The organism is Agreia sp. Leaf244 (assembly GCF_001422695.1).
GTDB lineage: Bacteria > Actinomycetota > Actinomycetes > Actinomycetales > Microbacteriaceae > Agreia.
In genome coordinates, this window is sequence record NZ_LMLX01000002.1 from 853,216 (window position 1) to 910,886 (window position 57,671).

Consider the following 57,671-nt stretch of genomic DNA (forward strand, 5'->3'; position numbering starts at 1 on the left):
AACACGCGCGTCACCGTGACATATCCCGGCGACACAGCGCCCGGCGACACGGTCTCGGTCGAGCCACCGGTCTCCGTCGAGCCACCGGTCTCCGTCGAGCCACCGCTGACGGCCAGCGTCGCGCCCGTCGCCCACGAGGGAACGCGCAGTGACAGCGACACCTCATCGGAGGGCGCCTCGATGACGCGCACCACGATGCGGCCCGAGCGCGGGTAGTCGGTCTCGACCCGCACCGCGAGCCGGCCGCCGACGCGTCCGTCGCCGCCACCCAGCTGCGTGTCGATGGTGGTGGGAGCGTACTGGTGCAGCTGCAGCCCCGTGTCGTCGACGGTCGCCACATAGGCGGCGAGACTCGCGAAGGTGCGCGCCACGTTGGGCGGGCAGCACGACACCTCGAACCAGGGCGCGCGCACCGACGACGATGCGCGCGGCGAGATCTCGTCGGGCGAACCCGCCTCTCCGGGCGTGCGCTGGTGCAGCGTGTTGGCGTAGAAGAACGCCGTTCCCTCGGCCGACGGCGACGTGGCCACGACGTTGAACAACGTGCGCTCGATCAGGTCGGCGTAGCGCACGTCGTTCTCTTCGAGCAGCAGCCGCCAGCTGAACATGATCGATGCGATGCCGGCGCAGGTCTCTGAGTAGGCGCGGTCGCTGGGCAGCTCCCAGTCCTCGCCGAACGCCTCGTCCTGGTGGTGCGATCCCTGCCCACCCGTCACGTAGGTGCGGCGGTCGATGGTGCGCTGCCACTGCGCCTTCAGCGCGTCGATCATGCCGGAATCGGACTTCTCCACGGCGATGTCGAGCGCCCCGGCGGCGAGGTAGTTCGCCCGAACCGCGTGCCCGCGCAGCACCGTCGCGTCGCGCACGGGAACGTCGTCCTGGAAGTAGGCCCGTCCGTACTCGATGTCCTTCAATATCTGATGCCCGCGTCGCTCCACGAACAGGCCGGCGAGGTCGAGGTACGACTGCTCCCCCGTGACCCGGCCGAGTTCGGCGAGGCCCACCTCGACCTCGGGGTGGCCGCAGACCGACTGGATTCCGTGTTCCCCGAACGCCTCGACGATCAGATCGGCGGCACGTCGGGCTATCGACAGCAGCCCGTCGTCGGCACCGGGCGCCGTGCGCTCCCGGGCGACGGCGGCCTGGAAGAGGTGGCCGAGGCAGTAGAGCTCATGGCCCCACTCGAGCTGCGACCAGCGCGATTCCTGACCCGGGTGGCCGAACCGGGTGTTCAGGTAGCCGTCCGCATCCTGCGCCGCGGCGACCCGCGCGACCACGGCACGGAAGCGCGCCTCGAGAGCGTCGCGCCGGGCGGGGTCGCCGCCGGAGCCGGAGGAACCGAGGCGCCCGATCTCCCAGGCGACGGCCTCGAGGTACTTGTAGATCTCGGAGTCGGAGAACTCGCGTCCGCGCCGACCCTCCGACGCGGTGAGGCCCGCGGCCACCCGGTCGAAGTTGGCGAGCCAGCCCTCCTTCTCGAGCCAGTGCTCGATGTGCGGGAGGGTGGCTTCTCCGTTGACCTGCTGGCGGTCGTGCCAGAAGCCGCCGGTGATGCGAACCTCGTCGAGGCCCAGGGGTCGGAGCGCACCGGAGGTGGGAACCACCGGAGCTGCGACGGTTCGTGTGATGAGTGACATGGTTACCCCTTGAAAGCGCCGGACATGAAGCCGCGCACGTAGTGACGTTGAAGAATGAGGAAGAGAAGGATGCACGGGAGTGCGAGGACGACGACGCCGGCCTCGGTCGCGCCGTAGTCGACGACGCCCTGCACCTGCCCGCGCAGGTTCGACACGGCGAGCGGAAGAGTCATCTTCGTCGAGTCGTTGATCAGGATGAGCGGAGCCATGAAGTCGTTCCACGCCGCGAGGAATGCGAACAGCCCCACCGTGATGAGCCCGGGCTTCACGGCCGGCACGAGCACCTTCCACAGCACGGTCCACGAGTTGCAGCCGTCGACCATGGCGGCCTCGTCGAGCTCTCTCGGGATCGACTCGAACGCGATGCGCATCATGAAGGTCGAGAACGGCAGCTGGAACATCGTCAGCACCAGCGCCACTCCCACGAGGGAGTTCGACAGGCCGACCATGTTGAGCAGCACGTACAGCGGGATCAGCAGTGTGGCGTAGGGCACCATCAGGATCGCGATCGTCGCGAGGAACAGCGCGTTCTTGCCGCGGAAGTTGAACCTGGCGAACGCGTAGCCCCCGAGCAGCGAGATCACGAGCGTGAGCACCACGGTCAGCAGCGACACGAACACCGAGTTGCCGATGTACTGCAGAATGCCGTCCTGGTAGTTCGCCAACGTGATGTAGTTGCCGAGCCCCCAGCCGTCGGTCTGGTTCGTGCCCGCGAGCGGCGCGACCGACGAGATCGCGGTCCACACCAGCGGGTAGAGGAAGATCACGGCCAGCGCCGCGGTCAGAACCCAGAACGGCATCTGGATGGCGATTCCGCCGAGACTCGTCGTGCGCGGTGCCTTGCGGCCCCCGCGTGGCGGCTCGGCCGGGCGGTCGGCCGCGACGGTCGTGGGCGGTTCGATGAGAGCGGTCACGGGTCAGTCCTCGGCTTTCTTGCTGAACGCGCGGATCTGCACGATGTTGATGATGACGAGGGCGGCGAGCACGATGACCGACAGCGCACCGGCGACGCCGAGGTTGTTCGGCCCCTGGAAGGCCACGTTGTAGATCAGCTGAACGACGGTGATGGTGCTGTTGTCGGGGCCGCCCTTGGTGAGGATGTAGAACTGCTCGAAGGCGAGAAGCGATCCGGTGACGCACATCACGGTGGTCAGCGCCAGCGTCGGCTTGAGCAGCGGAACGGTGATGTCGCGGAAGATCTGCCAGCGCGATCCGCCGTCGATGCGGGCGGCCTCGTAGACCTCTTCCGGAATGCCCTGCAGTCCGACGAGCATCAACAGCATGTAGAAGCCGGCGAATCGCCAGACGATCAGGAACAGGGTCGACCAGAGCGCAGCATCCGGTGTGCCGAGGAACGTGAAGCCCCACGACTTGGTGAGCTCGGCGAACGGGCCGGCGATGGGCGAGTAGAGAACGTAGAAGAGCAGGGATGCCGATGCGAGGCCGAGCGCGCTGGGCACCAGGAAGGCGGTTCGCAGGAAGCCCTTCCACCGGCTGGACTCCTGCACGAGCAAGGCCAGTCCGAGGCCGAGGCCGATGAGCAGCACGGTGGCCAGGACGGTGTACTTCAGGGTGAAGATGACCGAATCGATGAAGAAGCGGTTGTCGAGGGCCTCGGGAAAGTTCTCGGGGAAGTTGATGCCCTGGTTGCCGCCGAGCAGCGGCCAGTCCGACGCCGCCATCTGGAAGACGAGCACGAGCGGCACCAGGAAGAGGAGCACGACGAACAGCGCCGTGGGAAGAGCGAACAGCCAGCCCGTGAGGGCGCTTCCGGAGCGTCGCGGGCGGCGCCGGGTGGGAGCACGACCGGGCCGGGTCGCCGCGACCGGCGCCGATGCCGGAGTGACGGTGGTGCTCATGAGGGAGCCTTTCGATGCGGTGATGCGGGTGTGGAGCCGGGGCGGGCGCTGCGGGCGCCCGCCCCGGATGACGCTGGTGACGCCGGTTACTGCGAGAGCACCTCGGTGATGGCCTCGTTGTCGGCGTCGAGCGAGTCGCTGCCGTCGAGAACCGCATTGCGCACGAGCTCAAGCCACGGGCCGGTCGGCGAGTTGAACGCCTCCTGGAAGTTCTTCGACACGGGGGTGTCACCCTTGGCCGCGACCTCGTTGATCGTGACCAGGCGCGGATCCTTGTCGGAGTATTGGTTGCTCGACAGGTCGCTGCGGGAGACCACGTCGCTGTCCTTCGCGAGGACCTCGACCTGCGCGTCCTCCGACATCAGCCAGTTGAGGAAGTTCCAGGCCTGCGGCGACTTCTTGGAGTCCTTCGAGATTCCGATGCCGTCGCCACCGACGAACGTCGAGGCGCCGCCATCCGGCCCCGGGATGCCGGCGACGCCGACATCGAAGGGCGTGGAGCTCAGCAGCGTGGCGGGGTACGGCATAACGCCGACCTTGCCCTCGGTGAATCCGGCGGTCCAGGTGGGGCCGGCCTCGTCCTTCGACGACGGCAGCACCGTTCCGGAGGCCCACAGGTCGGCCCACGTGGCGAAGACGTCCTTCGCGTTCTTCTCGGCGAGCAGCGACTCTGTTCCGTCGCCGTTCATGACCTCGTCGCCCGATGCCCAGACACTCGGGAACCAGGTGAAGACGAGGCAGCCGCCGCAGTTGAGGCCGGTAGCGGTGCCGTATGTGTCGGGCTTGTTCAGAGCCTGAACCGCCTTGGCCTGCTCGGCGAACTCGGCGAGGGTCGTCGGTCCCTTCTCGGGGTCGAGTCCGGCCTCCTTGTAGAGCTCCTTGTTCCAGAACATCATCGAGAGGTCGAGCACGAAGGGCAGCACGTGCTCCTTGTCGTCGACGGTGCCGGCCGACAGGTGCCCCTTGTTGATCGAGTCCTTGAAGTCGAGGCCGTCGATGTTCGACGAGATGTCCTGGAACAGCCCCTGCTCCACCCAGTTCGGCACGTAGACGATGTCTGCGGCGAACAGGTCGGGAAGGCTTCCGGAGCCGGCTGCGGCACCGACCTTGGCCACGTAGTCGTCGTTCGGCACGACGGTGAGCTTGACCTGGTTCTCGTGGCTCGCGTTGTACGCGTCGACGAGCAGGTTGGCCTGCTTCTCGAGCGGGGCGCGAGTCCAGAGGGTGAGCTCGCTTCCGTCGTCGGTTCCTTCGGGGCCGGCGCTGGCCGCCGGGTCTGCAGCGGTTCCGCCGCCGGAGCATGCGGCGAGTCCGGCGATGAGTGCGCCGGCGAGCAGCACGCCTCCCGCCCGTCGCATGCGATTACCTGCTGTGGTGATCATCTGTGATTCTCCTTTTGACTCTACGTTGAGTGGACCGTGCAAGGTCCGTCAGGTTCGGGCAGAAGCCGAAAGCTTCGAAACGCCTTTCGGCAGGCTATCGCGTCGTCTACAGCGTCGTCAAGTGCATTTTCCTGTAGCCTTTTCTCCACGGAAGAGGTGCGCATGTCAGACAACAGAACGGGCACAGCGGGGGGCCGCGCTGCAACGCTCAGCGATGTGGCGAAGATCGCCGGCGTGTCTCTTGCCACCGCGTCGAAGGCCATCAACGGCCGCGGCGAGGTTGCGGCCGCGACGCGGCAACGTGTGCTCGAAGCGGCGAAGAAGATCTCGTTCACGCCGAACGAATTGGCGCGCAGCCTGATCAACGGTCGAACGGGAACCGTCGGCCTGCTCACGAGCGACCTCGAGGGCCGCTTCGTGATCCCGATTCTCATGGGCGCCGAAGACGCGTTCGGCGCGGGCCAGGTCAACGTCTTCCTGTGCGACGCCCGCGGCGACGCGATCCGCGAGCAGCACCATCTGAACGCGCTGCTGACACGACGTGTCGACGGCATCATCGTGGTGGGCCGCTCGACCGATCCGCGCCCGTCGCTCGGGCACAACATCCCCGTTCCCGTGGTCTACGCCTACGCGCCGAGCGAAGACCCTACCGACGTCTCGATCACTCCGGACAACCGGGCGGGCGGCCGCCTCGCGGTCGAACATCTCATCGCGTGCGGTCGTTCGAAGATCGCGATGATCTCAGGAGAGGCCGTCTATGCCGCCGCCCAGGACCGCGCCGCGGGGGTCATGGATGCGCTTGGCGACGCCGGCCTCGAGCTGATGGGGCGACCCATGTTCTCGGAATGGTCGGAGCACTGGGGTCGCGACGCGTCGGCGATGCTCTTCCGACAGTTCCCCGACATCGACGGCGTCGTGGCCGGCTCCGACCAGATCGCGCGGGGCGTGCTCGACACGATGCGCGACCTCGGCCGTGAGGTTCCGCACGACGTGGCCGTGGTGAGCTTCGACAACTGGGAGATCCTGGCGACGAACTCGCGCCCCGAGCTCACGAGCATCGACGCGAATCTGCAGCAGCTCGGGCGCATGGCCGCCACCCGCATCTTCGACGCCATCGACGGCACGGCGGCGACTCCCGGAGTCGAGAACCTGCCGGGTCGTCTGGTCATCAGGGGATCGACGATCGCCCGCCGCTGAACCCGCCCTTCGACAAGCTCAGGGAACGGTCCGGTGCCCTTCGACAGGCTCAGGGAACGAGGGGGTGCCCTTCGACAAGCCCAGGGAACGGTCCGTTCCCTGAGCCTGTCGAAGGGGCGAGCGCTACCCGCGACCTACTCGACCGGTGCGGAAAGGTGGCGACGGAGGAGCAGCGCTCCAGCCGCCAGCAGCAGCAGCGCCGCGAGCGCAGGCACCAGCGGCTCGGCTCCCGTCGCCGGAAGCGTCTCTGCCGAACCCGCTCCCGATCCCCCCGACGATCCCGCAGGAACAGACGGCGCCCCCGGCACGCTCGGAACGTCCGGCGTCCCCGGCTCCTGCGGGTCGACCGGCACCTCCACAGCGGTGATCTGCACCTCGAGCGTGCGCGTCTCCTCGACGTTGCCGGCGGCATCCACCGAGCGGAAGCTCAACGTCTGCGTGCCCACCTCGTCGAACACGATGTCGTCGTCGCCCGCGGCGATCCACTCGTCGCCACCCCTCGAGTACTCGGTTCGGGCGACCCCCGACGTCTCATCGCTCGCACTGAGCATGATGCGCACGGGCTTCTGCGGAGTCCCCGCCACCGGCGCAGCAGCAGCAGCGGCGGCCCTGAACCCATCTCCGACCACCGTCGCCGAGGTCACCGGCGCGACCGAGTCGAGCTTCACGCTCGCCGAGCCGATCTCCGAGACGTTGCCCGCGGCATCCACTGCTCGGGCCTCGACCAGCGAGTCGCCCTGCGCCGACACAACGACCGGCGCCGTATACGGCGCCCACTCGCCCTCATCGACGCGCACCGAGACCGCCGGCGCGTCATCCACGTCGTCGCTCGCGGTGACCGACACGGTCACGTCGCCGGTGTTCCAGCCGGATGCCGGCGGCACGGGCGCCTGCTCGAGCACCACGGTCGGGGCCACGACGTCGGGCTCGGGGTCGACGGCCTCCGCGGCGAAGACCCGCCACTCGTAGATGCCGCTCGATCCGCCGGCCGCGGCCTCGCCCCAGGCCTGCATCACCGCGCGCAGGGCGGTCGTTTGCACGGTGTCGAACGACACCGGGTTGAACGCCTCACGATCGCGGCCGTAGTCGCCCTCGGCGTCGACGTCGAGCCACTGGCCCGTCGCCACGTCGAGGTACTGGATGCGCCAGCTGCGCGGAACGATGACGCCCACGCCGGCCTCGTCGGTGGAGTCGGAGAAGAACTTGAGCTCCGAGCTGTCGACGTCGACGATGCGATCCCAGGTGAGCTGCACCCACTGCTCGCCGACCTCGGGCCAGGTTCCCCAGCTCGATCCGTCGGCGGCGCCGTCGTTGATGGCGCCGACCGATGTCCAGCTCGACGAGAACGAGGCGGTCGCCGTGGCGAGGGGCGCGATGTTCCCGGTGAGCGGCACAGTGCTCGAGATAGGTACGGTGGCCTTGCCCGCGACCGACACGTTTCCGGCCGCGTCGCGTGCCCGGTAGAACACGTCGTGCTTCTGCTCATCGACCACGACCGGGGCCGTGTAGGCCTGCCAGCCGAGCTGGTCGTCGATCGAGTATTCGAGTCCCGCGAGGCCCGACACCGCATCGGCGCCCGCGACGGTCACCTGGCGCGCGGCCGCGTCGACCGTGGCCTGCGCGGTGGGCAGCGTCTTGTCGATCGACACGGTCACGAGCGATTCCTCGCTGACGTTGCCCGAGGCATCCGTCGCCCTGGCCCTCACCTCGGTGGCGCCCTCGGCGCTCACGAGGATCTCGGCGAAGCGCACGTTCTCGAACGCCGTCCAGTCGCCCGAGCCCGACTTCAGTTCGATGCGGCTGCGGATGTCGCGGTCGTCGATAGCCGTCGCGCGCACCGTGCTGTTCGACAGGTACCAGCCGCCTGCGCCCTGCGACCCGGCGACCGTGAGCGCCACGCTCGGAGCGGCGAGATCGGTGGGTTCGCCCAGCACCGTCCACTCCTTCACTCCGAGGCTCGACTTGCCCTCCACCGTTCCCTGGGCGACGAGCTGCGCCCGCAGCATCGTCGTGGTCACGGCGTCGAAGGTCACGGTGTTGTAGGCGTCGACCTCGGTGCCATAGGCGGAGGCGTTCGGCACAGCGACCCACGTCTCCGTCGCCGCGTCCCAGTACTCGAGCGACCACGACTTCGGCACCGCGATCCCGTCGCCGGCCGCGTCGAGGTTGTGCACGAAGTACAGGGCGCTCTCGTCGATGCGCACCGGGCTCGCCCACTCGTACTCGATGGTCTGCGGGCCGACCTGCGGCCACGCTCCCCAGACCTGGGCGTTGTCGTTCGGGGTGACATCGCCGGATGCCGTGGGCTCGGTTCCGTCGTTGAGCCCGCCGACCGCATTCCACGGCGCCGTGTAGCTCGCGGTGGCCGCCGCATCGATCGCGACATTCGTGCGCAGCTCGTCGCCGCCGAGCACCGTGACGGTGGCCTCGACCTGCGACGCGGCGTATCCCTGCGCGGAACCCGACACGGTGAAGGTGCCGGGCGCCGCGACGTCGGCCGCATCCACCGGCACCCACGCGACCGTGGCGGGCAGGGTGACGCCTCCCGCGTACGTCACGTCGACGGTCTCGGGCAGCTCGGGAAGCTCGCCGACGAGGGTGCTGACGGCGGCCGGGGTGTAGCCCGTCGCCGCATCGGCGTTGACCTTCCACTCCTCCACGGCAAGGGCGGAGTACTCCGACGGGTTGGCCGTGCCGGGCGACGCCTTCAGCACCGCGCGCACCTGCGTGGTGGTCACGGCGTCGAAGGTGGTCGACTGCGGCGACGCGGTCGAGGTGCCGTACGCGCTCGGGTTCGGAACGTCGACCCAGGCGCCGTCCTTCCAGTACTGCAGGGTCCACGACGCCGGGTTCGAGACCCCGTTGCCCGTGCCGGGTGCCACGTCGCGGAAGAACTTCAGCTCCGTGCTCGAGATGCGCACCGGATGCGGCCAGGTGTACTGCAGCCACTGCTCGGCGGGCCGGTTTCCGGTCCAGCTGCCCCACATGTCCGGCGGCAGCGGGTTGGGGCGCACGATCTCGTCGTTGAGGGCCTTCACCCAGTACTGGGTGGGAACCGGGTCGTTCGACACGGTGACCTGCGCCCAGGGCGCGATGTTCGTGCGCGGCGTGGTGTTCGCCTGCTTCTCGGGAGTCTGCTTCACGAGCTTCATGCGCGCCGGCGTCTGGGTGTCGTCCCACTCGACCGTGTCGATGGCCACCGAGCGCCGGAAGTGATTGCCGCCCACCGCATCCGCCGTGTGATAGGCGATGACCCACTCACCGTTGAACTCGGTGATCGCCGGATGGCTGGTGGTCGACGAGACGGGAGCGAGAACGGTGCCGCGGTACGTCCACGGGCCGGTCGCGCTGGGCGCCGAGGCGTAGCCGATGCACGCGTGGTAGTTCGCCGGGGTGCACGTGCTGCCCACGTCGTTGCCCGCGTAGGCCAGGTAGTAGGTACCATTGCGCTCGAACAGCCACGGGGCCTCGAAGAACCCGGTGAGTCCGGTGACCGTCTGCGCGCTGCCCACGAGCGTCTTCATGTCTGCTGCGAGCTCGATGCGCCGGGCCTGGCCGAAGCTGCCCCAGTACATCTGCACGGTTCCGTCGTCGTCGACGAACACGGTCGGGTCGATGTTGTGGATGGTGTTGCCGAGGATCTTCTGCGACACGATCGGGCCGCCCGCATGGTCGGTCCAGGGGCCGAGCGGGTTGTCGCTCACGGCCACGCCGATGCCGAACTTGTCCTCCGAGGTGCTCGCGGCCTCGTGCACCGGCACGTACCAGTAGTAGCGGCCGTCGATACCCTCGACGACCTGGCCGGCGTAAGCGCGACCGGGAGTCGCCCAGTCGAAGACGGCCTCGGGACGCATGAGCGCGGGGTGGTGCTCCCAGACCCCGGAGTCGACGTCGGTGGTCGAGAACGCCTGCCACTCGTTCATGATGAAGTCGTTCTGGGTGGCGGATGCCTCGTCGCGGCCCGCATAGATGTATAGCGTGTCGTCGACCACGAGGGTCGCCGGGTCTGCCGAGTAGTACGAGCCGTCGCCCAGGATGGGGTTCGACGTGGCCGCGTTCGCCGGTGCGGCGGCGGCGAGGGCGAGGCCGGATGCGACCAGGCCGGCCGCGAGCAGCGCGGCGGTCGTGCGAATGGTGCGTTTCACGTGTGATCTCCGTTGATCGTGTGTGGTCGAGCGGGGTGCCCTTCGACAGGCTCAGCGAACGAGCCCTTCGACAAGCTCAGGGAACGAGCGGGGTGCCCTTCGACAGGCTCAGGGAACGGTCCGTTCCCTGAGCCTGTCGAAGGGGGATGCGACTACTCCAGCAGCGCGGCGGAGCGGGTCGAACGCGTCGACCGACGCGACCGGGCCGTGAGGTACAGACCCAGTCCGGCGATCAGTGCGAGGGTCGCGGCCCAGGCGATGAAGCCCACCGGCTCCCCTACACCGGTGGATGCGATCACGTCGGGCCCGGGGCCTCCCGCCACCACGACGGTGATCGGCGCCGACAGCTCGCCGCCCGGGTTCACGAGCACGATGCGGTGCGCTCCGGCCTCGGTAGACACGGGAATCGTGACGACCGCCTGAGCCGTGCCGTCGGCCGCCACCGTCAGCGTTCCCAGCGTGACCGGGGTGCTGCGCAGCTCGATGCGGAAGACCGCGCCGGGCTCGGCGTTCTTCAGCGACACCGGAACCTGTCCGCCCGGGGAGACCGTCGTGACGCCGAGGTTCAGCATCTCGAGGCCGGTCAGGCCGCCCGACGGCTCACCGGGGGTTCCCGGATCGGTCGGCGTTCCCGGGTCGGTCGGATCGGTCGGGTCCGTCGGATCGGTCGGGTCCGTCGGATCGACGGGCCCGGTCGGCTTGGCCGGAACATCGACGGAGGCGCTCTCCGAACGGTTGCCCGCCAGGTCGCTCGCCCGGTAGTCGATCGTCACGGCCGCGTCGCCGGTGCCGAACGGAGCGGAGTAGACCGTCCACTCGCCGCCCGCGATGCGGTACTCGACCTGCGCGACGCCCGATGCGGCATCCGATGCCGTCAGCGTGAGAGTGCGCGCTGCCGAATCGAAGGACTGCGTCACCGTGGGCGCCGTGCCGTCGCGTTTCACGGTCACGGTCTGCGTCTCCGAGACGTTGCCCGCGGCATCCGTCGCCCGCAGCAGCACCGTGGTGCTGCCGTCGGTCGAGATCGCGATGGCCGCCGTGTATGGCGCCCATTCGGCGTCGCCGACCTTGGCCTCGACCTTCGGCGCGTCGTCGCGGTCGTCGATCGCCGATGCGGTGATCGTGGCCGTGCCGGTGAACCAGCCCGACGCGGGAGCCTCGGGGGCGACGGCCACGGTGAGAACCGGCGCCGTGGTGTCGGGCACCACGGCCGCGGCCTTCTCGAAGACGCGCCACTCCTTGATGCCGAGGCTTCCGGCGCCCGAGGCGGTGCCCGCGGCCTTCAGCTCGACACGCAGTTTCGTGGTGGTGACCGGGTCGAACGTGACCGTGTTGAAGGTGTCGATCGCGGTCGGGTACTCCGACGCGTTCGTCACCTCGACCCAGGTCGACGTCTCGGCGTTCCAGGCCTGCACGATGTACGACTTCGGCACCGAGATGCCCACGCCCGCGCCGTCGAGGTTCGAGACGAAGTAGAGCTGCGCCTCATCGACGGTCACCTCCTCTGTCCAGTCGTACTGCACCCACTGGGTGCCGATCTCGGGCCAGGCGCCCCAGACGTTGGCGTTGTCGTTCGGGGTGACATCTCCCGACGAGGTCGGCAGCACATCGTCGTTGAGTCCGTTCACCGAGTTCCAGCCGGCGGTGACGGATGCCGTGGGTACGGCGAACAGCGCCACGTTGCGTCGGTGGTTTCCGTCGCTGGCCGCGACGGTCACCGGCTCGGCCTCGGTCACGTTGCCCGCCTTGTCGGTGGAGCGCAGGTGCACGACCGTCTCGTCGAGGCCGACGAGGATGGTGCGCGTGTACGCGGTCCACTCCACGGCGTCGCCGATGCGGTACTCGAGGCTCGCGACTCCCGAACCGGAGTCGCTCGCACTGGCCTTGACCGTGCGACCGATCGCATCCGGAACGCTCACGATGGCGGGTTTCGTCGCGTCGATCGCGAAGGCGAGCTCCTTGACCGTCGACACGTTGCCCGCGGCGTCGCGTGCCCTGGCCTGCACGGTGTGGCTGCCATCGGTCGAGACCGCGACACCCTCCGTGTAGGCCGTCCAGGCCCCGCCGTCGACCGCGTACTCCAGTACGGGGGCCGGATCGGCGTTATCGGTGGCCGAGAGCGTCACCGTGACGGGGCCCGTGTACCAGCCGGATGCCGGGGCGGCACTCGACGGGGTGACCGTCACAACGGGCTTCGTCGAGTCGACGGGCGAACCGGTGCCGACCTGAACGGTGGCCGAGGCGGCGACGGGAGAGTTCTCCACGGCGCCGGCCACGGTGAATGTTCCGTCGGTGGCGTACTGGGCCGGGTCGATGTCGGCCCAGTCGACGACCACGCCGCTCTGCCGCGATCCGTCGTTGTACTGCACGGTGACGGTGGACGGCAGTGCCGGGGCGACTCCCGCCCTCGTCTTCACAGAGACAGGGTCGATCGTGTTGATCTGGCCGGGAGGCGTCGCACGGACCCAGACGGTGGCCTTCGCCGGGGCCGATGCCCCGTCGACGAGGCCGATGACCTCGAAGCTGCCCTCGTTCGCGTAGCTGGCGGCGTCGATCGGAGCCCAGGCGACCGGAGTGGCCTGCCGCGAACCGTCTGCGAAGACGGCGTCGACCGTCGCCGGAAGGACCGGGGCCACCCCGACGCTCGTTCGAACGGAGACAGGGTCGAGAGACTCGGGGGCCTCGGCGAACACCTTCCACTCGCTGACCGCGACACCCGCGTAGGGGTCACCGCCCGTTCCCGGGCCCGCGGCCGAGAGCACGAGGCGCAGCTTCGTGGTGGTGACCGCGTCGAACGTCACCGAGTTCGGTGCATCTCGGGCCACGCCGTAGTCGCTCGGGTTCTCGACGTCGACCCAGGCCGTGCCGTCCCAGTACTGGGCCTTCCACGACTTCGGGATGTTGACGCCGGCACCTGAGGTGGCGCTCGTCTGGTCGGCCCAGAAGCTGGCCTCGAGCGAGTTGACCCGCACGGGGCTCGACCAGTCGTACTGCAGCCAGCGCGTCGCCGGTCGCGAGCCCGACCACGTGCCCCAGAGCTCGGTCTGGGCGCCTCCAGAGTGCAGGATCGTGCCGTTGTTGACGGCGTTCACGTTGTTCCAGCCGGCGGTGAACTCGGCCGTGGGCGTCGCGGACCCCGCGACGTTGTTGCCGCCCGCGGCGACCTCGGCAGAGATGACCACGTCTTTTGTGCTCGACAGCTCTCCGTCGTTCACCGTGAGGCGCAGCGTGTAGTCGCCGGCCGCGGTGAAGCGCACGACGCTGGTGGCGGCATCCGGATTCTCGAAGACGGCGAGCCCGTCGGTCGGGGCGCTGACGACACTCCAGCTCGTGGTGAGGTCGGTGCCCGGCAGGCCGTCGTCCTTGGCCGTGCCGATGAGGCGCGCCTGGCCGGCGGCGGTGTACGCGGCGTCACGCCACGCATCCACCTGGGGCGGCAGGTTCGTCGAGGCCGGGGCCTCGACGCCAGTCGAGAAGACCTGCACCTCCTTGATTCCCGTCTTGAACCCGGCCGCGTGGGTCGAGGTGACCCGAACCTTCTGCGCCGTGATCTCGGGGAACTGAGCCTGGTTCAGGTTGGCCCGCGGATAGACGGGCGTTCTGGCCTGGGCAGGGATCGGCTTCCAGGTGCTGCCGTCCTGATACTCGATCGTGTACTGCGCGGGCTCGGAGTAGCCCTGCACCGTCGCGGTCGACGAGGAGTTGTAGAAGAAGACCCGGATGTCGTCGAAGGACTTCGCCGAGCCGAGGTCGACCTCGATCGAGTCCTTCGCGTTCGGAGAACCTGCGGTTCCCCAGAAGGGCTCGTTGATGGTCGTGCCGTTCACGGCGCCCGCCGGCGGGCGGGAGGCTGCCGAGAACGAGGCCGTGACCGGCTGACCCGCGGCGAGGTTCGTCGAACCCACGCTGCGGGGGTCGATGTCGGCGCCCGCCTTGGCGAACAGGTCGACGACGCGGTCGGTCGACGCGAACTGCACGTCTCGAGGTGCCGTGACATCCTTCGTCGTCTCGGTCGTGACCGTGACGCCGGCCGGAGCCTCGACCTCGCCCGTGGCCGGGTCGTAGGTCACGTGGCTGAGCTTGTCGACCGTGAAGGCCAGCTCTCCGTCGAGGAACACCGAGTAGCCCTCGGGCACATCGGCGCCGTAGTACTTCGTGCCGCCGGGCGCATCCCACGTGATCGTGAGGTCGCTGTCGCGGTACTTGATGTTGTTGGCGGTGAAGTGATCCCACTCGATGTCGATCGGGTCGAGCTCGATCTTCGCATCGGTGCGGGGGCGCAGGCCCATCGCATCCTCGATCATCGTGAAGTTCGTGGTTCCGAGGATCGTGTGGTGGATCCACGAGCGGTAGCCGATGTTCTGGGGGTCGGCCGAGCCGTTCGACCAGAACTCGTTCTGGTCGGGCAGCCGGTTGTCTCCGCCGTTCTGGTAGTGCGACCAGGCGTTCCAGTAGAGCAGCTTCTTGTACCACTCGGAGTCGATCGCGTCGGTCGGGTAGTTGCGCAGAACGCTGGCCAGCATGCGGAACGTGACCGTGGAGTTGATGACCGAGAAGTTGTTGCTGCCCGGTCCGCCGTAGTCGGCCTGGTCGGCCTGGTTCGCCGTGTAGAACGGGAAGATCGGGTACTGCTTGTCATCGGCGAACAGGCGCAGGGCGTCGACGTAGTCGTCGTTGTAGTCCGCGTCGCCCGGCTTCGGCATGAGGCCGACCGTGAAGGGGTAGTAGTTGTTGATCTCCTTCCACTTCGCGAGCTGCCCGTCAGACGTGAAGCGGTGCTTCAGCAGGTTCTCGTCGGAGTCCCACAGAAGCTCGACGACCTTCTCCTTGATGGTCTGCGCGAACTCGTCCATCTCGTCGGCCTTGGCGGTGTTGCCGGCCAGGCGATAGGCCTCGGCAGACGCCAACGCGTTCGAATAGAGGTAGGCGTTCTCGGTGCGGTCCATGCTGGCGTTGGGCCGCTCGTGGAAGGACACGGCGTCGGCGTCGTTGCCCGTCATCGCGCCCCAGTTGTAGTCGATCAGACCGCTGTCGTCGGTGTCGTAGGCGTCGAGCAGGCCCTTCACGTCGTACTCGGCGTATTCCGCGAGGTTGGATGCGATGGGTGCCGGCCCGCCGTGCAGCTGGTAGGCGCGCCACGCGGCCTCGGAGATGTACTGCGTGTAGCTGTTCGACCAGTTGGCGGGGTCGCCGGGGTTGTCGACGAACTTGTAGCTCTTGCTCGTCTCGCCCGCCGACACCCAGGGCCCGTAGGAGTAGATCGGGTCGCGGAAGTACTTGAGGTCGTCGATGAACATGCCCGTGGTGAGCACGATCGCATTGTTGTAGCCGAGCACGCCCTCCATCGAGGTGGGGAACTGGTAGTCGTTGCCCGGGATGTTCGCATCGAGGAAGTTGAATCGCATGAGCCACCAGCGGTAGAACAGCGTCTTGTCGATGTTGTCTTCGGGGGTGTCGAGGTAGGGCACGTTGTCGGCCCACCACTTGTTGTAGGTGGTCACGCTCGTCGTGAAGGCGGCGCCCGGGGTGGCGGCGCGCACGGCGTCGTACTCCGTGCGGCTCTCCTCGATCTCGGGCGTCACGAAGCCGAGCTGCACCTTGGCGCTGGCCGTGCCGCCGGCCGGCACATCCAGCGTGCGGGTCAGCTGGCCGGCGTCGACGGTGAAGCCGTCGCCCGAGAATCGGGGGAACACCGTCGTGAGGTTGTTGGCAGACGAGACCACACCGGTGAGCTCGTCGCCCTCGACCGTGGTGGCGTAGCCGGATGCGGCGCGCAGCTCGATGGTGGCCCCTCCGGTACTCGAGACGTCGAGGTTGGTGACGGCCACGTTGCCGTTGGTGATGAACTTTGTCTGCACGACGCGCAACCCCTGAGCGGCGTTGGTGTGCACGCTCCGCCAGTAGCTCGGCGTCTGCTTGCGCTCGGCGGTGACCTCGGTGAGGGCCACGGGGGTTCCGCCGACACGCAGCACGATGTCGTAGGCGCCGCGGTTGTCGATCGACTCCCAGTAGGCCACCTGGCCGCCGAAGCCGAGGACCTCGGGGCTGTGCTCCTTCATGAACACGGTGCGGCCGCGGGTGAAGAGCCATTGGTTGTTGTCGCCGTTACTGCCGGCGGTGCCGGTGCGGGCGAGCATGGTGTCGAACCAGAAGTCCTTCGACGTGTCGGTGCCGGCGCCCGCCGCCACGTCGGCGTCGAAGATCGACTGCAGCTGATTGCGGGTGTTGTACGCACCCGTCGGGGGCACGGGGTTGGCGTCGCCCGCGAAGGTCGGGTAGCCGATGTCGGAGTTGGCCGCGAAGGCCGGAGCGGCCGTTGTGGCCGCGAAGCCCGTAGCGATCAGGGTGGATGCGGCCAGGACCGCGAGCCCCCTGGTGATTCGCCGACGCGCTGAAAGTCGTTCTTTGTGCATGGATGCCACGGAAATTGTTACCTCTCACCATTGAGACAGACGCTCTTGCTGTTGGACGTTACTGCAGGGCTCTTCCGGGCCGCAAGGGCTTTCGGGATCTTTCGGAATGTTTCGGCGCGGTCGAGCAATCTTCGATTTAGAGCGGCGATTTGGCCGAAAACCCATCCAAGTGCGTTTCCGACTCGGCAGCCCCACCGACATCACCCCCGGTGCCGACTCGTTCCGACAGGGCTTCTGCTCACCCGCTCGCAGGAATAACGTCGAGTCAAAGCGGTTTCCGTACATGCCACCCCGGTTCTTCCTGAGTTGTGGCGAGCGACCCCACCGAAGTCACGACAGAAAGAGGCACAGAATGCGCGCAGTCACGTACGACCACACGGGAGATTCCGGCGTTCTCACGCTGACCGAGCGGGAGCCCGTCGACCCGGGCGACGGCGAGGTGCGCGTGCGCGTGGTGGTCTCGGGGGTCAACCCCACCGACTGGAAGTCGCGTGCGGGCGCCGGGGCGGGCAGCGGCCCGTTCGACGCGCCGAAGGTTCCGAACCAGGATGGCGCGGGGGTAGTCGACGCGGTCGGCGAGGGCGTGACGCAGTTCTCCGTGGGCGACCGCGTCTGGCTGTGGGACGTGGCCTTCGGCACGAGCATCGGCACTGCCCAGGAGTACGTGACCCTGCCGGCGACCCATGCTGTCGCGCTGCCCGACGACGCGACGTTCGACGACGGCGCGAGCCTCGGCATCCCGGCTCTGACCGCAGCCCTCGCGCTGGCCGCCCACGAGAACCTGCCCGACCGACTGTCGCCGGGCTCGCTCGAGGGCCGAGTGGTGCTCGTCTCCGGTGGCGCCGGGGCCGTGAGCCACGCGGCGATCCAGCTCGCGACGTGGGCGGGGGCCACGGTCATCACCACCGTCTCGTCTGACGAGAAGGCCGAGCTCGCCCGCCGGGCCGGAGCGGAACACATCCTGAATTACAAGACCGACGACGTGGCGGCGGCCGTCAAGCAGCTCGCGCCGAAGGGCGTCGACATCATCGTCGAGGTCAACCTGCAGGCGAACGCCGAGCTCGACGAGAAGATCATCGCCCGCGGCGGCACCATCGTGAGCTACGCCTCCGACGGCGACGACCGCGTGTCGCTTCCGATAGGCCCTGCCATGGGCCGCAACGTGCGCCTGCGCTTTCTGCTCACGTACACGGTGAGCGACGACGAGAAGCAGGATGCCATTGCCTCGGTCTCCGAGGCGTTGGCCGCGGGCGCACTGGGCGCGGGCGACGAGACGGGGCTGCCGTTCACGCGCTTCGCGCTCGCCGAGACGGCGGCGGCGCACGACGCGGTGGAGCAGGGAGTCGTCGGCAAGGTCCTCATCGACGTCGCGCGGTAGGGGACCCGTTCCCTGAGCCTGTCGAAGGGGCTCGCACAACCCCGCGCGGATCGAGTAGCCCGGCTCGCGCAGCGAGCCGGGCGTATCGAGATCACATCCAATAGGTTGATCTCATGCCCACCTTCTCGACCGCCGTCTCCGAATCCGACCTCTCGCACCTGCGCCGGGCGATCTTCGTCTCGATCGAGGCGAAGCAGCATGGCAACCACCCGTTCGGAGCGATTCTCGTCGACGAGCACGGTGCCGAGGTGCTGGCGGCCGAGAACACGGTCGTGACGCACTCCGACGCCACCGGCCACGCCGAGACCAACCTCGTGCGCCTGGCGACGAAGCAGTATTCGCTCGACGAGCTGCGGGGATTCACCCTCTATACGAGCTGCGAGCCCTGCGCCATGTGCACGGGCGCCATCTACTGGGCCGGCATCGGGCGCATGGTCTACGCGCTCCCCGAGCAGGCTCTCATTCCCCTCACCGGCGACGACCCCCAGAACCCCACCCTCGACCTGCCGAGCAGGGAGGTGCTGGCGCGCGGCCAGCGCACCGTCGTGGTCGCGGGCCCCGCCCTCGAAGAGCAGGCCGCCGAGCCCCACCGCGGCTTCTGGCGCTAGCCGACTCGGCCGCTAGCCGACGCGGCGGCCTGCTTCGACTCGGCCGCCTGCCTCAGCGCGGCGGCGAGGTGGATGCGCGGGTCACCAGCCGGGTCTGCAATTCGATGCCGGGCTGGCGGGCCATCGATGATCGGGAGCTTCGCCGGGCCTGCACGAGCATGCCGAACGCCGCCGCCCCCATCTCCCGGATGGGCTGGTGGATCGTCGTCATCGGCGGCGTCGCCCACGCGGGCTCGAGCAGGTCGTCGAAACCCACGACGCTGAGGTCGTCCGGAATCCGGAGCCCGGCCTCGAGCGCGGCGTCGTAGACGCCCAGCCCCATGCCGTCGGAGCACGCGAATATAGCCGTGGGCCTGTGCCCGGCCGACGCCAGCATCCGCGCGGATTCGACCCGGGCACGCTCGCGATCCCAGTCGCCGTGCGCGACCAGCTCCGGCAGCACGACGATGCCGGCCGAGCGCAGGGCGGTCGTGAAGCCGTCGACTCGTGCGCTGCTGTACAGGTGAGCCGGCTTGCCCGCGATGATGCCGAACCGCGTGTGGCCCAGTGCGAGCAAGTGCTCGGCGGCCATGCGCCCGCCGTCCCAGTTCGTGGCGGCGACACTGGACACGCCATCGGGCGGCCTCTTTCCGGGGTCGACGATGACCACGGGCACAGGTGCGTCGGCGAGCGCGTGCAGTTCGGCGGGAGACATGTCGACAAGCACCACGATCGCCCCGAGTGTCGAACGGCCCAGCAGTCGTCCGATCCAGGATCCGTCGGGTCGCGCCACCGAGAGGGTCAGGTCGACGCCCGCATCGGACGCCTCCTCCTCGATGCCCTCCAGCACCCGAGTGATCCAGCTTCCCTCGAGATGCCCCACGACCACATCGATCGACCGGAGACCGGTGATCGAGCCTGCCGGGTCGGTCGGGTCGGTCGCCGCGCTCGAACCGCCCGGACCGCTCGCGGGCTGCCGCCGGATCGACCGGGTGTACCCCACGGCGTGCACCGCCTCGAGCACACGCGCACGCATCTCGTGCGAGACGTCGGTCTTGCCGTTGAGCACCTTCGACACCGTCGGGATGCTCGTGCCCGCGTGCTCGGCCACCCGCGCGAGGGTCGCTCGGGGCGATGCCGGGCGTTGGGAGTCCACCCGATGATTCTACGGAGCAGTTGCGCAAGTTTCGAAAGAAAAACGACTCAGCTCACTTCGCACGACCGCTTGTGCGGGCCGACCGGCACGACCACAATGGAGTCCGCTTCGCATCCGATGCCGATTTGCGCAACTTTCGATGCGGATGCGCCAGGCCCCGAACCCGAAGGACGACGATGACCGATCAGCCCCCTCACCCCACTCCGAAGACAGCGCTGGTCGTGCGCGGCGGCTGGGACGGCCACCAGCCCGTGGAGGCCACCGAGCTGTTCATCCCGTTCCTCGAACAGAACGGCTTCACCGTGCGCGTCGAGGGATCCCCTGCCGTCTACGCCGACGCAGACGCCATGGCCGGAGTCGACCTGATCGTTCAGGCCAACACCATGAACACCATCGAGAAAGAGGAGTTCGAGGGCCTCCGCGGGGCCGTCGAGAGCGGAACCGGCCTGGCCGGCTGGCACGGCGGCATCGCCGATTCGTATCGCAACAACTCCGACTACCTTCAGATGATCGGCGGGCAGTTCGCGTCGCATCCGGGCAAGCACCCCGACGAGCGCACGGGCGAGCAGTCCGACAACTACATGCCTCACCGCATCGAGATGACTGCGGCCGCCGCCGAACACCCGATCACGCAGGGCATCGCCGACTTCGAGCTCGTGACCGAGCAGTACTGGGTTCTGCACGACGACTACAACGACGTTCTGGCCACCACCACTCAGGCCGTTCGCCCGTGGGATCCCTGGAACCGACCGGTCACCTCGCCGGCCATCTGGACCAGGCAGTGGGGCGCGGGGCGCATCTTCGTCTCGACGCCGGGGCACCGGGTCGAGATCCTGCAGGACACGAACGTGAGAACCATCATCGAGAGGGGGCTGCTGTGGGCAGCACGCTGAACATCGGAATCATCGGGGTCGGCAAGATCAGCGAGCAGTACTTCGCGAGCATGCCGAAGCTGCCGGGCCTCACCGTCGTGGCCGTCGCCGATCTCGACATGGATCGCGCGCGCGAGGTCGCCGCGGCCCACGAGGGTGTTCGCGCCCTCACCGTCGACGAGCTGATCGCCGACCCCGCCGTCGACGCCGTGCTCAACCTCACTATTCCGGCCGCGCACGTCGAGGTCGGAACCCGGGCCCTGCGCGCGGGCAAGCACGTGTTCGCCGAGAAGCCGCTCGGTCTGAACCCCGAAGAGGCCGCGCCCATGCTCGACCTGGCCGAGTCGCTCGGACTGCGCTACGGCAGCGCGCCCGACACCGTGCTGGGCACCGGCATCCAGACGGCCAGGCAGACCCTCGACTCCGGCGCGATAGGAGAACCATTCGCGGCGAACGTCTTCTGGTCGGCTCCCGGCCACGAACGCTGGCACCCGGCCCCGGCCTTCTACTACCAGCCCGGCGGCGGGCCGCTCCTCGACATGGGGCCGTACTACCTCACCGCCCTCGTGCACCTCTTCGGTCCCGTCGCGAGCGTCTCCGGGCTCGCCGTGCGCTCGGCGCGCCCTCGAACGATCGAGACCGGGCCGGCCGCCGGCACCCCGATCGAGGTGGGCGTCGACACGCACATCACCGCGCTGCTCGACCACGTCGGCGGCGTCACGTCGACCGTCACCATGAGCTTCGAGGTGTGGAAGACGCGCTCGCCCCTCTTCGAGGTCTTCGGCACCAAGGGAACGCTCGCGGTCCCTGATCCCAACCATTTCTCGATGCCGGTCGAGATCGCTACCAGCGAGAACGACGAGTGGGCGACGGTTCCGGATGCCGCGGGCTTCATCGACGCCGGCCGGGGCGTCGGACTCGCCGATCTCGCCGAGGCGATCGTCGAGGATCGACCGCACCGCGCATCCGGTCGCCTGGCCCTGCACGTGCTCGAGGTCATGGATGCGATCCTGCGCTCGTCTGCGAGCCGCGAGACCATCACGATCGAGAGCACCACGGAGAGACCGGCCCTCGTGCCGCTGCGCGACCTGGCCGAAGGCTCCCCCGAGGTCGCGCCGGTCGAGTAGGCCGCCTCCGGCCGTATCGAGGCCACCCATAAGAGCCGTCGCCAGGCGCCGCGTAGCGCCGTTGCGCCCATCCAGACGCGCTGGATGGGCCTCACGGCGCCGCGCCAAGTAAGGTTCCTGATCGCGTCGCGCCGTCACGCCCTTCTCGAGACCTCGGATGGGCACGACGGCGCCACACGACCCGTGCGCCTCGAGGGGTCGAGTTGCGCCGGTCGAGTAGGCCTCCCTGACCGCGATGGTCCGTATCTTCCATCGCGTATCGAGTGTGCCCTAGAGTTCACATGTAGGGATACGTGAGGGGGGCTCATGGAATCGGATCCGGTGACACCGAAGGACCTGGCGATCGAACTGGGGGTGAGCCCGAAGTCGATTCGCGACTTCCTGCGCGCACTCTATGGAACACTCGGCGACGGCGCCACGAGATGGAACCTCACCCCGGAGCAGGTCGAGCTGGTGCGCACGCACTTCGATCGGGGCCGGTCCGACTGACGCCGACGGCCTGCGCTCGGCCGAAGCTCAGGCGGCCCGTGCTCAGATGACCGGCTCGTCCTGAACGGTGACCGGCTTCGACGGATCGCAGAATCGGATGATGATCACGATCAGCCCGGCGATCGGCAGCAGCAGCCAGAACAGCTGGGTCCAGCGGTTGCCACCGTCGCGCAGTCGGCGCACCGCAATGGCGAGCACGGGAACCAGGGTGCCGAGCGCCCACAGCGTCGCGAAGAGTCCGGCCTCGCCGCTGTCCGCTCCGAGGAGCGTGGAGTCGAGCGCTTTCGCCGCCGAGTTCACCAGCACGATGAAGAGCATGAACCACCAGAACTCCGCGACGCCGGATCGGCCCGTGAACTCGGCGTACCTTCGGAAGCCCGTGCTGATCGCGGTGCCGAAAGACATGCGGGACCCGGTCGTCGTGTAGCTCATACGTGGCACCCTACCGAACCTGCCCGCTCACCACTCCTCCCGATGCCGCTCCTGGTCGACCACCGCCTCGCGATCGGCGAGGCGCCGCAGCCCGCTGAGCGGCTGGGCCATGCGGTGGTTGTGCCGGATGCGCGCCTCGACCCGGTCGAGGAACGCCCAGTACCCGGCGGTGAACGGACACGCGTCCTCGCCCAGCCGCACCTTCGGATTGAACATGCATCCCCCGCAGTAGTCCGACATGCGGTCGATGTACGCCCCGCCCGACGCGTAGGGCTTCGTGGCGACGATGCCTCCGTCGGCGTGCTGCGACATGCCGATCACGTTCGCCGGCATGACCCACGGCGTTCCGTCGACGAACATGTCGACGAACCAGTCGTTCAGCTCGACCGGGTCGTAGCCGTGCTGCAGGGCCCAGTTTCCGAGCACCATCAGGCGCTGGATGTGATGGGCCCAGCCGTGCGTGCGCATCCCGTCGATCGTCTGGCTGAGACAGTTCGACCGGATGGCCGCCGCGTCGAGAAGCCGGAAGGCCTCGGGCAATGGGGTGTGGGCATCCAAGGCGTTGTTGCTCGTGCGATAGCCCTCGCCCAGGTGCCAGTAGAGGTGCCAGACGTAGTCGCGCCACCCCATGATTTGGCGCACGAAGCCCTCGACGCTCGGCAGCGGCGCGCGGCCGGCGTGGTACTCGGCGACGACGGTGTCGATCGCCTGAAGCGGGTCGAGCAGGCCGAGGTTCATGGGGGCGCTGAGCAGGGAGTGCGCCATGGTCCAGTCGCCCGTGAGCATGGCATCTTCGAAGGGACCGAAGTCGTTCAGCCGCACCTCGACGAAGTCGGCGAGGGCGCGCTCGGCCTCGGCCGCAGTGGCGGCGAAGCGGCGAGGGCCGTCGTCGCCCACGAGCTGAACGACTCCGTCGCGCTGCCACCGGTCGAGGTCTGCTCGAACCTCGTCGTCGATCTCGTCTTCGACCGGCCACCACGGGTCGGGCAGCCCGAGGCCCGGCGCGTTCTTCGGCGGCGGGGTGCGGTTGTCATGGTCGTAGTTGAACGCGCCACCCTCGGGCTGGTCGCCGCGCATCAGAATTCCGGTGCGCTCGCGCACGCCCCGATAGAAGTCCTCGAGCAGCAGGCGCTTGCCGACACGGGAGTTCGCCCACGCGGCGAAGTCGGTCTCGCTCGTGACGAATCCGCGGCTCGGCAGAATATGAATGCCTCGGTCTCGCACGAAGCGGCGAGCCGACCAGGAGGTGGGGTCGATGACCTCGAGGTCGTCACGCCCGTCGACCGCCTCGGAGTAGCGGTCGACCCGGAAGTACTCGACCCGGTCGCCGAGCTCCGCGGCACGATGCCTCATCGCCGACAGCAGCAGGTGGGCCTTTGCCCGGTGCATGGGGCGACGGCCGAAGACCGAGCGCGCCTCGACGATCATCATCGGGCCGCCGTCGTCGAAGACGGGGCCGAGCTGTCCGGCGAAGATCCAGCGGGTGCGCGGGGCGGGAGTCGGGGTCGTCACGGCCTCAGGCTAGGCGCGCAGGCCGCCCCGCACGGTGGCGTTGACAACGGTGCCGTAGATGACGAAGCGGCCCATACGCCGAAGGCCACCCTCGCGCGACGGTCGATAACTATCGATGATAGAAATATGTCATCCGTCCGCCGACAGAAGTGGAACCCACGATGACCGCACCCCACGTCCTCCTCGTGCACGGCGCCAGCCACCGGGGCTCGAGCTGGCACCTGCTCGAACGCGCCCTCGCCGCGCGAGGCATCCGGTGCGCCACGGTCGACCTGCCGAGCGCCTCCCCCGAGCTCGGCGACCTGCACGCCGACGTCGAGGCGATCCGCTCCGCCCTCGACGCCGTGCCGGCGCACGAACCCGCCATGGTGATCTGTCATTCGTACGGCGGCATGCCCAGCACCGAGGCCGTCGCGGGCTCGAGCAGCGTGAGCCGCATCGTCTACCTCGCGGCCTACATGCCCGATGCGGGCGAGACGCTGCTCGACCTGGTCGACGAGGGCGACGACAGCGACTGGGCGATCTCCGACGACGGGCTCACGATCTCCGCCGTCGACCCCGCCCGCCTCTTCTACAACCGCTGCCCGCCTGCCGTCGCGGCCGAAGCGATCCGCGACCTGGCGCCGCAGTCGCTCGCGTCGTTCGAGCAGAGCGTGCAGGATGCGGCGTGGCGCGACATCCCGTCGAGTTACGTGGTCTGCACCGACGACAGGGCGATTCCGCCGCACGTGCAACGACGCATGGCGGCCCGGGCGACGACCACGACCTCGATCGACAGCGACCACTCGCCGTTCCTGTCGATGCCCGACCGGCTCGCCGATCTCCTGGTGGAGCTGCTCGGCGCCTAGCGGCGGGGCGGGGTTCCGGGGTAGCTCGCGACGAGCCGGCCCGCCTCGTCGGCCGCCTCGGCGATCGCCTGCTCCGGAACGCCCAGCAGGCGAAGGCAACCGCGGGGCACTGTCGCGGCATAGGCCGCCCGGTCACTGACGCCGCCCCAGTACCGCTGCGCCACGATGCTCTCGACCAGCCCGAAGATCAGCACGAGATCCGACTCGGGCACCGACAGTGCGCCGGGCGTGGTCGATCCGAGCTGGGCGGTCTCGCGCGCGAGCTCGAGGTAGCGGGACTGGAGCACGGTGAGCTCGACCCTGCCGCTCTCTTCTTCTTTCGCGGCGACGTCGGGGATGCGGTAGAGCTCGTGCATGCTCCACGGATCATTGAGGATCACGTCGAGGTCGTACGCGGCGAGGGCGTAGAGCTTCACCTCCGGGCGGGCCTCGACGTCTCGGAGCCAGTCGGAGAAGCTGACCGACGGCGACACTGTTCCGTCGAGCAGGGCGACGACGATGCTGCTCTTGTCGGCGAAGTGATAGTAGAGCGACGCCTGCTTGATGCCGACGAGCTCGGCGATCTGGCGCGTCGTGGTGCCCTCGTAGCCCTGCTGGGCGAACAGGCGGGCCGCAGCATCCAGGATCTCGTCACGCGTACTGGCGTCGGGCGCCGCCTTCGGGGCCGATCGCGGCCTGCCGGGCCGGCGGCGCACCACGGTGCGCTCGTCGTCGTGCAGGGGAACCGGTGCGTCGGCCGTCATCGCGTCACCGTCTCCGAAGGTCGTGTGATCACGTCTCCAGCTTGCACTATCAACGACATCGCGTGGGGCGTGGCGAGCGAATGGATGTCGCCGAGCGGATCGACTCTGGTCGCGACGAGATCGGCACGCTTGCCGACCTCGAGGGTGCCCACCTCGTCGTCGAGTCCGTTCAGCCGGGCCGCGTTCGCCGTTCCGGCCAGGATCGCTTGCATCGGCGTGAGCCCGTGATCGACGAGCAGGCCGAGCTCGCGCAGGTTGTCGCCGTGGGGCACGATCCCCGCATCCGTTCCGAGCGCTACCTGAACACCCGCCGCGAGCGCGGCGGAGATGCGCTCCCCGGCCCGCTCGACGGTGCGCCGTCGTTTGGCGACCACCCAGGGCGCCGCGGTCGGCGACACCGCGCGGGTGAGCGTCGACAGGGTGGGAACGAGCACGGTGCCCCGCTCGATCATGGCCTCGATGGTCTCGTCGTCGACGAGGTAGCCGTGCTCGATGCTGCGCACGCCGGCCCGAACGGCGGCGGCGATACCCGCGGCGCCGATGGCGTGGGCCGCGACGCCCGCGATGCCGTGCCTCTTCGCCTCGTCGACGACGGCCCGCATCTCGCTCTCGCTCAGGCCGCCGCCCTCGGGGTGACTGCGCGGACTCCCCATGCCTCCGGTCGCGGCGATCTTGATCCAGTCGGCCCCCTCGCGGATCGCCTCGCGGGTGATCCGAACGAACTCCTGCGGGGAGTCGGCGATCGCGCCCGCCCCCGGGCCGGAGTCGAGCGCGAGCCCGTTGACCGCGCGCGAGTCGCCGTGCCCGCCGGTGATGCTGAGGATGCGCAGGGCGATCAGCAGCCTCGGGCCAGGAATGACCCCGGCCTCCAGCGAGTCCCGGAACCCGGAATCCGCCCCGGCCAGGTCGCGTGCCGTCGTGACACCGGCCATCAGCGTTGCCCGCAGCTGCGGCACGGCGCGCAGGGTCTTGGCACTCTCGGCCTCGGTGATGCCCTCGAGTGCGCCCTGATCCGGCGTGGTGCTCGCGTGGATGTGACAGTCGAAGAGCCCGGGCATCACCGTGAGGCCGCGGGCGTCGATGCGTTCCAGGCTCGAGAGCCCCTCGGCGATGGTCAGGCTGCCGGTGGGCGCGATGGCGGCGATCGTGCCGTCGTCGACCAGGATGTCCTGCCCGTCGCGGGGCTCTCCTCCGAGTGCGTCGATCATTCGGGCGTTGGCGATGAGCAGGGGCGGCATGGGCTCGCCTTTCGGAATGAGGGGCTGGATTCTTCCCTCAATCTATCAAATACCTGTCAGCGATAGATTTTACACGCATGTAACACGCGGCAACGGGGCGGAAATACCGGGGGGTTAGTTTTTGTCAGCGATAGATATTCGCACGGGCACCGCTTCCGATGCCCCTCCCACCGCTCCCGAGAGGTCCGTACCCACGATGATCCAGAGCCCCACCACGCGCTCCGCCCGCGCGACCAGCCTGCGCAGACGGGCGCTGACCGCAGCGGCCCTCGTCGCGGCATCCGCCTTCGCCCTCACCGCCTGCGCACCCAGCACCTCGGGCGACGCCTTCGCCTCAGGCGACACCTTCGATGTCGTGCTGCTCGGCGCCTACTCCACCCCGCCCGACCCCGACGTGAACTACGACGGGCCCGGGCTCAACATCATCCAGAACACGTACGAGGGACTCGTCTCCTACGAGGACGGCAACACCACGGCCACGATCGTTCCGCGGCTCGCCACCGACTGGACGGTCTCGGACGACTCGCTCACCTACACCTTCGATCTGCGCAAGGGCGTGACGTTCCACGACGGCACCGACTTCACAGCGGATGCGGTCATCGCGTCGTTCGCCCGGCGCACGGACGTCGATGCGGGCCCCGCGTACATGGTCGCCGACGTCACGTCGGTCACTGCCGTCGACGACTACACGGTCGAGGTCACGCTCGCGGCACCCAACTCGGCCTTCCTCGACTACCTCGCGTCTCCCTTCGGCGTCAAGATGATCAGCCCGACGGTCCTCACCGAGCAGGCCAGCGACGACTTCGCCCAGGGATACCTCACCGAGCACGACGCGGGCACGGGTCCCTACGAACTCGGCTCCGTGACCACCGGGCAGTCGTACGAGCTCACCGCCTACGACGACTACTGGGGCGACGAGCCCGAGTTCAGCACCGTCGACATCACCCTCTCGGAGAACGCCTCGTCCGTTCAGCTCCAGCTCGAGCGCGGAGAGATCGACGCGGTGCTCGGCGACATCAACAAGACGAGCTTCGAGGACTACTCGTCGAACGACTCACTCGACGCCTCGACCTTCGCGAACTTCACGACCCAGACGCTGTTCGTGAATCCGCAGTCCACGATCTTCACCACGGTCGAGGACCGCGCGAAGCTCTTCACCGCGATCGACACGAAGACGATCCTCGAGTCCTCCATGGGTGAGCTCGAGGTTCCGACCACGCAGCTGTTCCCGGCGGGCATGCTCGACGCCTCGCTCGACGACCAGGGCGTCGCCTACGACCCGACGGCGCTGGCCTCCCTGGCCGAGTCGGGCATCGCCGCGGGCAAGACGATCCGCATCGGCTACGCGGGCTCCTCGCCCGACGGCAAGGCCGTGGCCGACGAACTGGGTGCAGATCTCTCGAGCGCGGGACTCCCGGCCGAGTCGATCTCCTACGGCGCGGGAACCATCTACAGCCTCGCCGACGACCTGGCGGCGGCACCCGACCTCGTCGTGATGTCGGTCTTCCCCGATGCCGGCCATGTCGACGCCTGGGCGCGCATCCTCTACACGCCCAGCGGCGGACTCGACCTGCTCGCGGCCGAGGTCCCCGGCCTCACCGACGACCTCGACGCGGCGCTCCTCGCCGGCGACGACGAGCCGTACGGCGCGATCGCGCAGAAGGTCATCGCCTCGAAGTACTGGTTCTCGACGGGCTCGCTGCAGACCACCACGGTGACGCGCTCGGGGCTTACGGGCATCGACGACGCCCGCAACCTGCTCGAGTACAACGTGCTGCATTTCGCAGCGCTCGGCAACGCCTAGCTCCCTCGAGGGGCGGGGTGCACGCGCACCCCGCCCCGCACCATTCCCTCTCTTTTCATCTCCGCTCTCAAGAAGGCAGCCCACCCCATGAGCTCTCCGGTTCCCGTCGTCGAGGTCGAAGACCTGCGGGTCACCCTCCGCCGCGGCCAGGCCGAGGTCGAGGCCGTGCGCGGGGTCTCCCTCACGGTCGGGCGCGGCGAGATCGTCGGCATCGTCGGTGAATCCGGATCGGGCAAGAGCGTTCTCGGCCTGAGTCTCATGGCCCTGCTCCCCGCGGCCGCCCGCCCCGTCGTCACCGGCCGCATCCGCATTCTCGGCACCGACATGGTCGGAACGACCGCGACCGCCGACCGCCTCGTACGCAAGAAGCACATCGGCGCGGTCTTCCAGGACCCGATGACCTCGCTCGATCCCACGATGACGATCGGCAACCAGCTGGCAGAGGTCACGTCGAACAGGCGCGAGGTCGTTCGGCTGCTCACCGACGTCGGCATCGCCGACCCCGAGACCCGGCTCGGCGCCTTTCCCCATCAGCTCTCCGGCGGTCTGCGGCAACGCGTGATGATCGCCCTCTCCCTGGCCCGCAATCCCTCGCTCATCATCGCCGACGAGCCGACGACGGCCCTCGACGTCACCGTGCAGGCCCAGATCCTGCAACTGCTCCTCGACCTTCGCAAGAGCCGGGGCTGCAGCGTGGTCTTCGTGACCCACGACCTCGGCGTCGCCGCCCAGATCTGCGACAGGATCGCCGTGATGTACCAGGGCCGCATCGTCGAGAGCGGCGATGTCGACACCGTGCTCGGGCGACCCGAACACGACTACACGAAAGGGCTGCTCGCCTCGCGGATCGACCTCACCACTCCGCGCGACCGGCCCATTCTGAGCGCGCACGGCGCGGGCTCCGGCGATGCCCTCCCCGCAGTCTGGCCCGCCGTCGTCACCGGTGCGCCGGCCGTCACCATCGCCGACGCGCGCCGCACCTTCAGCACCGGCCCCTTCTGGAGGAGGCGGCAGCTGGAGGCCGTGCGCGGCGTGACCCTCGAGATCGGCCAGGGCGAGTCGATGGCCCTCGTCGGCGAGAGCGGATGCGGCAAGTCCACGCTGCTGCGGCTCGTCGCCGGCCTCGATACGCCGACCTCCGGGTCGGTCACGGTCGCGGGCGACACCGGCCCCCAGATGATCTTCCAGGATGCCGGCAGCTCGCTCACCCCGTGGCTGACCGTCGGCGAGCTGCTCGGCGAGCGACTCTCGGCGGCCGTGCCGGGCATCCGCAAGCCGGAGGCCGATCGACGCATCGCCGAGACCCTCGAGAGAGTCGGCCTGCCTGCAGAGGTGAGCCGGGTGAAGGGCGCCAGCCTCTCGGGAGGCCAGCGGCAGCGCGTGGCCATCGCCCGCGCCGTGATCGTGCCGCCGACCGTTCTGCTGTGCGACGAGCCCACCAGCGCGCTCGACGTGTCTCTCGCCGCGACCGTGCTCAACCTGCTCGGCCGCCTCAGGCGGGAGCTCGGCATGTCGGTGCTCTTCGTGACGCACGACCTGGCGGCGGCGCGCATCATCGCCGACCGCATCGCCGTGATGAACCACGGGCGCATCGTCGAGATCGGCGACGCCGAGACCGTGTGCGCCTCCCCCACGAACGACTACACCGCCGCCTTGCTCTCCGCGATCCCCGGACGAGAGCTGAGACAGTCTCACGCCGCAGAGCACGGCGATCACAGCGAGGAGCGCCGAGCATGAGCGTCATCGAGAGACCCACGACGACCCGCGCCGCCACGAAGTGGACACGCATGACCGGGTGGCGCTCGCACACGGCCGGAGTCGACGCCGCGGGACTCGTCGCCCTGGCGCTGCTGGTGCTCGTCGCCCTGCTCGCCCCGGTGATCGCCCCCTACAGCCCGATCCTCCGTGCGGGCGAGGCCTTCCTTCCGCCCGGCAGCCCGGGCCACCTCCTCGGCACCGACGGGGTCGGCTACGACATCCTGTCGCGGATGCTGTTCGGTCTGCGCTCGAGCATCGCCTCGGCCGCCATCGTCATCACGTCGGGCGTCATCATCGGCGGCATCGTAGGACTGCTCGCCGGATCGATCGGCGGCTGGGTCGACAACGGTCTTATGCGGCTGACCGACCTCTTCCTCGCCTTCCCCGGCATCGTCATCGCCATGACCGTGGCCGCCGCGCTGGGTGCGAGCTTCTCGAGCGCCCTGATCGGCGTCGCCGTGGTGTGGTGGCCCATGTACGCCCGACTCGTGCGGGGCGAGGTGCGATCGTGGGCCGCCCGCCCGCACCTCGAGGCCGCCGTTCTGGCCGGGGTGCCGTGGTCGCGCCGGGTTCGGCGCCACCTCCTGCCCGGCGTCACCTCGACCGTCGTCGTGACCGCGAGCCTCGACGTGGGCGGCCTCGTCGTGGCGATGTCGGGCCTGTCGTTCATCGGACTCGGCTCGCCGGCGCCCGCGCCCGAGCTCGGGTCGATGGCCGCCCAGGGAATGGAGTACCTGCTCCAGTTCTGGTGGATCCCGATTCTGCCCGGGCTCGGCGTGCTCCTGCTCGCCCTCGTCGCCAACCTCGCCGGCGACGCCGTGCGCGACCTGCTGAGCCGTCGATGAGCCGCGCCGCGTCACGGCCGTCGCCATCCGGCAGCGCCACCCCACACCGCCTCGAGACCGAAGGACCGTCGCTGACATGATCATGTTCGTCATTCGCCGCATCGCGTCGATGCTCGCGGTGCTGCTCGCGTTGACTATCGCGCTATTCACCCTGCAGGAGCTCAGCGGTGTCGACCCGGCGCGCGCCTACGTCGGCGCCAACGCGTCGGCCGACGCGCTCGAGCGCACCCGCGTGCAGCTCGGCCTCGACCAGCCCGCCATCGTGCGGTACTTCGACTACCTCGGAGGCCTGCTGCAAGGAGATCTGCAGAACTCACTGCGCACACGCACCCCTGTCGCCGACGGCCTCTCGACCGCGTTCCCCGCCACGATCGAACTGGCCCTCTGGGCGCTGGGACTGGCCCTCGTGCTGGGCTCGATCTTCGCCGTGCTCACCGTCGTGCGATGGAAGGGCGCCGGGGTCGTTCGCGTCGTGCTGCTCTCCGGCGCGTCCGCACCGACGTTCCTCCTCACGATGCTGGGCCTGCTGTTCTTCTACGGCCAGCTCGGGCTGCTGCCGTCGGGCGGACGCTCGTCGTTCGGGTCGACCTCTCCCGGGCCGACGGGGCTGTTCGTTCTCGACGGCCTGCTGGCCGGGCGCGTCGATGTGGCGACGGATGCGATCTGGCACCTGATCCTGCCCGCCGCGTGCGTCGCGATCTCGCCGGCCGTGGCCATCGGCCGCGTGCTGGTCGACGGTCTGCGCATCAACCTCGTGTCGGATCACGCCCGCACCGCTCGCGCAGCCGGTATGCCCGAGGGACTCGTCATGCTGCGGCACGCCGTGCGCAACTCGCTCGGCGCGACGCTGTCGATGATCGGCATCCAGGCCGGCCTGCTGCTGGGCGGTCTCGTCGTCGTCGAGAAGATCGTCTCGTGGCCCGGCGTCGGAAGCTACCTCGACAAATCCGTGCAGGCCAGCGACTTCCCCGGAATCGCCGGCGTCGCCCTGCTCCTCGGCGTCACCTACGTCGTGCTCAACACTCTCGTCGATCTGCTGCAGGTCGCCGCAGACCGGCGGATCGCCCTCAGCTGACCCATCGCACCACCGTCGGGCGTCGCCCGCATCGAAAGGAAATCATGAACATCGTTGGAAACACCGTCCTCATCGTCGTCGACATCCAGGGCGGCGAGATCCCCCGCGAGGACTCACGCACCGAGATTCCCTACATGGGAGGCCGCACGGAGCGCGCGCCCCGCGTGCGCGAGGTCATCCGGCACAGCCGCGAGAAGGGGATCCCCGTGGTCTTCATCCAGGAGGTGCACAAGCCGTCGCTGATCGACATCGGCCGGGAACTCGACGGCGCCGAGGGCCCGCACTGCCTCGAGGGCTGGGAGGAGACCGAGCTGGCGCCCGGAATCGACCCGCAGCCGGGCGAGTTCCTCATCAAGAAGCGTCGCTACTCGGCGTTCTTCGGAACGGAACTCGAGATCGTGCTCAAGGCCTACAAGGCCGAGACGCTTCTGCTCATCGGCGGGCTCACCGACGTGTGCGTGCACTACACCGCCGTCGACGCGCACCAGCACGACTACCGGTTCCGCGTGCTCACCGACTGCGTGGGCGGATCGACGCAGCGGGCGCACGACAACGCCCTGCAGGCCATGCACTACCTGCAGCGCGACGCGCTCGTCACCTCGGTCGACGTCAACGAGTGGCTCGACACCCTCGAGACGCCCGAGCCCGCCCCCCTCGTGCACGAACTGGTGCGCTGACACCATTCGAATGCACTACCGGCACCACCGGCACCATCGGCTCTGGCCTCTCGCCCTCGGCACCTTCGCGATCGGCTTCGGCTCCAACGTCATCACCGGGCTGCTGCCCTCGATGTCGGCCGACCTCGGCGTCACTCTCGCCGATGTCGGCCGGCTCCTGAGCTTCTACGGAATCGCCTACGCCGTCTCGACGCCGCTCGTCGCCCTCTTCGGCGAGCGGCTGCCGCGACGGGCGCTCATGCTCACGGCACTGGCGCTGTTCGCCGCGGCCTGCGTGGCGACGGCGCTCGCCTCGGACTACGCGACCCTGTCGGTGCTCCGCGCACTCAGCGCCATCGCCGCCGGCGGGTTCACACCCACCGCGACGGTACTGGCCGCTGGCCTCGCCGCCCCCGAGAGACGCGGCCGCGCGCTCGCCACGGTGTTCGGCGGGCTCACGACGGCGGCGGTCGTCGCCGCGCCCGCCGGCAACATCCTGGGGCCGGCGATCGGATACCGAGGGGTGTATCTCATCACGGCGGGGCTTGCGGCCGTCGCGTTTGTCGCCGTGCTGCTGCTTGTCGCGCGACCCGCGGACAGGGCGGACATCGCGCCGGTGCCCTCGACGCCGGGCCCGCACGGTCGCGTCGACCCCGTCGTCCCGGACCGCGCGTCCATCGTGGGCCCCCGACGTCGCGGCCTGCCGTCGCCGCTCGTCGTGCTCGTGCTGCTGGTGTCGACGGTCGAGACCGTCGCCGCCTTCACCGTGCAGACCTACGCGTCGCCCCTGCTGACCGCCATCTCGAGCGCCGACGGCCTCTCGCTCAGCGGACTGCTGCTCGGCTACGGCATCGCCGGCGTTCTCGGCAACGTGGCCGGCGGACGCATGGCAGACAGGCTCGGGGCGGCGCGCACGCTCTGGCTGTGCTTCGCCGGATGCACCGCCGCCCTCGCCCTGCTGCCCCTCGTCGGGAGCACACTGCTGGGCGCCGGCGCGGTCTTCGCAGTCTGGGGCTTTCTCGCGTGGGCGTCGAACGCGCCGCTGCAGGGCATGCTCATCCAGCTCGCCGGCCGGTTCGAGCAGCTGATCGTGGCGCTCAACTCCTCGGTGATCGCGCTCGGCACGGCCGGGGGCGCGATCATCGGCGGTGCGATCATCGCCGGTGGGCCCGTGATCGGCCTCGCCTGGTGGGGCGCGGCCATCATGGGGGTCGCCCTGGTGCTGGTCTCGGTGCTGGTGCGCAGCCGAAGACTCGCGGCGTGAGCACCGGGGGCCGAGCCCTTGTTATACGATGCCTCGCTACACGACGGTGAGGATGACCCGCTGATATCCCTTCAGCGCGGGAACCCCGTCGTCGACCGCCTCGACGATCACGTGGATCGTCTGCCCGGCGACCGCATCCACGGGCACGGTCACGACCACCGCCGCCGAATCGGCGCCAGAGAGAACGACGGCACCGTGGTAGCTGCCCGCCTCCCGGTACTGCCACCACCGCACGGTCACGGCATCCCCGTCGGGGTCGGTGACGACGGCCGACAGCTGCACCTGCTCTCCCGGCCGCACGTCCCTGTCGACCTGCTCGACCGCCACGACAGGCGCATGATTCGCCCCACCGAAAGTGGACTGAACGCTCCATTGCAGTCGCGCGGCGAAGTCGTTCTGCGCGTCGGCGAACCAGCGCGTAACGGTGTACTCATCAGGCGCTGACTCATCTGGCGCTGACTCATCCGGCGCAGCATCCGCTGCCCCGCGCGTCTCCCACGCGTCGGGGCCCTCGTCGACGCGACGCGCCCGGCCGCCCCATCCGCCGTACCCCGGATGCTCGTGGCTGCGCAGCCCTGGAACCAGCAGGTTGAGCATGTTGGTGGTGTCGCCCTCGCTGATCCACTCGCCGAGCGGCTGCGGCTCGACCCATACGGCGTAGCCGAGTTCTCGCAGCTCGTCGGCAGTCTGCCCACTCAGGTGGAAGTAGTCGGTGAGGTCGCCCGGCACCATCTGCCGGCCGTCGCCCCAGGTGCGGTAGAGCGCGCCGAGCGGGCCTGCGGATGTAACGTGGTCGCGCATCCATTCGGCCCCGAGATACTCGAGCTCGGGCTGCTCGATGACCCTCCGCGCGAGGTAGCCCCACGCCATGGTCGCGACGTCGGTGACCCGGATGTCGGGCCAGACGGGGCGGATGTAGCTGTCGTAGCTTCCGTCTTGCGAGGCGAACTTGGTGATCACGGCCTTGCGCGAGACGGCGGCGTGGATCTCGGGCCACTCGGGCGTCTGCGAGTATCGCTCCTCGATCGACATCAGGGCGCGCGCGATGGTGCTCGTTCCGGCCCAGACCTGCAGGTGCACGGGCCGCGGATCGTCGTCGAGAAGGGTCTCGGCGATCAACTGCGAGCCGGGCGTCTCCTCCGAGACGTCGCCCTCGAACTGCACATTGCCCATGCGCACGACGGCCCTGAGCGCATCGGCGCTCGGGTACCGCGGATCGTGCACCAGGAGGTTCGGCAGGACCTGCTCGTAGGCGTCGACCGCGTCGTCGATGAACCGCTCGCCCGGCGCCCAGCGCCACGACAGCTGCGGCTCGGTGTACTCGCGCTCGGGCAGGAAGAACGGCGTCGTGCCGTCTCCCGACCAGTGGAACCGGCTGCTCGCGTAGACGAGGCCGGCCACATCGACCTCGTTGGAGTAGAGCAGGAACCGGATCATCGAGTTGAGGTCGTCGAGCTCCGGGTCGGCCGTGACGATGGTGCGGGCGCGGTCGGTCGGGGTCGCATCGTTGCGCAGGGTCATAGCCGAAATCCTAGCGGGCGCTCGGTTTTTGGCAAGCCCCCGTTCACGACGCGAGGGCGATCTTCTGCAGCTGCTTCGCCGCCGTGATCGCGCGCGCGTCCGCGCCTCCGGGAGGGGGCGTGCGGCGCACGGCGTAACCGAAGCTGATGCCGGTCTCCGGGTCGTGGAATCCGAGTGCCCCACCGGCGCCGTCGTGTCCGAACGCGCGGAAGCCGCCGAACGCGAGGTTGTCGGTGGGCTTCTGGAACACCACACCGTAGCTGCGGTCGATGCCGATCACGAGGTCGCTGCCGACCACCTGCGGCTGCGCCATGATCTGCAGCGCGTGGGGGGAGATGAGCGCGGGGCATGTGAGTCCGACCACACCCTCGGCGAACAGCCCGGCGATGCCCCTGGCGCTCACCGTGCTGTACGCGGCGGGCGAGCCCACCGAACGCTGCCAGCGGGCATGGGCGAGGGCCTCCTGCCCGGAGCGCGTCTGGGCGATCGACCCGAAGACCTGTCGCCCGATCTGCCCGGGCTGCCGGGGGAACGGGATGTCACCCGGCGACGCCGAGGTCGACGCGCGCATGGGCTGCAGCTCGAGCACCCGCGACTCCTCTGCCTCGGGCAGGCCCAGGTAGAAGTCGAGAGAGCGCGGCGCGCGGATCTCGGCCTCGAAGAACGCCTGCAGGCCGAGTCCGGTGATGCGCCGCACCAGCTCCGACGCCAGAACGCCGATGGTGAGGCCGTGGTAGCCGAAGGCCGCGCCCGGACGCCACCACGGCAGCTGGGCCGCGAGCCGCGCCGCGCCGCTCCGGTCGTCGGCGTACTCCTCGTCGGAGAGGGCGGGCAGCGCCTCGGGCAGGCCAGCCTGGTGCGAGAGCAGCTCGCGCACGAGCACGTGCTGCTTTCCCTCGGCCGCGAACTCCGGCCAGTACGCGGCCACCGGCGCGTCGAGATCGAGCAGTCCGCGGTCGACGAGCAGGGCGATCGAGAACGCGATGGAGTTCTTCGACACCGAGAACGGGACCATCAGTGAATCGCCCGTCATGCCCTCACCAGCGTGTACATCGACCACGAGCTCGTGACCCCGATACGCCGTCAGCTGGAACGCGTAGTCGGCGTCTGCGGCGAGCTCGGCCTCGAGGGTCTCGGCGAGCTGCTCGTAGCCCCGGGCGACGGAGCCGTTCAGGGCGGAGGCGATATCGGTCATCATTGTCCTTCTCTCGAATCTCGGGTGTGCGATCGGGCGCGAGCGCCCGATGCCGGGGTCAGACTCCGGCGCGGAACAGGGGGCTCGTGGTGTCGCCGGGAACGTCGGAGCGCGCGGCCACGATCTCGTCGAGGCTGCGGGGCACGTCGAACGGGAGCGACCCACGGGCCGCGCCCTCGGTCGCCAGCGCCTCGAGAACCGCCGCATCCGATGAGCCGTAGACGGCGAGGATGGCGGCGGAATGCGGCAGCAGCGGCGCGAGCAGCGCGGGTCGCTCGAGATGGATCACGACGATTACGGGCGCGTGCTGCGACATCGTGCGCAGGCGCTCGACATCGGCGTCGGCGAACTCCAGCGAGCCGGCGTGGAACGCGGGCTCGAGAAGGTAGTGGTCGCGCGGATCGAACGGAGCACTGATGCGGGTGACGATCACGTCGGCCTCGTCGAGGGTCGCCGGCGCGAACCCGGCGGCCGAGATCTCGGCGTCGGGGATCTCCGGCGAGTGCACGCGGGCGCCCCGCGCGACAGGGATGCTCGGCCGATCGTCGGAGTCGACGACCACCGTGGCCGAGTGCACCTGGGCGCGATGCCCCGCGGCCCGGAACTGAGACGAGCCGACGATCTCCACCGCGGCATCCTCATCGACGTAGGGGTCGTCGAAGAGGCCGAGTTCGAACTTCACGGCCAGAAGCCGGCGCACCGACTCGTCGACGCGCTCCTCGCTCAGACGACCCGATTCGACGAGCTCGACGATCCACGAGGGGGTGTCCTCACCGCCGAACTGGTCGCAACCCGCCTCGATGGCGCGCTGCACCCGGTCGAGTTCGCCGAGGTGCTCGACACCCCAGGCGCGCGCGGGAAGATGCGCTCCGCCGAAGCGGGACTCGGTGATGAGGCTCCAGTCGGAGCAGATCACTCCCTCGAACCCCAGCTGCTCGCGCAGGAGCCCCGTGAGGATCTGGCGATTGAAGCCGAAGGCCACCTCCTCGATGCGCTCGCCGTCGAGACTGAGGCCGATCGGGATGCCGTAGCTCGGCATGATGGCCGAGACCCCGCGGGCGAGCACCCGGCGGAACGGCGCGAGGTGGTACTCGAACATGTCGCCCACGTAGTCCTGCTCGCGGCCGTAGGGGAAGTGCGGGTCCTCGCCGTCGCGCTGCGGCCCGCCGCCAGGGAAGTGCTTCGCCATGCAGGCGACGCTGCTGCTCGAGAGCCCGTCGACGCCCTCGAAGCCGTCGACATAGGCGACGCCGAACCGCGCGACCTGCTCGGCGCTCTGACCGAAGGTGCTGTACTGGCGCGCCCAGCGCGGCTCGGTGGCCACATCGAGGGTGGGGTGCAGGGCCGATCGGATGCCGAGGGCCGTGTACTCCTGGCGCGCGATGTCGGCGAACTCGCGCACGGTGTCCTCGTCGGAGAGAGCTCCGAGGCCGATGGGCTCGGGCCACGCAGACAGGTGCTCCGCGCTGAACGACGCTCCCCAGTTCTCGGTGAACGAGTGCCGCGGATCGGTGGAGATGGTCACGGGGATCCCGAGCGGCGTCGATTCGGCGAGCTCCTGGATCTGGTTCGACCAGCGCGCCATCGACCGCGGGTCCGGGATGCGGTGCACGTTCAGGTGGGTCACGTGCCGGTTGAGCACGAACTCGTCGGCGGGCACCCGCCCGGCCGACATGAGCGGGCTGTCGAGGTCGCCGGCGGCGTTGACGCTCACGATCGAGTGGATCATCAGCCCGGCCTTCTCGGCGAGCGACATGCGGCCCATCAGGTCGGCGACGCGCTCCGCGACGGGCAGATTCGGGTTCTCGTAGGCATCCATGACGCCGTTGCCGTTGAGGTCGCGGTAGAGCGTTCCGTCGTGATGGCGGGAGAGTTTCGGTGTCATTCCGGGGGATCCAAAGGTTGTGTGTAGGAGGTGACGAGCTCGACCATGAGGCGCACGACGCGCCTCATATCGACGGAGTCGTCGTAGAGCCACTGCAGCTGCAGGCCGTCGAGCACGGCCAGGAAGAGAACGACGAGGTCGCCGCGGTCGAGGTTGGGTGCCACGTCGAACTCGTCGCCGGCGTGCGCGAGCAGACGCTGCTTCATGCGCTCCTTGACCCGCTCGTAGCGCACCCGAATGAGCTCGTGGGCAGGGTTGTTCTCGGTGAGGCCCTCGGCCATGATCACCATCAGGAACTGCACCCAGACGCGGTCGTCGGTGTTGCGCGACATAAGGGTGTCGTAGCCGGCGAACGGCGAGGCGTGCCCCAGCCCGAGGCGGTCGACGATCGCGGCGTCCTCGCCGAAGCGGCTCTGCACCACGGCGTCGAGCAGGATGTCCTTCGACGCGAAATGGTGCAGCACGCCCGATTGCGAGATGCCCGCCTTCTCGGCGATCGCGGCGATGGATGCGCCGTGATACCCGTGGGCGGCGAACTCCTCGGCGGCGGCATCCAGAATCAGCGCCCGGCGGCTTTCGCCCCTCGGACTGCGTCGCGTGGCACTCGGCTTGACCGGCTCAGGCTGCTCGTTCGCTGTCGACACGCAGCTTCTCCAATTCCTCGCGGCGTTCGCGCTGTGCCCCCGGATCGGGAAGCGGCGCGGACATCATCAGACGTTGAGTGTACGGGTCGTCCGGATCGCTGGTGACCTTCTCGACGCCCCCGGATTCCACGATCTTTCCGCGGTTGAGAACGATCACCCTGTGGCTCACGTGGCGGATCACCGAGAGGTCGTGCGAGACGAACAGGTAGGCGCATCCGGTGTCGCGCTGGATCTCGATGAAGAGGTCGAGAACGCGCTGCTGCGTCGTCAGATCGAGCGCGGAGACCGGCTCGTCGCACACGATGAGACGCGGGCGCAGGGCCAGGGCGCGGGCGATGGCGACCCGCTGGCGCTGGCCTCCCGAGAACTCGCGCGGCAGGCGACCCGCCGCGTCGCTGGGCAGGCGCACGCGATCGAGCAACTCTTTCACCCGACGGCCGGCCTCGCGGCGGTCGATGCCCTGCGCGCGCAGCGGCTCGGCGAGGATGCCCTCGATGGTGAGCGACGGATTGAGCGACGTATACGGATCCTGGAATACGACCTGCATGTCGCGGCTGAGCTCGCGGCGCTTCGTGCGCGAGGCATGCGTGATGTCCTCGCCGCGGAAGGTGAGCGTTCCGCGGGTCGGCGGCACGAGCCCGAGGATCGACCGGCCGATAGTGGTCTTGCCCGATCCCGACTCGCCGACGAGGCCCACGGTCTCCCCCTCGGCGATCGAGAACGTGATCTCCTCGAGCGCCGTGAAGGTGGTGCGTCGTCTCGTGAAGTCGACGCCGAGCTTGTCGACCGACAGCAGCTGCTCGCTCATCTGTGTGCTCCTTCTGCTTCGGCCCTGTCGAGGTCGATGCGCGAGGGTCCGCCCTCGAGCGTCGATCCGAGCAGGGTCTGCGTGTAGGGGTGTCGGGGCCGGGCGAAGAGCGAGTCCACGTCGTTCTGCTCCACGATCGTTCCCTTGTTCATCACGGCCACGCGGTCGCAGATGTCGGCGACCACGCCGAAGTTGTGGGTCACGAGGATCACCGCCATCTCCTGCTCCGACTGCAGCTCGCGCAGCAGGCGAAGCACCTCGGCCTGCACGGTCACGTCGAGGGCCGTGGTGGGCTCGTCGGCGATGAGCAGGCGCGGTCGGCATGACACGGCGCCGGCGATCAGCACGCGCTGCGCCATGCCGCCCGAGATCTCGTGCGGGTACGAGTCGTAGGTGCGCTCGGGCTCCCGGATGCCGACACGGTCGAGCAGTTCGAGGGCACGCGTGCGGGCCGCCCGCTTGTCGAGGCCGAGGCGTCGCATCATGGGTGTCGAGAGCTGCGAACCGACCTTGAACGACGGGTCGAGGTTCGACATCGGCTCCTGGGGGATGTACGCGATCCCGGTTCCGCGCAGCTCGCGCATCGAGGCGCGGGAGCGGGTGGTCAGCTCGTCGCCGTCGAATAGCACGCTGCCGTTCGTGACCCGTCCGCCGGTCGGCAGCAGACCCAGCACCGCGAAGGCGGTCTGCGTCTTGCCCGATCCGGATTCGCCGACGAGGCCGAGCACCTCCCCGGCGTGCACGTCGAGGCTCACGTTGTGCACGACGGTCTTGTCGTGCGGCCCGGAGCCGTAGCCGACGCGCAGGCGACGCACGCTCAGCACGGCGCTCGGGTCGGGCTCCGGCGTCTCGAGGGGCGTCGAGTCCGACCAGGCGGGTTCGGGTACGAATTCGAGATCGGCGAGCGGGCCGGTGACGATCGTCTCCGTCTCGTCGGCCGTGTTCACTCCCGGACGCGTCAGCGGGGCCGCCTCGTCGAGAGCGTCCTTGCCAAGAGCGTCGACGTCGATTGCAGGAAGGGCGGCCATGGCCGCGGTCGCCGTGCCCACGTTCTTGCGTCGGCCGCGGCGAGCCGAGCTCGACCCGCGCTCCTCCAGCGCATCCCGCAGACCGTTGCCGATGATCACCAGCGCCGCGCAGGTCAGACCGATGGCGAGCGAGGGCCAAAGCAGGGTGATGGGCGCGCGGTAGATGCTGCGGAAGCCCTCGTTGAGCATGTTGCCCCACGAGGGAACCGAGTTGTCGCCGACTCCGAGGAACTCGAGGCCCGACTGGATCGCGAGCGCGATTCCCAACAGCAGCGAGGCCTGGATGATGATCGGACCGCGCACGACCGTGAGGATGTGTCGGCCGATGATGGCGCTGTCGCGCAGGCCGGAGACCTTGGCCGCGTCGACGTACAGCTCGCCGCGCACGTTGATCACGGCGGTGCGCACGACGCGGTAGAAGCCGGGCGAGAGGATCACGCCGAAGATCAGCATCGAGATCCAGATCGACGGGCCGAGCACGGCGCGGGCCGCGAGCAGCACGACGATGCCGGGCATCGACTGCACGAGGTTCGCCATCCACACCGAGACCGAGTCGAACCAGCGTCCGTAGTAGCCGGCGAGCAGGCCGGCGGGGATGCCGATCAGCGCGGCGACGACGAGTGCGAGCAGGGCCCCGAGCAGGCTGATCTGACCGCCGTACAGAAGGCGCGCCCAGATGTCGCGGCCCGCCGAGTCGGTGCCCAGCGGATGGCCGGCCGAGAACGGGGCGAGGAACGCATCGCGGATCGCGGAGAACGCGGGGTCGGCCCCGGCCAGCACGGGGGCGAGCGCCGAGGAGAGCACGATGACGATGAGAACGATCGCCGCGACGAGCGCGAGCGGATTGGCGAGGAACCGGTGGAGTGTCGTCTCCGGCTTGTCGGAGGTGCTCATGCGACTCTCGCTTTCGGGTTGAGGAAGCCGACGCCGAGGTCGACGAGCAGGTTGACGACGGCGACGATCAGCGAGGTGATGATCAGCAGACCCATCACCACAGGGATGTCTCCGCGCGAGGTGTACTGGATGGCCACGGTTCCGAGGCCGGGGAGGGCGAAGATCTGCTCGACGACGATCGCGCCGCCGAGGAGCCCGACGAACTGCAGGCCCAGCACGGTGAGGCCGGTGCCGGATGCGTTGCGCAGCACGTGCTTGAAAATGATCTCGCGTTCGCTGAGGCCGCGGCTGCGCAGGGTGCGCACGTAGTCCTGGCGCAGCACGTCGATCACCGCTCCGCGGACCTGCTGCGCCGTGGCCGCGATCATGCCGATCGACAGGGCCGCGATGGGCAGGATCACGGTCTTGAGCCAGCCGAGCGGATCGGCTGTGAGTTGCACGTAGCCGGTGGCGGGCAGCCAGCCGAGGTTGATGGCGAAGACGATCACGAGCAGCAGTGCGAAGAGGAATCCGGGGATCGCGTAGCCCGCGATCGAGAGGATCTGCACGAGGCGGTCGAGCCATCCCCGGTACACGGCGGCGGCGATGCCGAGCGCGAACGCGATGAGGGCGGCGACGATCGTGGTCGCGATGAGAAGGGAGAGGGTGGTGGGGAGGCGGCTGATGAGCGCATCGCTCACATCCTGCGGGGTGAAGTAGGAGCGGCCGAGGTCGCCCTGGAAGACGCCGAGGAGCCATTCGACGTAGCGCACGGGCAGAGGACGGTCGAGACCCAGCTCGGCGGTCTTGGCGGCGACCTGCTCTTCGGTCGCCTGCTCGCCCAGGATCGTGCGGGCGATGCCGCTCGACGAGAGGTAGAGGAGGAAGAAGGCGACCGCCGAGATGACGAGCATCTGCGAGAGCGCCAGCAGCGTGCGCTTGGCGATGAAGGACAGCACGTGTGTGGCCTTTCGTGGGCGGGGCCCCCGCGCCTGGCGCGGGGACCCCATCCGGATTAGTTGGCGGGCGAGTAGTTGTAGATCGACGGCACGGCCTGCTGCGTCTGCAGCTCGACCGACACGGTGTCGTCGTGCCCGTAGGTGCTGAGCACTCGGGAGAACACGCCGAACCAGTTGTTGTCGACGACGTACTCGTTCATGGCCTGGCCGGCCGTGGTGCGCTCGTCGTCGGTCGCGGCGTACTGGTACGTCTTGATGAGATCGGCCAAGTCGGCGTCCTCGGTCTTCAGCGAGTTCCAGGGAGCATCCGGAGCCAGGTACTGCCGCACCGTGGTCCAGTCGTTGAACGTCGCGAGCGTGAAGTACGTGATCGCGAACTGTCCGCCGAGCAGAGCCGGGATCGTCTGGCCGGGGCCGAACTCGACGCGCTCCATGGTGACCCCGATGTCGCTGAAGTTCTGCTCGATCGTGGTGTAGATCGAGGGGTCGAACACGGGGCTGATCGGCATCGACACGGTGAGGCCGCTGGCGTAGCCCGCGTCGGCGAGCAGCTGCTTGGCGCGGGCGGGGTCGTAGGCGAAGCGGTCGTCGGTGTCGAGAGCCTTGTCGTAGGAGAAGTCGTCGCTCGGGAAGATCTGGTTGGTGAGCTCGCCTCGGCCCTGGCCCACGTTCTCGAGCAGCGCCTCCTTGTCGATCGAGATGGTGAGCGCCTCCCGCACGCGGGAGTCGGCGAAGGCCGGGTTCAGCTGGCCGGTGCGGTCGAAGAAGACGAAGCCGGAGAAGTCTCCGAGCTGTCCCTCCACCGTGAAGCCCGACGACTCGAGCTCCTGTGCCGTCGACGGCGCCGTGAACACGGCGGCGTTGATCTGGCCGGAGCGCAGGGCGTTGACCCGGGCGGTCTCGTCGGTCAGCAGCACGAACTTGATGGAGTCGTAGGGCAGCGCGTCTCCCCAGTAGTCGGCGTTGCGCACGAACGTGTACTCGGAGCCGACGATCGTCGAGGCCGCGTCGAGCGTGTACGGGCCCGAGCCGACGGGGGTCGACGCGATGTCCTCGGAGCCGATCGCATCCGGGCTCGCCATGAAGCCGAGCGAGCTCGCGAGCGAGTACTCGAGCGAGGGGTCGGGCGCGCTGAGGGTGATGACGAGGGTCGTGGCGTCGGTGGCCTCGACCGAGGTGATGCTCGCCGCCTGGTTCGCCTGCGGGCCCTTGGCCTCGAGGAAGTGCTCGATGTTGGCCTTGGCGCCGTCGGCGTCGAACGCGGCGCCGTCGCTGAACGTCACGTCGTCGCGCAGAGTGAGAGTGAGCGCGGTGCGGTCGTCGTTGTAGGTCCACTCGGTGGCCAGCATCGGCTTGAGGGTGCCGTCGGGCGCCCGCTTGATCAGGGTGTCGTAGACCGCCTGGTAGTAGGGCATCGAGTTGCCCTCCTGAGAGACGGCGGGGTCGAACGAGGTGGGTTCGATGATCTGGCCGAGGGTCAGCAGCGGGGCGGTGGTCGAGCTGCCCGTGGTCGAGCCTGCGTCGTTGGTGCCGGGGCTGCAGGCGGCCAGGCCGAGAGCGAGTGCCCCGGCCGCGAGCGCCGCCACCAGGCGGGAGGTCTTCTTCACTGGTTCCATCCTTTACGTCTTTGTGAGGAGGGGTGGATCGTCGAGGACGAGCGCGAGCACTCGCGATTCGACTTCACCCTTGAACGCCGTTAAACCGAGCGCACAGTCAGCATAACGGCTTAAACCGAGTGTGCACACGGTTTATGGAATTGTTATATTTCTGACGTTCACTCACCACCGACCTCGGCGAAGGAGCCGCAATGCACCGTGACGAATCGCCCGAGCTCGCGCTGACCCGGGTCGCGAGCCCCCGGGGAATCCTTCCGGAGGGGCCGGTGTGGAACGCGGAATCCCGGCGCCTCTCGTGGGTGGACATCGAGCTGGGGCGGCTGCACATCGCCGCCGTCGACGGCGGATCTCGCGCCGACGGCGAGCCGCGGGTGCGCGTGCTCAGCGTGCTCGAGCTCGGCGACCAGCTCGGATGCGCCCTGCCCGCCGAGGGCGGCGGCTGGGTGTGCGGGCTCGGCCGGCGCCTCGCCACGGTCAGCCCGCTCGGCGCCGTGACCGAATCCGAGCCGCTGCTCGACAAGAGCGAGCGGTTCAACGACGGACACATCGATCCGCAGGGCCGCCTCGTGATCGGAACACTGAACTCCGACGGACCCGACGGCCGGCAGCTGCTGCTTCGCCTCGAACACGACGGCACCCTCACCACGCTGCAGCACGGCGTCGGGATCTCGAACGGCATCGCCTGGTCTCCCGACGGTTCGACGCTCTTTCACGCCGACACCGCGGCGCGCACGATCTTTGCGCGCGACTACGGCAACGCGGCGACCGACTCGGCCGAGGGCTCGCAGCGCCCCTTCGTGACGGTCGACGGCATGCCCGACGGCATCGCGATCGACGCCGAGGGATGCCTGTGGGTCACGGTGTTCGACCAGGGTCGCGTCGACCGATACTCGCCTCGGGGCGAGCTTCTGGCCGGCCAGAGCATCCTCGTGCCCGATGTTCACGTGTCGAGCATCGCCTTCGTCGGAGACCGGCTCGACACGCTGCTGCTCACCACAGGCATGCCGATCATGCGCCAGTGGCTCCGACGCCGACGGGCGGATGACGGCTATGCCTTCTCGGCAGCAGCCCCGGTGCGCGGCCTGCCGACCAGGGCATGGCTGCCCGGCCCGCTCCCCCGGAATCTCCCCTTGCGCTGATCGCCGCGCTCTATATAGTTGGGGTACTGATGAATTGATTGATCATGCGACGGCGACGACGCCACTGGCGATGGAGGAACCTGCAGTGCAGCAGATGGACGGCTCAGCCGACACCCCGGAACTCGAACAGCTCTACCGCGACTTCGCGGCTAACGACATGGCGCCGCTGTGGACCCAGCGCGATGACCTCATGCCCATGACCCCCTCGCCGCAGGGCCGTGCCGCACGTCTGGAGATGGAAGACCCTCTTCGACATCGCGCAGCGCTCGGGCGACCTCGTTCCGGTCGGCCGAGGCGGCGAACGCCGCGCGGTCGGCCTCACCAACCCGGGCCTGCCGGGCACCGGGTACGCGACCCCGACGCTGTGGTGCGCCATCCAGTATCTGGGCGGCCACGAGACGGCGCCCGAGCACCGGCACTCGCAGAACGCCTTCCGCTTCGTGGTCGAGGGCGAGGGCGTCTGGACCGTCGTGAACGGCGACCCCGTGGCGATGCGCCGGGGCGACCTGCTGCTGACGCCGGGCTGGAACTTCCACGGCCACCACAACGACACCGCGAACCCCATGGCCTGGATCGACGGCCTCGACATTCCGTTCTCGAGCCAGATGGATGTCGGATTCTTCGAGTTCGGCTCGGAGCGGGTGACCGACGAGGCCTCGCCCGCGGTCTCGCGGTCGGAGCGCCTGTGGGCGCACCCGGGCCTCCGACCCCTGTCCGTTCTCGAGAACACGGTATCGTCGCCGCTCAGCGCGTACCGCTGGGAGCACACCGACGCGGCGCTGCGTGAGCAGCTCGCGCTCGAGGACGAGGGCTTTCCGGCGACTCTCGAACAGGGCCACGCCGCCATACGGTTCACGAACCCCACCACGGGCGGCGACGTGATGTCGACGATCCGCTGCGAGTTCCACCGGCTGCGCGCGGGCATCTCGACGGCACCCACGCACGAGGTGGGCTCGGCCGTCTGGCAGGTCTTCGAGGGCTCGGGCACCGTCGTGCTCGGCGACACCGAGACGCGCCTCGAGACCGGCGACCTGTTCGTGGTGCCCAGCTGGGTGCCGTGGTCGCTGCACGCCGACACGCAGTTCGACCTCTTCCGCTTCACCGACGGTCCGATCATGGACCGCCTCAACTTCTCCCGCACCTTCGTCCCCTCCGCCTGAGCAGAAAGCACCGCCCATGAGACTCGCCACCCTCCGCACCCCCGCCGGCACCATCGCCGTGCGCATCGACGACGACACCGCCACCGAGATCCCCGGCGTCGCCGACGTGGGCGCACTGCTCGCCCTCGCCGACTGGCGCCGGGTGGCCGAGACCGCCGACGGCGACACCCGCCCGGTCGCCGACATCGCCCCTGCCGACTGGGCGCCCGTGGTTCCCGCGCCGAGCAAGATTGTGTGCGTGGGGCTCAACTACCGCAACCACATCCTCGAGATGGGACGCGAGCTGCCCGAGTTCCCCACACTGTTCGCCAAGTACCCCGAGGCGCTCATCGGCGCTCACGACGAGATCGTGCTTCCCGAGTATGCCTCGCACGCCGTCGACTGGGAGTGCGAGCTCGCCGTGGTAATCGGCCGCACCGCCCGCCGCCTCAGCGAAGACGAGGCCGCCGACGCGATCGCCGGATACTCGGTGCTCAACGACGTGACCATGCGCGACTTCCAGTACCGCACGCCCGAGTGGTTCCAGGGAAAGACGTTCGAGAGCTCCACCCCCTTCGGACCCGTGCTGGTGACCGCCGACGAATACGCAGTCGACACCGAGATCCGCACCGAGGTCGACGGCGAGGTCATGCAGAAGAGCAACACCTCCGACCTCGTGTTCGACCCGGCCGCGCTCGTCTCCTACATCTCGCAGATCGTCACCCTCAACCCGGGCGACGTGATCGCGAGCGGCACCCCCGGCGGAGTCGGCCACGCCCGCAAGCCCGCCCGCTACCTCGGCGACGGCGCCACGCTCACGACCACCGTCGAGGGCATCGGCACGCTGAGCAACCCGGTGCGCGTGGAGGCCTGACCCGTGGCTGCGCGCACCGACCTGGTCACCGATCCGGCGATCATCGAGGGCCTGCTCCTCGCCCGCCGGGGCCAGGCGTACTACTCCCGGGCGCTCTCGCGGCTGAGCGACGCCGACTTCGACGGCCCATCCGTGCTCTCCGGCTGGGATCGCCGCCACCTCATCGCCCACGTCGGCCTCAACGCGCGGGCGCTCACGAGGCTGGTGGAGTGGGCGGCGACCGGCGTCGAGACGCCGATGTACGCATCCGCCACCCAGCGCGCCGAGGAGATCGACTTCTCGGCGACGCTGCCCGTTCAGGCCCTGCGCAACCTCTCGGACCACGCGGCCATCCACCTCACCGTCGAGTGGCGCGACCTGCCCGACGAGGCCTGGTCCCGAGAGGTGCGCACGGCGCAGGGTCGCACCGTTCCCGTCTCCGAGACGGTGTGGATGCGCACGCGCGAGGTCTGGATCCACGCCGTCGACCTCGACGCCGGGGCCCGCTTCGAGGACTTTCCGCCCGAGCTGCTCGATCGCATCCTCGTCGACGTCACGGGCTCGTGGGCGAGGCGTCGCGAGACCGAGGGCCTGCCGACGTTCGTGCTCGAGGCCACCGATCGCGGGACGCACACATCCGCAGGGCCGCAAACCGGGGGGCCGGATGCCGCCGGCTCGATCGCGGTGCGCGGATCGAGCGCGGCCCTCGCCCGCTGGGCCACCGGCCGAGGCAGCGCGGGCGTGACCACGGCCGACGGCGAGCCCGCCCCGGCCGCGCCCCGGTGGTTGTAGGCGCCCGGCGCTCGCCTGACATAATCCGAAGCGACATGGAATCGCACGACGTCTCGCAGTACACCGGCTACCTGATCCGCCGCGCCCAGCAGGCGCACGTCGCCGCCTGGCAGCGCGAGGTCTCGTCGGAGATCACGAGTGTGCAGTTCGGCGTGATGAACGTGCTCTCGCAGTCTCCGGGCGCGAGCCAGACGGAGCTGTGCGCGCGCCTCGACCTCGACCGGTCGACCATCGCAGACCTGGTCGCGCGCCTCGAACGCCGCGGAATCCTCGAACGCGTCAGAGATGCGTCGGACAAGCGGCGCAACGTGCTGCACCTCACGGAGGCCGGGGCCGCGGAGCTCGACGCCCTGCTGCCGAAGGTGGCGCGCGTCGATCACGTGCTCACCGACGGGCTGGATGCCGAGGACCGGGTCACGCTCAGACGTATTCTGACGGCGATGCTCGAGTCTCCCTCGGTGGAGGCGCTGCGCGGCGATCCAATGCGCTGAATGAGTAGGCCCTTCGACAGGCTCAGGGAACGGCGCCCTTCGACAGGCTCAGGGAGCGGGGGCGTCACCCGGCGAACGGGTGCACCGGCGCGCCGCGCACGCCCACGTCGACCGAGTACGTGAGCCCGGCCAGCGGCTCCGTGCCCTCCTCGATGCCGTCGCGCGAGGTGGTCACGAGCAGGGTGCGCCCGTCCTCCCCGCCGAACGCGCACGAGGTCACGTTCGTGACCGGAAGCTCGAGCACATCGACGAGCACCCCCGACGGGTCGAAGCGGCGAACCGCACCGCCACCCCACATCGCTATCCACAGCCCGCCCTGCTCGTCGAGCGCCATTCCGTCGGGCGACCCGTGCACATCCGAGAAATCGATGAACACCTCGCAGCGGCCGAACTCTCCGCGCTCGGCGTCGAAATCGTAGCCGTAGACCGCGTCGTCTGCGGAGTCGACGTGCACGGCCAGCGTGCCGTCGCGCATCCAGACCAGCCCGTTCGGAACCGTGACGCTCTCGAGCACGACGTGCACCGACAGGTCGGGGTCGAGCCGGTAGAGCGAGCCGGCACCCGGGCGCGTGTCGTAGGCCATCGAGCCGCAGTACAGACGCCCCGCGCTGTCGCAGGAGCCCTCGTTCATGCGCACCGACGTGTCGTCGAACACGGGCACGCGCTGCAGCTGCCGAAGGTCGTCGTCGAGCAGCACGAATCCGCGCTCGTCTGCGGCCACGTAGCCGCCGCGTGTGCGTCGACGGATGAGCGCGGCGATGTCGCCGATGTGCGAGCGCGACTGCTCTCCCGCGGGGTCGGTGACCACATCGCCCGCGAGCATGTCGACATAGCGGAACACCTCGGCACGCGAGTCCCAGAACGCTCCCTCGCCGTGCACCACCGACGCGGGACCCGCCCACGAGCCCTGCGTCGCCGAGAGCCTCACTGCATCAGAGCCAGCCACCGTCCACCACCCAGTTCTGCGCCGTGCACATCGACGAGTCGTCGGCGGCGAGCCACAGCACTATGCGCGCCACATCGGCAGGGTACACGCGATCGGGCAGGCACTGGCTCTGCTCGATGTGCGCCTCGGCCTCCGGCGTGACCTCCTGCTGCAGCTGCCTTTCGGTCATGACCCAGCCGGGGATCACGCAGTTCACCCGAATTCCGTCGGGTCCGAGCTCGCGGGCCATCGCCCGGGTCATCCCCTCGATTCCCGCCTTGGCCGTGATGTAGCCCACGAGTTCGACCAGGTCGATGTGGGCGCTGATCGAGCCGAGGTTGATGATCGACCCGCGGCCCTTCGCCCGCATCATGGGCGCCACGAGGCGCGACGCGAAGAACTGGTGCCGCAGGTTCACCGCCATCCGGTCGTCCCAGTAGGCGGGGTCGAGGTCGTCGATCGTGTGCCGCTTGTCGTTCGCGGCGTTGTTCACGAGCACGTCGACGGGGCCGAGCGCCTCGGCGAGCCCCGAGATCACGCCCTGCAGCTCGCCCACATCGCGCACGTCGCACGCGCGGAAGAGCACGTCGCCGCCGAGCCCGCCGAGCTCGGCGGCCAGCGCCGCGCCGCGGGCCGCATCGATGTCGATGAACCCCACGCGCGACCTCTGGGCAGCGAACTGCCGCACGAACTCCTCGCCCAGGCCGGATGCGCCACCCGTCACCACGACGGTGCGTCCGGCCAGGCTCGGGTAACGCGCGAAGGCCAGCGCGCCCGAAGCATCGACCATCACTGCCTCGCCCATCATGCCCCCGGCAGCACGATGGAGCGCCCCAGGCTCTCGTGCTGCAGCGCCTCGAAGGCGTCGCCGATGCGCTCGAGCGGATACCGCTCGCCGAGCAGCAGGTCGAGGGGAAGCGCCCCGCTGCGGTAGAGCTCGAAGATGCGCGGCAGGTCGAGCTGCGGAATCGACGAACCGTACAGCGAGCCCACGACACGCTTCTGGCGCTGCACGAGTTCGTTGATCGGCACGTCGAACGTCTGCCCGACACGGCCGAGGCCCACGGCGACGGCGGTTCCTCCCGGGCGCAGCATCGACACGGCCGAGGCCATCGTCTCCGGCCGCCCGACGGCCTCGATGACCCACGCGACCCCGCCGGGAACGAGGGCGAGCACCTGCTCAACGGCATCCCCGTCTCTGCCGTCGACGGTGGCCGTGGCCCCGACCCGGGCGGCGAGCGAGAGCTTGGCCTCGTCGACGTCGACGGCGATCAGCGGATGGGCTCCCGCCGCCGCAGCCCCCATCAGGGCGGAGAGTCCCACGCCTCCGGCGCCGATCACGACGATCGCGTCGCCGAGGCACGAGCCGACGACGTTGCGCACCGCGCCCACCCCGGTGATCACGGCGCATCCGGCGATCGCCGCGATCTCGGGCGGAATGTCGTCGGGCACGTACACGACGCTGCGCTCGGGAACCACGACGCGCTCGGAGAAGCAGGAGACGCCGAGCAGGTGGTGCACGGTCTCTCCGTGGGCGTCGCGCATGCGGCTGGTGCCGTCGAGCAGCCCGCCCGACTGCGCCTGCACCGGGCCGAGCTCGCACATGATGGGCCTGCCTGCGATGCACTGCGAGCAGCGGCCGCAGTTCGGGCGCCACAGCAGCGCCACCCGATCGCCGATCGAGAAGCCCTCGCGAACATCCGGGCCCATGCCCACGATGCGGCCCGCACCCTCGTGGCCGGGCACCACCGGAAGCGGGCAGCGCAGCCCGCCCTGCAGGTAGTGCAGGTCGGAGTGGCATACGCCGGCCGCCTCGATCTCGACGAGGAGTTCGCCAGGGCCGGGGTCGGCCAGCTCGATCTCCTCGATGCTCAGCGGTGCGCCGATCTCGCGCAGCACCGCTGCCTTCACTTTCTGATTCATCACTCTCTGGCTCATCAGTGCGACTCCCTCATCACATCGGGTCCGGACGCCCCCGTGAGGAAGTCGAGGTCTGCGCCCGAGTCGGCCTGCTCGACGTGCTGAACGTAGAGCTTCTCCCACCCCCGGGTCGGCGCTGCGTAGGCCGTGGTCAGCGAGGCCGACGGCACGCGCCCGGCCAGCTCCTCGTCGGAGACGAGCAGCGTGAGCGACCGGCCCTCGACGTCGAGTTCGATCAGGTCTCCGTCGTGAACCAGCCCGAGCATCCCGCCCGCCGCCGCCTCCGGCGTGACGTGCAGCACCACCGTTCCGTAGGCGGTGCCGCTCATGCGCCCGTCGCAGATGCGCACCATGTCACGCACGCCCTGCTCGAGCAGCTTCGTCGGCAGCGGCATGTTCGCGACCTCGGGCATGCCCGGGTAGCCGCGTGGACCGCAGCCGCGCAGCACCAGGACGGAGTCCGCGGTCACCTCCAGCTCGGGGTCGTCGATACGCGCGTGCATGTCTTCGACAGAGTCGAACACCACAGCCGGTCCGCGATGCTGCAGCAGCGCGGGGCTCGCGGCGGCCGGCTTGATGATCGCCCCGGTCGGCGCAAGGTTGCCGCGCAGCACCGCGATTCCGGCGGCCCGCTGCAGAGGCTCGGACGCGGTGCGGATGACATCCCTGTCCCACACCCGATGCGCCGCGAGCTCGTCGACGAAAGGTGTGCCCAGCACGGTGATCGCGCCCGGGTCGAGCAGATTCTTCACCTCGTTCATCACGGCGAGAAAGCCGCCCGCCCTGAACAGGTCCTCCATGAGGTGCTCGCCCGCGGGCTGCAGGTTCACGAGCAGCGGCACGTCGGCACCGATGCGGTCGAAGTCGTCGAGGCCCACGTCGACGCCCACGCGCCGGGCGATGGCCAGCAGGTGCACCACCGCGTTGGTCGACCCGCCGATGGCCGCGAGCGCGACGATCGCGTTGTGGAACGCGGCGGGGGTCAGGATGTCGGCGGGCGCGAGGCCCTCCTCGACCATGCTCACGATGCGATTGCCGGTCGCGTGCGAGAACTCGAGCAGGCGGCTGTCGGATGCGGGGATCCCCGCGACTCCGGGCAGTGTCATGCCGAGGGCCTCGGTCACACAGGCCATCGACGACGCCGTGCCCATGGTGTTGCAATGGCCCCGGCTGCGGATCATCGACGACTCGCTCTTCACGAAGTAGTCGGCGTTGAGCTGCCCCGCCCGCACCTCTTCGCTCAGTCGCCAGACATCCGTGCCGCAGCCCAGCGGCCGCCCCTGGAACGTGCCGTTCAGCATGGGTCCGCCGGGCACGACGATGGCGGGGATGCCCACCGACGCGGCCGCCATGAGCAGCGCGGGAATCGTCTTGTCGCAGCCGCCGAGCAGCACGAGTCCGTCGACGGGGTTCGCCCGGAACAGCTCCTCCGCCGCCATCGCCATCATGTTGCGCCACAGCATCGCCGTGGTGCGCACGGTGGTCTCGCCCAGCGAGATGATCGGCAGGTTGTAGGGGATTCCGCCGGCCTCGTAGACCCCGTTCTTGACGCTTTGCGCGACCTCGTCGAGGTGCGAGTTGCAGGGCGCGAGGTCGCTGGCCGTGTTCGCGATCGCGATCTGAGGCCGCCCGTCGAACGCGTGGTCGGGAATGCCTCGGCGCATCCAGGCGCGGTGCAGATAGGTGTTGCGGTCGTCGCCGTCGTACCAGGCGGCGCTGCGGCGGGGGCGATCGGATGCGGGGCCCGTTCTCGGACCAGTTCGTATGACGCGCCCGAGCTGCGGCTGCGGCTCCTCCTGCGCGGGCGGATCGAGGTGCGGGTCGCCCTGTGGTTCGGGCGGGGTCTGCGAGTCGGTCACGGCAGGATCAGCTCTCCGTTTCTTCGGTGCGGGATGCGGGCGAGGCCGGCATCGGTGAGGTCGAGTGGAAGGGCCGCGGCGGGCGCGTTCTGGTAGGCGATCGGCCGCAGAAAGCGGCGGATCGCGGTGGCCCCGACCGAGGTGTGCTGCGTGTTCGTGGCCGGCCACGGGCCCCCGTGGTGCTGGCCCCAGGTCACGGCCACGCCGGTCGGCCAGCCGTCGAACAGAACCCGGCCTGCCAGTGCGGCCAGTCGGTCGACCAGACCGCGGATGTCATCGGCCGACTCGGCGTGCACGGTCGCGGTGAGAGACCCCGCGACCGCGTCGATCGCCCGCTCGACCTCGTCGAGCGAGCCGTATTCGATGAGCAGGGTGAGCGGCCCGAAGCACTCCTCGAGCAGCGCATCGCTGTGCTCGGCGAATGCGGCGATGGATGCCTGCATCACGGTGGGCGCGGGCGCGCCGTCGCGCACGGCCCCGCCCGCGACCAGCTCGACGCCCTCGACCGACAGCAGGCGTTCGAGGGTCTCGCCGAATGCGTCGGCGATGCGGTCGGTCAGCAGCCTGGGTCGCTCGAGCGCGTTCACCCGCTCGGCGAGGGAGGTCGCGGACGCGAAGCCTCGAGGGACGAACACCACGCCGGGCTTCGTGCAGAACTGCCCGCCGCCCAGCGTGAACGAGGCGACGAGGCCTGAGGCGAGTTCCTCACCGCGCGCGGCCAGGGCTGCGGGCGTGACGACCACTGGGTTGATGCTTCCCAGTTCTCCGTAGAACGGGATGGGCTCGGGTCGCGTGGCGATGGCGTCGAGAAGTGCGCGCCCGCCGGCGAGCGACCCGGTGAACGAGACCGCCCGGGTGGCCGGGGCTGTGACGAGGTCGATGCCGGCCTCGCGCCCCTCGACGAGCGCGAAGGTGCCCGCGGGGGCTCCGGCCTCGTCGAGCGCCTGCGTCACGATCTCGGCCGTGCGGCGAGAGAGCTCGATGTGTCCGGAGTGCGCCTTGACGATCACGGGGCATCCGGCCGCGAGCGCCGACGCGGTGTCTCCGCCGGCGACAGAGAAGGCGAACGGAAAGTTCGATGCCGAGAACACGGCGACCGGGCCGACCGGCCGCAGAACGCGACGGATCTCGGGCTGCAGCGGCGTCGCCTCCGGTCGCGCCTCGTCGAGCACCGCCTCGAGGTGGGAGCCCTCGAGAGCGACGTCGGCGAAGAGGCGCAGCTGCCCCGTGGTGCGCGCCACCTCGCCGGTGAGGCGGGCGGCGCCGAGGTGTGTCTCGCGATCGGCGATCTCGACGAGCTCGGCGGCGTGCTCGTCGAGGCGGTCGGCGATCAGGCGCAGCCAGCCGGCGCGCTGCTCGCGGGTCGAGGTCGACGTCGAGGTCGACGTCGAGGTCGAGGTCGACGTCGAGGTCACGCGCCCACCTCGACGACGAGCGACTCGGCGCCCGCGCCCAGCTCGACCTCGGAGCTGCCCGCCGGGGTCGTCACCCGGTAGCGCCCGGCGAATCCCTGCACCGCGACCTGGCCGTCGGCATCCGTCGCCGTGGTCGTCTCGGGCAGCCACCACTCGCCGCGGATGAGTTCGTGCAGCGCGTCGTAGCCGGGCTTGCGGCTGCCATCGGCGCGGATCAGGCCCGACGGGGCGCCGAGCCAGGCACCGTGGTCGGTGATGCCCCAGTAGGTGAGCGACTCGACCGCCGGGTGGCCGACGACCGTGCGGTAGTGACGCACGAGCTCGTCGGCCTGCCTGGCCTCACCCTTGGCGGTCGACGGCCACTCGTCGACCACGTAGTCGTTGAGGTCGACGATCTCTTTCGGCATGAGCTCGCCCGAGAGCAGGGTCGTCTCGGTCAGCTGCAGCGGCAGCCCGAAGCGCGAGAAGCGCTCGAGGATCTCCCACACCTGGTCCTCGCCGCGGTAGCCCTGGTGCATGTGCGTCTGCAGGCCGAGGGCGTCGATCTGTATCCCCGCCTCCAGGCACTCCTCGATCAGGTGCTCGTAGTCGGCGCTGAGGTCGAAGTCGTTGAGCACGAGCCGGGCGTGGGGGTTCGCGGCGCGCGCCTCCTCGAAGGCGAGCCGCACCATGCCCACCCGGCCGAGTCGCTGGGCGAGCCGGGTCACGGCGTTGTCCTCGGCCGTGAACACGGGCAGGATGACGACCTCGTTGATCGCGTCCCACAGGTCGACGACGCCGGCGAACTCGGTGACCTCGCGGCGGATGCGCTGCCGGATCGTCTGCTCGACGTCGGCCTCGTCGAGTTCGAGCAGCCACTCGGGGGCGAGCGTGTGCCAGACCAGGGGGTGGCCCTTCACGGTCACTCCGCGATCGGCGAAGTACTGGGCGGTGCGCCTGAGCCGCTCGGTCTCCGGCCTGCCCTGAACCGGCTCGAACGCGCGCCAGTAGAACGGCAGGGTCATGTTGTTGAACAGCCCCAGCCAGTCCTCGGCCAGCCTCTCGACCTCGGGCGGGGCCTGCCCGCCGAACACCTCCGACGCGCTGGGCTCGCCCGAGGCGGGCGGCCCGCCGAGCCAGTCGATGAAGTCGAACCCGATGTTGCCGAAGCCGAACGCGTGCCGCGTCTGCTCGATCGTCACCTCGGTCGAGGCCAGCGGATGCCCATGGGCGTCGACCAGGGTGAGGCGTGCGTCGGCGAGACGGTGGCTCAGGTCGCCCCGCTCCAGACCCGCGCACTCGGTCATCGCTCTCCCCGTGCGCCCGGGTACCAGTCATCGAGCGTGTTCTCGGTGATCGCGATGAACACGTCGTCGGGGCGCACACCGAGGGCTTCGAGGTTGCGCGCGACAGCGTCGAACATGGCGCGCTTCGTGTCGGCGTCATACATCTTCACCATGAGGATGCGCACGTAGACGACGTCGCGGCGGTCTCCTCCGAGGTAGTGCGGATCGGCCACGATGTGGTCGGCCGGCAGCGGGTGGATCACCTGGAAGCGGTCCTCCGCATCCATGCCCAGGCCTTCGACGAGGCCGGCATTGATGGCCTCGGCGTAGGCGAAGCGGGTGTCGTGGTCGACGGTGTCTGCGAGTTCGATGGTTACGAGGGGCATCAGGCCCAGTCCTCCTTGGTTGTGCGCACGTCGGCGCCGGTTCGAGCGGATTCCTCTATGGCGAGGCCGAGCAGGTGGTCCTGGCAGGCGTCGGCCAGGGAGTACGGTTCCGGGCCCTCCGACCTGGCCCACAGGCCCGTCTCTGCGAGGAGCGACGCCACGGCGATGTCGTCCTCGGAGAAGCTGGTTCCCACCCACGGGTTCTCATACACGCGCCGGCCCTCGAAGCTGGCCGAGACGACCTCGTTGCCCTCGAGGTTCATGTCGACGCCGGTGCGGCGATACGAGATGGGCGAGACGATCACTCCCTCGTCGGTGAGGTGGGTGACGGTGTCGTCGACGATCTCTCCGAGCGAGCCGCGGATGACGATGCGGCGCGCCAGCAGCGGGTTCCACCACTGGTTGTCGACGAAGTCGTAGAGGCCCATCCGCCCGTCGCCGAAGTCGAGGGTGGCGATCGTGGTGGTCTTGGGCTCGGGCTGCGGGTCGGCAACCCAGCCGTCGAAGGTGAGCGGGTCGGCCAACGGCGCCGAGAAGGTGC

Annotated in this window: 44 protein-coding genes and 1 pseudogene (2 of these 45 only partly in view); 18 read left to right on the top strand and 27 right to left on the bottom strand. The window is 69.3% G+C overall.

The annotated features are described in order from the left end of the window. From ASF06_RS08795 to ASF06_RS08810, 4 genes are all read right to left on the bottom strand, one after another. A protein-coding gene (locus tag ASF06_RS08795; RefSeq protein WP_200920339.1) for a glycoside hydrolase family 127 protein crosses the window boundary here: on the bottom strand, window positions 1–1,637 show its 5' portion. The gene continues 445 nt to the left of window position 1, outside the view; the window shows 1,637 of its 2,082 coding nt (coding positions 1–1,637); its start codon is at window positions 1,635–1,637; the stop codon falls past the left edge of the window. Window positions 1,638–1,639: 2 nt separating this feature from the next. Next, the gene (locus tag ASF06_RS08800; protein WP_082479560.1) at window positions 1,640–2,551 is read right to left on the bottom strand and encodes a carbohydrate ABC transporter permease; all 912 of its coding nucleotides are present in this window, start codon (window positions 2,549–2,551) and stop codon (window positions 1,640–1,642) included. A 3-nt stretch (window positions 2,552–2,554) separates the two neighbouring features. Next, complete coding sequence (locus tag ASF06_RS08805; RefSeq protein ID WP_055945645.1) at window positions 2,555–3,496, bottom strand: carbohydrate ABC transporter permease; 942 nt, start codon at window positions 3,494–3,496, stop codon at window positions 2,555–2,557. 86 nt (window positions 3,497–3,582) lie between these two features. Beyond that, on the bottom strand, window positions 3,583–4,878 hold the full coding sequence (locus ASF06_RS08810; RefSeq protein ID WP_055945647.1) for an ABC transporter substrate-binding protein: 1,296 nt from the start codon (window positions 4,876–4,878) through the stop codon (window positions 3,583–3,585). Window positions 4,879–5,040: 162 nt separating this feature from the next. Between ASF06_RS08810 and ASF06_RS08815 the strand changes: the two genes are divergently transcribed. Beyond that, entirely contained in the window at window positions 5,041–6,075 is a 1,035-nt protein-coding gene (locus ASF06_RS08815) for a LacI family DNA-binding transcriptional regulator (protein WP_055945649.1), read from the top strand. 134 nt (window positions 6,076–6,209) lie between these two features. Here the strand turns inward: ASF06_RS08815 and ASF06_RS19830 are convergent, their stop codons facing one another. Further along, the gene (locus ASF06_RS19830; protein ID WP_235500953.1) at window positions 6,210–10,220 is read right to left on the bottom strand and encodes an OmpL47-type beta-barrel domain-containing protein; all 4,011 of its coding nucleotides are present in this window, start codon (window positions 10,218–10,220) and stop codon (window positions 6,210–6,212) included. 152 nt (window positions 10,221–10,372) lie between these two features. After that, window positions 10,373–16,633 (bottom strand): OmpL47-type beta-barrel domain-containing protein, encoded by a 6,261-nt coding sequence (locus tag ASF06_RS08825; protein ID WP_082500859.1) that lies wholly within the window; start codon window positions 16,631–16,633, stop codon window positions 10,373–10,375. A gap of 352 nt (window positions 16,634–16,985) precedes the next feature. Between ASF06_RS08825 and ASF06_RS08830 the strand changes: the two genes are divergently transcribed. Next, complete coding sequence (locus tag ASF06_RS08830) at window positions 16,986–18,011, top strand: NADPH:quinone reductase (protein ID WP_055945653.1); 1,026 nt, start codon at window positions 16,986–16,988, stop codon at window positions 18,009–18,011. Between the two features lie 113 nt (window positions 18,012–18,124). Beyond that, entirely contained in the window at window positions 18,125–18,619 is a 495-nt protein-coding gene (locus ASF06_RS08835; protein WP_055945655.1) for a nucleoside deaminase, read from the top strand. Between the two features lie 52 nt (window positions 18,620–18,671). Here ASF06_RS08835 and ASF06_RS08840 read toward each other — a convergent pair whose 3' ends face one another. Further along, on the bottom strand, window positions 18,672–19,754 hold the full coding sequence (locus ASF06_RS08840; RefSeq protein WP_200920340.1) for a LacI family DNA-binding transcriptional regulator: 1,083 nt from the start codon (window positions 19,752–19,754) through the stop codon (window positions 18,672–18,674). A gap of 176 nt (window positions 19,755–19,930) precedes the next feature. Here ASF06_RS08840 and ASF06_RS08845 point away from each other — a divergent pair, with 176 nt between their 5' ends. The 3 genes from ASF06_RS08845 (at window position 19,931) to ASF06_RS08855 (ending at window position 22,242) form a co-directional block, all read left to right on the top strand. Next, the gene (locus ASF06_RS08845) at window positions 19,931–20,647 is read left to right on the top strand and encodes a ThuA domain-containing protein (protein WP_055945657.1); all 717 of its coding nucleotides are present in this window, start codon (window positions 19,931–19,933) and stop codon (window positions 20,645–20,647) included. Continuing rightward, window positions 20,632–21,753, top strand: a complete 1,122-nt coding sequence (locus ASF06_RS08850) for a Gfo/Idh/MocA family protein (protein WP_055945659.1) — start codon at window positions 20,632–20,634, stop codon at window positions 21,751–21,753. Before ASF06_RS08845 ends, ASF06_RS08850 begins: the two co-directional genes overlap by 16 nt. 306 nt (window positions 21,754–22,059) lie before the next feature. Continuing rightward, window positions 22,060–22,242 carry a hypothetical protein gene (locus ASF06_RS08855; protein ID WP_055945661.1) on the top strand — a complete coding sequence of 61 codons (183 nt, stop codon included), beginning with the start codon at window positions 22,060–22,062 and terminating at the stop codon, window positions 22,240–22,242. A 42-nt stretch (window positions 22,243–22,284) separates the two neighbouring features. On the opposite strand, the gene ASF06_RS08860 is transcribed toward ASF06_RS08855, so the two are convergent. Beyond that, complete coding sequence (locus ASF06_RS08860; RefSeq protein ID WP_055945663.1) at window positions 22,285–22,674, bottom strand: DUF805 domain-containing protein; 390 nt, start codon at window positions 22,672–22,674, stop codon at window positions 22,285–22,287. Between the two features lie 27 nt (window positions 22,675–22,701). After that, entirely contained in the window at window positions 22,702–24,186 is a 1,485-nt protein-coding gene (locus ASF06_RS08865) for a cryptochrome/photolyase family protein (RefSeq protein ID WP_055945665.1), read from the bottom strand. A 161-nt stretch (window positions 24,187–24,347) separates the two neighbouring features. On the opposite strand from ASF06_RS08865, the gene ASF06_RS08870 reads away from it, so the two are divergent. Then, the gene (locus tag ASF06_RS08870) at window positions 24,348–25,034 is read left to right on the top strand and encodes an alpha/beta hydrolase (protein WP_157439124.1); all 687 of its coding nucleotides are present in this window, start codon (window positions 24,348–24,350) and stop codon (window positions 25,032–25,034) included. Here the strand turns inward: ASF06_RS08870 and ASF06_RS08875 are convergent. Together ASF06_RS08875 and ASF06_RS08880 are read right to left on the bottom strand one after the other, a co-directional pair. Further along, window positions 25,031–25,777: a TetR/AcrR family transcriptional regulator gene (locus ASF06_RS08875; RefSeq protein ID WP_055945670.1), complete on the bottom strand. Its 747-nt coding sequence runs from the start codon at window positions 25,775–25,777 to the stop codon at window positions 25,031–25,033. The genes ASF06_RS08870 and ASF06_RS08875 overlap by 4 nt on opposite strands. Further along, window positions 25,774–27,015, bottom strand: coding sequence for a metal-dependent hydrolase family protein (locus tag ASF06_RS08880; RefSeq protein WP_055945672.1), 1,242 nt, complete (start codon window positions 27,013–27,015; stop codon window positions 25,774–25,776). Before ASF06_RS08880 ends, ASF06_RS08875 begins: the two co-directional genes overlap by 4 nt. A 196-nt stretch (window positions 27,016–27,211) precedes the next feature. On the opposite strand from ASF06_RS08880, the gene ASF06_RS08885 reads away from it, so the two are divergent. The 6 genes from ASF06_RS08885 to ASF06_RS08910 all read left to right on the top strand — a co-directional run bounded on the left by ASF06_RS08885 (window position 27,212) and on the right by ASF06_RS08910 (window position 34,417). Beyond that, complete coding sequence (locus tag ASF06_RS08885; protein ID WP_055945675.1) at window positions 27,212–28,819, top strand: ABC transporter substrate-binding protein; 1,608 nt, start codon at window positions 27,212–27,214, stop codon at window positions 28,817–28,819. Between the two features lie 87 nt (window positions 28,820–28,906). After that, entirely contained in the window at window positions 28,907–30,556 is a 1,650-nt protein-coding gene (locus tag ASF06_RS08890; RefSeq protein WP_055945677.1) for an ATP-binding cassette domain-containing protein, read from the top strand. Next, window positions 30,553–31,422, top strand: coding sequence for an ABC transporter permease (locus tag ASF06_RS08895; protein ID WP_055945679.1), 870 nt, complete (start codon window positions 30,553–30,555; stop codon window positions 31,420–31,422). The genes ASF06_RS08890 and ASF06_RS08895 overlap by 4 nt, the downstream gene beginning before the upstream one ends. A 76-nt stretch (window positions 31,423–31,498) precedes the next feature. Next, window positions 31,499–32,497 carry an ABC transporter permease gene (locus ASF06_RS08900; protein ID WP_055945681.1) on the top strand — a complete coding sequence of 333 codons (999 nt, stop codon included), beginning with the start codon at window positions 31,499–31,501 and terminating at the stop codon, window positions 32,495–32,497. Window positions 32,498–32,541: 44 nt separating this feature from the next. Then, complete coding sequence (locus tag ASF06_RS08905) at window positions 32,542–33,174, top strand: cysteine hydrolase family protein (RefSeq protein WP_055945683.1); 633 nt, start codon at window positions 32,542–32,544, stop codon at window positions 33,172–33,174. 10 nt (window positions 33,175–33,184) lie between these two features. Next, entirely contained in the window at window positions 33,185–34,417 is a 1,233-nt protein-coding gene (locus ASF06_RS08910) for an MFS transporter (protein ID WP_055945685.1), read from the top strand. A 36-nt stretch (window positions 34,418–34,453) separates the two neighbouring features. Here the strand turns inward: ASF06_RS08910 and ASF06_RS08915 are convergent, their stop codons facing one another. From ASF06_RS08915 to ASF06_RS08950, 8 genes are read right to left on the bottom strand one after another with little or no spacing between them, the layout of a single operon-like run. Further along, the gene (locus tag ASF06_RS08915) at window positions 34,454–35,938 is read right to left on the bottom strand and encodes a DUF1593 domain-containing protein (RefSeq protein WP_055945688.1); all 1,485 of its coding nucleotides are present in this window, start codon (window positions 35,936–35,938) and stop codon (window positions 34,454–34,456) included. 43 nt (window positions 35,939–35,981) lie between these two features. Then, window positions 35,982–37,133 (bottom strand): serine hydrolase domain-containing protein, encoded by a 1,152-nt coding sequence (locus ASF06_RS08920; RefSeq protein WP_162237692.1) that lies wholly within the window; start codon window positions 37,131–37,133, stop codon window positions 35,982–35,984. A gap of 58 nt (window positions 37,134–37,191) precedes the next feature. Next, the gene (locus ASF06_RS08925) at window positions 37,192–39,018 is read right to left on the bottom strand and encodes a glycoside hydrolase family 3 protein (protein WP_055945692.1); all 1,827 of its coding nucleotides are present in this window, start codon (window positions 39,016–39,018) and stop codon (window positions 37,192–37,194) included. Then, entirely contained in the window at window positions 39,015–39,662 is a 648-nt protein-coding gene (locus ASF06_RS08930) for a TetR/AcrR family transcriptional regulator (protein ID WP_055926051.1), read from the bottom strand. The genes ASF06_RS08925 and ASF06_RS08930 overlap by 4 nt, the downstream gene beginning before the upstream one ends. Then, on the bottom strand, window positions 39,637–40,470 hold the full coding sequence (locus tag ASF06_RS08935; protein WP_055926048.1) for an ATP-binding cassette domain-containing protein: 834 nt from the start codon (window positions 40,468–40,470) through the stop codon (window positions 39,637–39,639). The genes ASF06_RS08930 and ASF06_RS08935 overlap by 26 nt, the downstream gene beginning before the upstream one ends. Continuing rightward, complete coding sequence (locus ASF06_RS20020) at window positions 40,467–42,392, bottom strand: dipeptide/oligopeptide/nickel ABC transporter permease/ATP-binding protein (RefSeq protein WP_055945694.1); 1,926 nt, start codon at window positions 42,390–42,392, stop codon at window positions 40,467–40,469. Before ASF06_RS20020 ends, ASF06_RS08935 begins: the two co-directional genes overlap by 4 nt. Further along, the gene (locus ASF06_RS08945) at window positions 42,389–43,330 is read right to left on the bottom strand and encodes an ABC transporter permease (RefSeq protein WP_055926042.1); all 942 of its coding nucleotides are present in this window, start codon (window positions 43,328–43,330) and stop codon (window positions 42,389–42,391) included. The genes ASF06_RS20020 and ASF06_RS08945 overlap by 4 nt, the downstream gene beginning before the upstream one ends. 56 nt (window positions 43,331–43,386) lie before the next feature. After that, window positions 43,387–44,937 (bottom strand): ABC transporter substrate-binding protein, encoded by a 1,551-nt coding sequence (locus tag ASF06_RS08950; RefSeq protein WP_055945696.1) that lies wholly within the window; start codon window positions 44,935–44,937, stop codon window positions 43,387–43,389. Window positions 44,938–45,137: 200 nt separating this feature from the next. Here ASF06_RS08950 and ASF06_RS08955 point away from each other — a divergent pair, with 200 nt between their 5' ends. From ASF06_RS08955 to ASF06_RS08975, 5 genes and pseudogenes are all read left to right on the top strand, one after another. After that, complete coding sequence (locus ASF06_RS08955) at window positions 45,138–46,085, top strand: SMP-30/gluconolactonase/LRE family protein (protein ID WP_055945698.1); 948 nt, start codon at window positions 45,138–45,140, stop codon at window positions 46,083–46,085. A gap of 70 nt (window positions 46,086–46,155) precedes the next feature. Then, a pseudogene (locus ASF06_RS08960) lies at window positions 46,156–47,245 on the top strand (cupin domain-containing protein). Between the two features lie 16 nt (window positions 47,246–47,261). Then, complete coding sequence (locus ASF06_RS08965; RefSeq protein WP_055945700.1) at window positions 47,262–48,098, top strand: fumarylacetoacetate hydrolase family protein; 837 nt, start codon at window positions 47,262–47,264, stop codon at window positions 48,096–48,098. Between the two features lie 3 nt (window positions 48,099–48,101). Further along, complete coding sequence (locus ASF06_RS08970) at window positions 48,102–48,869, top strand: maleylpyruvate isomerase family mycothiol-dependent enzyme (protein ID WP_055945702.1); 768 nt, start codon at window positions 48,102–48,104, stop codon at window positions 48,867–48,869. Between the two features lie 35 nt (window positions 48,870–48,904). Further along, window positions 48,905–49,360: a MarR family winged helix-turn-helix transcriptional regulator gene (locus ASF06_RS08975; protein ID WP_055945704.1), complete on the top strand. Its 456-nt coding sequence runs from the start codon at window positions 48,905–48,907 to the stop codon at window positions 49,358–49,360. A 64-nt stretch (window positions 49,361–49,424) separates the two neighbouring features. Here ASF06_RS08975 and ASF06_RS08980 read toward each other — a convergent pair whose 3' ends face one another. The 8 genes in view from ASF06_RS08980 to ASF06_RS09015 are tightly spaced (at most 14 nt apart) and all read right to left on the bottom strand, a layout consistent with a single transcriptional unit that may run on beyond the window. Beyond that, window positions 49,425–50,306 (bottom strand): SMP-30/gluconolactonase/LRE family protein, encoded by an 882-nt coding sequence (locus tag ASF06_RS08980; protein WP_200920341.1) that lies wholly within the window; start codon window positions 50,304–50,306, stop codon window positions 49,425–49,427. Next, window positions 50,293–51,075: an SDR family NAD(P)-dependent oxidoreductase gene (locus ASF06_RS08985; protein WP_055946405.1), complete on the bottom strand. Its 783-nt coding sequence runs from the start codon at window positions 51,073–51,075 to the stop codon at window positions 50,293–50,295. Before ASF06_RS08985 ends, ASF06_RS08980 begins: the two co-directional genes overlap by 14 nt. A 14-nt stretch (window positions 51,076–51,089) precedes the next feature. After that, a complete protein-coding gene (locus ASF06_RS08990; protein WP_235500969.1) occupies window positions 51,090–52,208 on the bottom strand; it encodes a zinc-binding dehydrogenase in 1,119 nt (372 codons plus the stop codon). A 14-nt stretch (window positions 52,209–52,222) separates the two neighbouring features. Beyond that, on the bottom strand, window positions 52,223–54,064 hold the full coding sequence (locus tag ASF06_RS08995; RefSeq protein ID WP_235500954.1) for an IlvD/Edd family dehydratase: 1,842 nt from the start codon (window positions 54,062–54,064) through the stop codon (window positions 52,223–52,225). After that, complete coding sequence (locus ASF06_RS09000; RefSeq protein ID WP_055945706.1) at window positions 54,061–55,479, bottom strand: aldehyde dehydrogenase (NADP(+)); 1,419 nt, start codon at window positions 55,477–55,479, stop codon at window positions 54,061–54,063. Before ASF06_RS09000 ends, ASF06_RS08995 begins: the two co-directional genes overlap by 4 nt. Next, window positions 55,476–56,765: an endo-1,4-beta-xylanase gene (locus ASF06_RS09005; RefSeq protein WP_055945708.1), complete on the bottom strand. Its 1,290-nt coding sequence runs from the start codon at window positions 56,763–56,765 to the stop codon at window positions 55,476–55,478. Before ASF06_RS09005 ends, ASF06_RS09000 begins: the two co-directional genes overlap by 4 nt. Beyond that, window positions 56,762–57,130 (bottom strand): tautomerase family protein, encoded by a 369-nt coding sequence (locus ASF06_RS09010; RefSeq protein WP_055926016.1) that lies wholly within the window; start codon window positions 57,128–57,130, stop codon window positions 56,762–56,764. The genes ASF06_RS09005 and ASF06_RS09010 overlap by 4 nt, the downstream gene beginning before the upstream one ends. After that, window positions 57,130–57,671 carry the 3' portion of a Gfo/Idh/MocA family protein gene (locus tag ASF06_RS09015; protein WP_055945710.1) on the bottom strand. 532 nt of this gene lie beyond the right edge of the window, so 542 of the gene's 1,074 nt are visible here — the last part of the coding sequence; its start codon lies off the right edge, out of view; its stop codon occupies window positions 57,130–57,132. The genes ASF06_RS09010 and ASF06_RS09015 overlap by 1 nt, the downstream gene beginning before the upstream one ends.

Excerpts from the sequence above, each read along its gene's own strand:
- ASF06_RS08860 (WP_055945663.1), bottom strand. The coding sequence starts at position 22,674 with ATGAGCTACACGACGACCGGGTCCCGCATGTCTTTCGGCACCGCGATC.
- ASF06_RS09010 (WP_055926016.1), bottom strand. The coding sequence starts at position 57,130 with ATGCCCCTCGTAACCATCGAACTCGCAGACACCGTCGACCACGACACC.
- ASF06_RS08890 (WP_055945677.1), top strand. The coding sequence starts at position 28,907 with ATGAGCTCTCCGGTTCCCGTCGTCGAGGTCGAAGACCTGCGGGTCACC.
- ASF06_RS08985 (WP_055946405.1), bottom strand. The coding sequence starts at position 51,075 with ATGGTCGATGCTTCGGGCGCGCTGGCCTTCGCGCGTTACCCGAGCCTG.
- ASF06_RS08805 (WP_055945645.1), bottom strand. The coding sequence starts at position 3,496 with ATGAGCACCACCGTCACTCCGGCATCGGCGCCGGTCGCGGCGACCCGG.
- ASF06_RS08965 (WP_055945700.1), top strand. The coding sequence starts at position 47,262 with ATGAGACTCGCCACCCTCCGCACCCCCGCCGGCACCATCGCCGTGCGC.
- ASF06_RS08855 (WP_055945661.1), top strand. The coding sequence starts at position 22,060 with ATGGAATCGGATCCGGTGACACCGAAGGACCTGGCGATCGAACTGGGG.
- ASF06_RS08875 (WP_055945670.1), bottom strand. The coding sequence starts at position 25,777 with ATGACGGCCGACGCACCGGTTCCCCTGCACGACGACGAGCGCACCGTG.
- ASF06_RS09005 (WP_055945708.1), bottom strand. The coding sequence starts at position 56,765 with ATGACCGAGTGCGCGGGTCTGGAGCGGGGCGACCTGAGCCACCGTCTC.
- ASF06_RS08975 (WP_055945704.1), top strand. The coding sequence starts at position 48,905 with ATGGAATCGCACGACGTCTCGCAGTACACCGGCTACCTGATCCGCCGC.
- ASF06_RS08910 (WP_055945685.1), top strand. The coding sequence starts at position 33,185 with ATGCACTACCGGCACCACCGGCACCATCGGCTCTGGCCTCTCGCCCTC.
- ASF06_RS08825 (WP_082500859.1), bottom strand. The coding sequence starts at position 16,633 with ATGCACAAAGAACGACTTTCAGCGCGTCGGCGAATCACCAGGGGGCTC.
- ASF06_RS08955 (WP_055945698.1), top strand. The coding sequence starts at position 45,138 with ATGCACCGTGACGAATCGCCCGAGCTCGCGCTGACCCGGGTCGCGAGC.
- ASF06_RS08895 (WP_055945679.1), top strand. The coding sequence starts at position 30,553 with ATGAGCGTCATCGAGAGACCCACGACGACCCGCGCCGCCACGAAGTGG.
- ASF06_RS08810 (WP_055945647.1), bottom strand. The coding sequence starts at position 4,878 with ATGATCACCACAGCAGGTAATCGCATGCGACGGGCGGGAGGCGTGCTG.
- ASF06_RS08905 (WP_055945683.1), top strand. The coding sequence starts at position 32,542 with ATGAACATCGTTGGAAACACCGTCCTCATCGTCGTCGACATCCAGGGC.
- ASF06_RS20020 (WP_055945694.1), bottom strand. The coding sequence starts at position 42,392 with ATGAGCACCTCCGACAAGCCGGAGACGACACTCCACCGGTTCCTCGCC.
- ASF06_RS08915 (WP_055945688.1), bottom strand. The coding sequence starts at position 35,938 with ATGACCCTGCGCAACGATGCGACCCCGACCGACCGCGCCCGCACCATC.
- ASF06_RS08835 (WP_055945655.1), top strand. The coding sequence starts at position 18,125 with ATGCCCACCTTCTCGACCGCCGTCTCCGAATCCGACCTCTCGCACCTG.
- ASF06_RS08900 (WP_055945681.1), top strand. The coding sequence starts at position 31,499 with ATGATCATGTTCGTCATTCGCCGCATCGCGTCGATGCTCGCGGTGCTG.
- ASF06_RS08990 (WP_235500969.1), bottom strand. The coding sequence starts at position 52,208 with ATGAATCAGAAAGTGAAGGCAGCGGTGCTGCGCGAGATCGGCGCACCG.
- ASF06_RS08920 (WP_162237692.1), bottom strand. The coding sequence starts at position 37,133 with ATGACCGATATCGCCTCCGCCCTGAACGGCTCCGTCGCCCGGGGCTAC.
- ASF06_RS08830 (WP_055945653.1), top strand. The coding sequence starts at position 16,986 with ATGCGCGCAGTCACGTACGACCACACGGGAGATTCCGGCGTTCTCACG.
- ASF06_RS08880 (WP_055945672.1), bottom strand. The coding sequence starts at position 27,015 with ATGCCGCCCCTGCTCATCGCCAACGCCCGAATGATCGACGCACTCGGA.
- ASF06_RS08885 (WP_055945675.1), top strand. The coding sequence starts at position 27,212 with ATGATCCAGAGCCCCACCACGCGCTCCGCCCGCGCGACCAGCCTGCGC.
- ASF06_RS08935 (WP_055926048.1), bottom strand. The coding sequence starts at position 40,470 with ATGAGCGAGCAGCTGCTGTCGGTCGACAAGCTCGGCGTCGACTTCACG.
- ASF06_RS08845 (WP_055945657.1), top strand. The coding sequence starts at position 19,931 with ATGACCGATCAGCCCCCTCACCCCACTCCGAAGACAGCGCTGGTCGTG.
- ASF06_RS08925 (WP_055945692.1), bottom strand. The coding sequence starts at position 39,018 with ATGACACCGAAACTCTCCCGCCATCACGACGGAACGCTCTACCGCGAC.
- ASF06_RS08815 (WP_055945649.1), top strand. The coding sequence starts at position 5,041 with ATGTCAGACAACAGAACGGGCACAGCGGGGGGCCGCGCTGCAACGCTC.
- ASF06_RS08870 (WP_157439124.1), top strand. The coding sequence starts at position 24,348 with ATGACCGCACCCCACGTCCTCCTCGTGCACGGCGCCAGCCACCGGGGC.